At 57.8% G+C, this 57,671-nt stretch carries 51 protein-coding genes and 1 pseudogene (1 of these 52 running past the window's edge); 25 read left to right on the forward strand and 27 right to left on the reverse strand.

The genetic code is table 11. The features are described from left to right. Positions 1–183: pseudogene (locus G5179_RS17680) on the forward strand (hypothetical protein); the annotation flags it as partial. On the opposite strand, the gene G5179_RS17685 reads toward G5179_RS17680, so the two are convergent. The 9 genes from G5179_RS17685 to G5179_RS17725 all read right to left on the reverse strand — a co-directional run bounded on the left by G5179_RS17685 (position 171) and on the right by G5179_RS17725 (position 13,850). Then, positions 171–707, reverse strand: coding sequence for a cell division protein ZapC (locus G5179_RS17685; RefSeq protein WP_005360526.1), 537 nt, complete (start codon positions 705–707; stop codon positions 171–173). The pseudogene G5179_RS17680 and the gene G5179_RS17685 overlap by 13 nt on opposite strands. A gap of 90 nt (positions 708–797) precedes the next feature. Beyond that, a complete protein-coding gene (pyrD, locus tag G5179_RS17690) occupies positions 798–1,808 on the reverse strand; it encodes a quinone-dependent dihydroorotate dehydrogenase (protein ID WP_421258825.1) in 1,011 nt (336 codons plus the stop codon). Between the two features lie 77 nt (positions 1,809–1,885). Continuing rightward, complete coding sequence (locus tag G5179_RS17695) at positions 1,886–6,724, reverse strand: NAD-glutamate dehydrogenase (protein ID WP_421258826.1); 4,839 nt, start codon at positions 6,722–6,724, stop codon at positions 1,886–1,888. Between the two features lie 278 nt (positions 6,725–7,002). Next, on the reverse strand, positions 7,003–7,224 hold the full coding sequence (locus G5179_RS17700; RefSeq protein ID WP_005351919.1) for a DUF2835 family protein: 222 nt from the start codon (positions 7,222–7,224) through the stop codon (positions 7,003–7,005). Positions 7,225–7,294: 70 nt separating this feature from the next. Continuing rightward, positions 7,295–9,919, reverse strand: coding sequence for an aminopeptidase N (gene pepN, locus G5179_RS17705; protein WP_421258827.1), 2,625 nt, complete (start codon positions 9,917–9,919; stop codon positions 7,295–7,297). 143 nt (positions 9,920–10,062) lie between these two features. Continuing rightward, a complete protein-coding gene (gene prc / locus G5179_RS17710) occupies positions 10,063–12,078 on the reverse strand; it encodes a carboxy terminal-processing peptidase (protein WP_421258828.1) in 2,016 nt (671 codons plus the stop codon). An 8-nt stretch (positions 12,079–12,086) separates the two neighbouring features. Continuing rightward, a complete protein-coding gene (gene proQ / locus G5179_RS17715) occupies positions 12,087–12,734 on the reverse strand; it encodes an RNA chaperone ProQ (RefSeq protein WP_202004600.1) in 648 nt (215 codons plus the stop codon). Between the two features lie 102 nt (positions 12,735–12,836). Further along, positions 12,837–13,295 carry a GAF domain-containing protein gene (locus G5179_RS17720; RefSeq protein WP_005336610.1) on the reverse strand — a complete coding sequence of 153 codons (459 nt, stop codon included), beginning with the start codon at positions 13,293–13,295 and terminating at the stop codon, positions 12,837–12,839. Positions 13,296–13,388: 93 nt separating this feature from the next. Beyond that, positions 13,389–13,850 carry a hypothetical protein gene (locus G5179_RS17725; RefSeq protein ID WP_421258829.1) on the reverse strand — a complete coding sequence of 154 codons (462 nt, stop codon included), beginning with the start codon at positions 13,848–13,850 and terminating at the stop codon, positions 13,389–13,391. Positions 13,851–14,131: 281 nt separating this feature from the next. Between G5179_RS17725 and ccoN the strand changes: the two genes are divergently transcribed. The 11 genes from ccoN to ttcA all read left to right on the forward strand — a co-directional run bounded on the left by ccoN (position 14,132) and on the right by ttcA (position 24,375). After that, positions 14,132–15,556, forward strand: a complete 1,425-nt coding sequence (gene ccoN / locus G5179_RS17730; protein ID WP_005360548.1) for a cytochrome-c oxidase, cbb3-type subunit I — start codon at positions 14,132–14,134, stop codon at positions 15,554–15,556. Between the two features lie 16 nt (positions 15,557–15,572). Continuing rightward, positions 15,573–16,187 (forward strand): cytochrome-c oxidase, cbb3-type subunit II, encoded by a 615-nt coding sequence (gene ccoO / locus G5179_RS17735; protein ID WP_021230095.1) that lies wholly within the window; start codon positions 15,573–15,575, stop codon positions 16,185–16,187. 10 nt (positions 16,188–16,197) lie between these two features. After that, on the forward strand, positions 16,198–16,377 hold the full coding sequence (locus tag G5179_RS17740) for a CcoQ/FixQ family Cbb3-type cytochrome c oxidase assembly chaperone (RefSeq protein WP_005336620.1): 180 nt from the start codon (positions 16,198–16,200) through the stop codon (positions 16,375–16,377). Beyond that, on the forward strand, positions 16,377–17,360 hold the full coding sequence (gene ccoP / locus G5179_RS17745) for a cytochrome-c oxidase, cbb3-type subunit III (RefSeq protein ID WP_019446377.1): 984 nt from the start codon (positions 16,377–16,379) through the stop codon (positions 17,358–17,360). Before G5179_RS17740 ends, ccoP begins: the two co-directional genes overlap by 1 nt. Positions 17,361–17,500: 140 nt before the next feature. Then, the gene (locus G5179_RS17750; RefSeq protein WP_227342891.1) at positions 17,501–18,001 is read left to right on the forward strand and encodes a FixH family protein; all 501 of its coding nucleotides are present in this window, start codon (positions 17,501–17,503) and stop codon (positions 17,999–18,001) included. A gap of 86 nt (positions 18,002–18,087) precedes the next feature. After that, on the forward strand, positions 18,088–20,472 hold the full coding sequence (locus G5179_RS17755; protein WP_421258830.1) for a heavy metal translocating P-type ATPase: 2,385 nt from the start codon (positions 18,088–18,090) through the stop codon (positions 20,470–20,472). Between the two features lie 138 nt (positions 20,473–20,610). Next, complete coding sequence (ccoS, locus tag G5179_RS17760; protein WP_005360558.1) at positions 20,611–20,799, forward strand: cbb3-type cytochrome oxidase assembly protein CcoS; 189 nt, start codon at positions 20,611–20,613, stop codon at positions 20,797–20,799. After that, the gene (locus G5179_RS17765) at positions 20,783–21,469 is read left to right on the forward strand and encodes a sulfite exporter TauE/SafE family protein (RefSeq protein ID WP_279502064.1); all 687 of its coding nucleotides are present in this window, start codon (positions 20,783–20,785) and stop codon (positions 21,467–21,469) included. Before ccoS ends, G5179_RS17765 begins: the two co-directional genes overlap by 17 nt. A 68-nt stretch (positions 21,470–21,537) precedes the next feature. Further along, positions 21,538–22,293, forward strand: coding sequence for an FNR family transcription factor (locus G5179_RS17770; RefSeq protein ID WP_005336632.1), 756 nt, complete (start codon positions 21,538–21,540; stop codon positions 22,291–22,293). Between the two features lie 151 nt (positions 22,294–22,444). After that, positions 22,445–23,392 carry a universal stress protein UspE gene (gene uspE, locus G5179_RS17775; protein ID WP_139462500.1) on the forward strand — a complete coding sequence of 316 codons (948 nt, stop codon included), beginning with the start codon at positions 22,445–22,447 and terminating at the stop codon, positions 23,390–23,392. Positions 23,393–23,466: 74 nt separating this feature from the next. Continuing rightward, on the forward strand, positions 23,467–24,375 hold the full coding sequence (ttcA, locus tag G5179_RS17780) for a tRNA 2-thiocytidine(32) synthetase TtcA (protein ID WP_421258831.1): 909 nt from the start codon (positions 23,467–23,469) through the stop codon (positions 24,373–24,375). A gap of 103 nt (positions 24,376–24,478) precedes the next feature. On the opposite strand, the gene G5179_RS17785 is transcribed toward ttcA, so the two are convergent. Both G5179_RS17785 and G5179_RS17790 read right to left on the reverse strand, forming a co-directional pair. After that, a complete protein-coding gene (locus G5179_RS17785) occupies positions 24,479–25,165 on the reverse strand; it encodes a DUF2987 domain-containing protein (RefSeq protein WP_421258832.1) in 687 nt (228 codons plus the stop codon). A gap of 16 nt (positions 25,166–25,181) precedes the next feature. Beyond that, entirely contained in the window at positions 25,182–25,919 is a 738-nt protein-coding gene (locus G5179_RS17790; protein ID WP_005351939.1) for a hypothetical protein, read from the reverse strand. 201 nt (positions 25,920–26,120) lie between these two features. Here G5179_RS17790 and potA point away from each other — a divergent pair, with 201 nt between their 5' ends. The 4 genes from potA to G5179_RS17810 all read left to right on the forward strand — a co-directional run bounded on the left by potA (position 26,121) and on the right by G5179_RS17810 (position 30,013). Continuing rightward, positions 26,121–27,224, forward strand: coding sequence for a spermidine/putrescine ABC transporter ATP-binding protein PotA (gene potA / locus G5179_RS17795; protein WP_005351940.1), 1,104 nt, complete (start codon positions 26,121–26,123; stop codon positions 27,222–27,224). Further along, the gene (gene potB, locus G5179_RS17800; RefSeq protein WP_421258833.1) at positions 27,211–28,098 is read left to right on the forward strand and encodes a spermidine/putrescine ABC transporter permease PotB; all 888 of its coding nucleotides are present in this window, start codon (positions 27,211–27,213) and stop codon (positions 28,096–28,098) included. Before potA ends, potB begins: the two co-directional genes overlap by 14 nt. Beyond that, entirely contained in the window at positions 28,095–28,865 is a 771-nt protein-coding gene (potC, locus tag G5179_RS17805) for a spermidine/putrescine ABC transporter permease PotC (RefSeq protein ID WP_005336644.1), read from the forward strand. Before potB ends, potC begins: the two co-directional genes overlap by 4 nt. 80 nt (positions 28,866–28,945) lie before the next feature. Further along, positions 28,946–30,013 (forward strand): extracellular solute-binding protein, encoded by a 1,068-nt coding sequence (locus tag G5179_RS17810; protein ID WP_421258834.1) that lies wholly within the window; start codon positions 28,946–28,948, stop codon positions 30,011–30,013. Between the two features lie 396 nt (positions 30,014–30,409). Here the strand turns inward: G5179_RS17810 and G5179_RS17815 are convergent, their stop codons facing one another. After that, positions 30,410–31,201, reverse strand: a complete 792-nt coding sequence (locus tag G5179_RS17815) for a hypothetical protein (RefSeq protein ID WP_216953561.1) — start codon at positions 31,199–31,201, stop codon at positions 30,410–30,412. Between the two features lie 655 nt (positions 31,202–31,856). Between G5179_RS17815 and G5179_RS17820 the strand changes: the two genes are divergently transcribed. The 7 genes from G5179_RS17820 (at position 31,857) to G5179_RS17850 (ending at position 38,608) form a co-directional block, all read left to right on the forward strand. Then, positions 31,857–32,474, forward strand: a complete 618-nt coding sequence (locus G5179_RS17820; protein WP_421258835.1) for a glutathione S-transferase family protein — start codon at positions 31,857–31,859, stop codon at positions 32,472–32,474. Between the two features lie 233 nt (positions 32,475–32,707). Then, positions 32,708–33,127, forward strand: a complete 420-nt coding sequence (rbsD, locus tag G5179_RS17825; protein WP_021230086.1) for a D-ribose pyranase — start codon at positions 32,708–32,710, stop codon at positions 33,125–33,127. A gap of 35 nt (positions 33,128–33,162) precedes the next feature. After that, the gene (rbsA, locus tag G5179_RS17830) at positions 33,163–34,692 is read left to right on the forward strand and encodes a ribose ABC transporter ATP-binding protein RbsA (RefSeq protein ID WP_075114653.1); all 1,530 of its coding nucleotides are present in this window, start codon (positions 33,163–33,165) and stop codon (positions 34,690–34,692) included. Beyond that, a complete protein-coding gene (gene rbsC / locus G5179_RS17835; protein WP_416032934.1) occupies positions 34,689–35,657 on the forward strand; it encodes a ribose ABC transporter permease in 969 nt (322 codons plus the stop codon). Before rbsA ends, rbsC begins: the two co-directional genes overlap by 4 nt. Before the next feature lie 30 nt (positions 35,658–35,687). Beyond that, positions 35,688–36,563, forward strand: coding sequence for a ribose ABC transporter substrate-binding protein RbsB (gene rbsB / locus G5179_RS17840; RefSeq protein WP_042061682.1), 876 nt, complete (start codon positions 35,688–35,690; stop codon positions 36,561–36,563). Between the two features lie 108 nt (positions 36,564–36,671). Next, on the forward strand, positions 36,672–37,604 hold the full coding sequence (gene rbsK / locus G5179_RS17845; protein WP_100645834.1) for a ribokinase: 933 nt from the start codon (positions 36,672–36,674) through the stop codon (positions 37,602–37,604). Beyond that, complete coding sequence (locus tag G5179_RS17850; RefSeq protein ID WP_421258836.1) at positions 37,604–38,608, forward strand: substrate-binding domain-containing protein; 1,005 nt, start codon at positions 37,604–37,606, stop codon at positions 38,606–38,608. The genes rbsK and G5179_RS17850 overlap by 1 nt, the downstream gene beginning before the upstream one ends. Positions 38,609–38,690: 82 nt before the next feature. Here G5179_RS17850 and G5179_RS17855 read toward each other — a convergent pair whose 3' ends face one another. The 14 genes from G5179_RS17855 to G5179_RS17920 all read right to left on the reverse strand — a co-directional run bounded on the left by G5179_RS17855 (position 38,691) and on the right by G5179_RS17920 (position 55,670). Next, complete coding sequence (locus tag G5179_RS17855) at positions 38,691–40,367, reverse strand: diguanylate cyclase domain-containing protein (RefSeq protein ID WP_421258837.1); 1,677 nt, start codon at positions 40,365–40,367, stop codon at positions 38,691–38,693. Further along, positions 40,367–40,843 (reverse strand): hypothetical protein, encoded by a 477-nt coding sequence (locus G5179_RS17860; protein WP_421258838.1) that lies wholly within the window; start codon positions 40,841–40,843, stop codon positions 40,367–40,369. Before G5179_RS17860 ends, G5179_RS17855 begins: the two co-directional genes overlap by 1 nt. 91 nt (positions 40,844–40,934) lie before the next feature. Continuing rightward, on the reverse strand, positions 40,935–41,708 hold the full coding sequence (gene cobB / locus G5179_RS17865; RefSeq protein ID WP_421258839.1) for a Sir2 family NAD+-dependent deacetylase: 774 nt from the start codon (positions 41,706–41,708) through the stop codon (positions 40,935–40,937). A gap of 60 nt (positions 41,709–41,768) precedes the next feature. Then, the gene (locus G5179_RS17870; protein WP_421258840.1) at positions 41,769–42,410 is read right to left on the reverse strand and encodes a GNAT family N-acetyltransferase; all 642 of its coding nucleotides are present in this window, start codon (positions 42,408–42,410) and stop codon (positions 41,769–41,771) included. Positions 42,411–42,413: 3 nt separating this feature from the next. Further along, complete coding sequence (locus G5179_RS17875; protein WP_216978764.1) at positions 42,414–43,658, reverse strand: response regulator; 1,245 nt, start codon at positions 43,656–43,658, stop codon at positions 42,414–42,416. Beyond that, a complete protein-coding gene (locus G5179_RS17880; protein WP_421258841.1) occupies positions 43,645–47,634 on the reverse strand; it encodes an ATP-binding protein in 3,990 nt (1,329 codons plus the stop codon). Before G5179_RS17880 ends, G5179_RS17875 begins: the two co-directional genes overlap by 14 nt. Before the next feature lie 15 nt (positions 47,635–47,649). Beyond that, positions 47,650–47,946: an integration host factor subunit alpha gene (gene ihfA / locus G5179_RS17885; RefSeq protein ID WP_005300715.1), complete on the reverse strand. Its 297-nt coding sequence runs from the start codon at positions 47,944–47,946 to the stop codon at positions 47,650–47,652. Positions 47,947–47,949: 3 nt separating this feature from the next. Next, on the reverse strand, positions 47,950–50,337 hold the full coding sequence (gene pheT, locus G5179_RS17890) for a phenylalanine--tRNA ligase subunit beta (protein ID WP_058057678.1): 2,388 nt from the start codon (positions 50,335–50,337) through the stop codon (positions 47,950–47,952). A gap of 12 nt (positions 50,338–50,349) precedes the next feature. Continuing rightward, positions 50,350–51,333, reverse strand: a complete 984-nt coding sequence (gene pheS, locus G5179_RS17895; protein WP_376901004.1) for a phenylalanine--tRNA ligase subunit alpha — start codon at positions 51,331–51,333, stop codon at positions 50,350–50,352. A gap of 379 nt (positions 51,334–51,712) precedes the next feature. Continuing rightward, on the reverse strand, positions 51,713–52,069 hold the full coding sequence (rplT, locus tag G5179_RS17900; protein ID WP_005300683.1) for a 50S ribosomal protein L20: 357 nt from the start codon (positions 52,067–52,069) through the stop codon (positions 51,713–51,715). A gap of 15 nt (positions 52,070–52,084) precedes the next feature. Then, positions 52,085–52,282, reverse strand: coding sequence for a 50S ribosomal protein L35 (gene rpmI, locus G5179_RS17905; RefSeq protein WP_005300673.1), 198 nt, complete (start codon positions 52,280–52,282; stop codon positions 52,085–52,087). 86 nt (positions 52,283–52,368) lie between these two features. Next, positions 52,369–52,899, reverse strand: coding sequence for a translation initiation factor IF-3 (gene infC / locus G5179_RS17910; RefSeq protein ID WP_234923365.1), 531 nt, complete (start codon positions 52,897–52,899; stop codon positions 52,369–52,371). Positions 52,900–52,920: 21 nt separating this feature from the next. Beyond that, positions 52,921–54,849 (reverse strand): threonine--tRNA ligase, encoded by a 1,929-nt coding sequence (thrS, locus tag G5179_RS17915; protein WP_005336690.1) that lies wholly within the window; start codon positions 54,847–54,849, stop codon positions 52,921–52,923. A 233-nt stretch (positions 54,850–55,082) separates the two neighbouring features. Then, on the reverse strand, positions 55,083–55,670 hold the full coding sequence (locus G5179_RS17920) for a tetratricopeptide repeat protein (RefSeq protein WP_227342860.1): 588 nt from the start codon (positions 55,668–55,670) through the stop codon (positions 55,083–55,085). 173 nt (positions 55,671–55,843) lie between these two features. Between G5179_RS17920 and G5179_RS17925 the strand changes: the two genes are divergently transcribed. Next, positions 55,844–56,899 (forward strand): PA0069 family radical SAM protein, encoded by a 1,056-nt coding sequence (locus G5179_RS17925; RefSeq protein WP_005336693.1) that lies wholly within the window; start codon positions 55,844–55,846, stop codon positions 56,897–56,899. Between the two features lie 179 nt (positions 56,900–57,078). Here G5179_RS17925 and G5179_RS17930 read toward each other — a convergent pair whose 3' ends face one another. Then, positions 57,079–57,234, reverse strand: a complete 156-nt coding sequence (locus G5179_RS17930; RefSeq protein WP_421258842.1) for a hypothetical protein — start codon at positions 57,232–57,234, stop codon at positions 57,079–57,081. A gap of 261 nt (positions 57,235–57,495) precedes the next feature. On the opposite strand from G5179_RS17930, the gene G5179_RS17935 reads away from it, so the two are divergent. Continuing rightward, positions 57,496–57,671 carry the 5' portion of an alpha-amylase family protein gene (locus G5179_RS17935; RefSeq protein ID WP_421209059.1) on the forward strand. 1,222 nt of this gene lie beyond the right edge of the window, so only the first 176 of its 1,398 coding nucleotides appear in the window; it begins with the start codon at positions 57,496–57,498; its stop codon lies off the right edge, out of view.

Below are 57,671 nucleotides of genomic sequence, written 5' to 3' on the forward strand. Positions count from 1 at the left end.
AGTGGATGTAATAAGCCTCAGAGAGGCTGGATCACAACCATGAAGATCAATGAGAATGGGCAAGATGTTCGCGGATCAATGAAGGATCAGAAACGAGGCGCGATTGAGGTGTCCACAGTTAAAACAGGCAGCGGTGTAATCACAGAGATAAAAAGATTGATGAATATATATCAACTGACCTGACGATATTGCTCGGTCACGGTAATACGCGGCTTCATCCGGTTATTCATCACCTTGATCACCCCGAAACGCGGCAGAGTTTTACTGGTGGTCAATACCAGATCGGCTGTGAGGTTCAAACAGACGCTGGCCTGCTCCCCTGCCTCAATGACCATAAATTCGCCGTTGCCATGAGGTGTATTCATCAAGACCAGATCACCATTTTGCGGGATCACTTGCGGATGTTGTTCACTAAAAAACCAGCTTTGTGGCATCAGGGGTTTATAAAAACGACTGACAGCGATAGCATTAAGCACCAACTGAACCTGATGGGGAATACTCCACTCAAGTTCGGCTGCTTTATCCATCAACTGGTAATAGAGGGCGGCATCATCGACGCAAAAAGGCTGGGTTGCAAACGAGCTGGGCACCAATTGCCGCCCTTTATACTCGGTCGCAAATAACATGTTATCAGACAGGTCCAACATCAGACGGTCACTCTGGGCATCATAGTGCCATTGCCAGCTATCGGTCGGTTGGATAAACATGTTGGAGCCCTTACTTGATAATTACCAGTTGACTTTATTCCATATGCAGGAAATCAGCAACGTCAAATAAAGGGCCCCGCCATCTATTTCTTAAATATTGGTCACAATCTCTTTGACCAACCCCGGCCCATTATAAATAAAGCCGCTATAAATTTGTACCAGACTGGCACCGGCGGCCAATTTTTCACGGGCGGCCATGGCACTATCAATACCACCCACACCGATAATTGGCAGAGCACCATTGAGCGCCTTGGCCAGATGACGGATCACCTCGGTACTCTTGTGCTGCAGCGGACGACCACTCAGGCCACCCGCTTCACCGGCGTGGGGCATGTCATAAATCATCTCGCGCTCGAGGGTGGTATTGGTGGCGATAACCCCATCAATACCATTCCGTACCAGCGACGCGGCCACCTGATCTATTTCTTCAAGGCTTAAATCCGGGGCAATTTTAACCGCCAGCGGCACATACTTTTTATATTGGGCGGCCAGCTCTTGCTGACGTACCTTGAGGGCTGCCAGCAATTCATCCAGCGCCTCGCCATATTGCAGCGAACGCAAACCCGGGGTGTTGGGGGAAGAGATATTGACGGCAATATAACCGGCATGATCATAAACCTTATCCATGCAGATCAGGTAATCATCCTTGCCCTGTTCGATGGGAGTGTCTTTGTTTTTGCCGATATTAATGCCGATGACTCCCTGATATTTGGCCTCTTTTACCTTGGCCACCAGATGATCCACCCCCTTGTTGTTGAATCCCATCCGGTTGATGATCCCCTCTGCCGGAATAACCCGGAACAGGCGCGGCTTGTCATTGCCGCTCTGGGGTCTGGGGGTGACGGTTCCTACCTCGATAAAGCCAAATCCCATGGCGCCCAGCGCGTCAATGCACTCACCATCTTTATCCAGACCGGCCGCCAATCCCACCGGATTGGCAAAAGAAAGCCCCATGACAGTGACGGGGCGTTTCGGCAAATTCTGGCGGAAGAAACAATCGAGTGGCGTACCGAGAAGGCGGGGCAAATATTTCATGGAGAGATCGTGAGCCTGTTCCGGATTGAGCTTGAACAGGAAATGCCTGGCGATGGGGTACAACATCTTTGCTCCTTAAAGAAAGCCCCGGCGACTGGCCGGGGCTTTGGGTGTAATGTCGGTGTCATGCCTTAATCTGGCAATTAAAGTGCCCGACAATTCAACTGGAGCAGGTTCAACTCTCGCAAGGCCACCGAGAACTTGGCGAACTCGTGGGTGCTGGTGGTCTTGAAGTCGGCCAACATGTGGGTCCAACGGGACAAGAGTTGCTCATGCTCCGAAATCCAGTCGGCCAGTATGGTAGCGCATTCTCCCTGATCTTTGCACCCTTCCAGTACCACAGAAGTGAGACTGCGTTGCTGCCAGTCCAGATCTTCGCGGAAGGAGGCTCGCGCCATCGCCTGCCAGTGGTTGCCGACCGGCTGATGGTTGATCTGGTCGAGGAACCAGTGAAGATCCAGTTTGGCCCCGAGGCGATAGTAAACATTGGCGGCGCGCAGAATATCGGTCTTGTGCTCCGCGGCAATCTGCGCCAGATCTAGGCTGGAGAAGAGGCTGCTCATATGGGCGACCTGACGGGCAATGGCCTCCGGCACCTGTTTATCCATCCACTTGGCAACAGCCTGACGATGCTCGGCCACTTCGCTCTCATCCATCACCTCGTAGAGGTGCTTCCCTAAGGTCTCGAACGCAGGACGGAAGAAGGCGATGTTCTCGCTGATGCTCCAGCTGCGATTGCGGGCACGCAGGAACCAGCGGGTGGCACGGCGCACAATGCGGCGGCTGTAGAACATCAGCTCGAGCTGAGTCTGGGCATCCACCAGGTTGTCGCACCCTTCGATATCGCGCCACAGCTGGTTCATGCCAAACACTTCGCGGGCCATGGCAAAGCAGCAAGCCACTTCGGCGACCGAGGCACCGGTTTCGTCCTTCATCCGGCTGGCGAAGTTGAGCCCCATGTCGTTAACCAGCATGTTGGCCACCCGGGTAGCGATGATCTCGCCGCGTAGCGGGTGATCGGCCAGCTGGGCACCAAACTGCTGCTGCACCTTGGCCGGGAAGCTGGTGACAAGCATGTTGGCCAGGAACGGTTCGTCGGTCACTTCCGGGCAATTGAGTTGCTCTTTCAGTACCATCTTGCCGTAGGCCACCAGCACCGCCAGTTCGGGGCGGGTCAGCCCCTGCCCTGCCGCCATCCGCTCGGAAAGCTCCTCATCAGATGGCAGGAACTCCAGCGCACGATCGAGCTTGCCTTCCCGCTCCAACCCCTGAATAAAGCGCTGTTGCTCTTTCAGTTGTTCAGAGCCGCGGAAGCTGGTGACCGAGATGGACTGGGACTGGCGATAGGCGTTGGTGATCACGATCTGCGCCACGTCGTCGGTCATCTCATACAGTATCTGGTTACGTTGCTTGAGGGTCAGATCCCCTGCCGCCACCAACTGGTTCAGCAGGATCTTGATGTTCACCTCGTTATCGGAGCAATCCACCCCCCCCACGTTGTCGGTAAAATCGGTATTGATGCGACCGCCCTGACTGGCGTACTCCACCCGACCAAGCTGGGTAAAGCCGAGGTTGCCCCCCTCACCCACGATACGGGCCCGCAAATCGCGACCATTGACCCGCAATGCGTCGTTGCTGCGATCCCCAACTTCCCCATCGCTCTCCCGAGCGCTCTTCACATAGGTGCCGATGCCGCCGTTCCACAGCAGATCGACATTGAGGCAAAGCAGCGCCTTGATCAGCTCGTTTGGCGCCATGCTGGCCTTGTCGGTGCCGAGCAGTGTCTGCATTTCTGGGCTCAGCTTGATGGACTTGGCCGAGCGCAGGAAGATGCCGCCCCCTTGTGATATCAGCTCGCGGTTGTAGTCATCCCAGCTGGAACCCGGCAGATCGAACAGGCGCTGGCGCTCGACAAAACTCTTGGCCGCATCCGGAGTGGGGTCGACAAAGATATGCATGTGGTTGAACGCGCCCACCAGCCGGGTGTGCTCGGAGAGCAGCATGCCGTTGCCGAACACGTCGCCGGCCATGTCGCCGATCCCGACGCAGGTAAAATCTGTGGTCTGGCAGTTGACGCCGATCTCGCGGAAGTGGCGCTTGACCGACTCCCAGGCACCACGGGCGGTGATGCCCATCTTCTTGTGGTCGTAACCGACCGAGCCGCCGGAGGCGAACGCATCGCCGAGCCAGTGGCCGTATTCGAGGCTTATTTCGTTGGCGATGTCGGAGAAGGTCGCAGTGCCCTTGTCGGCGGCGACCACCAGGTAGTAGTCATCCTCATCGTGGCGCACCACGGATTTGGGCGGGATCACCTCGCCTGCGATGATGTTGTCGGTCACATCGAGCAGACCACGGATAAACAGGCGATAGCAGGCCTTGCCCTCTTCCTGAATAACGGCGCGAGGGGCCCCCGCCGGCATCTGCTTGCAGTAGAAACCACCCTTGGCCCCCACCGGCACGATGACGGTGTTCTTCACCTGCTGGGCTTTGACCAGACCCAGTACTTCAGTGCGGAAGTCTTCTTTGCGATCGGACCAGCGCAGACCGCCACGAGCCACCTTGCCCCAGCGCAGGTGTACCCCTTCCACTCGTGGCGAGTAGACAAAGATCTCGAACTTGGGTAGCGGCAGCGGCATGTCGGTGATGCTGGACGGCGCCAACTTGAAGGAGATGTAGGGCTTGATGTTGCCCGCCTTGTCCAGCTGGTAGTAGTTGGTGCGCAGGGTAGCGTCAATCATCTCCACATAGCGGCGAATGATGCGATCGTCATCGAGGTTAGCAACCTGATCCAGCTTGGCGGCAAGCTCCTCGTGCAGCTTGGCCTGTACCTTTGCGTCCTGCTTGCCGGCAGGATCTAGGCGCTGTTCGAACAGGGTAAACAGCAGTTGGGCGATATCGGGGTAGCGGGTCAGGGTCTCTTCGATATAGGACTGGCTGAAGGAGACGCCGGTCTGGCGCATGTATTTGGCATAGGCTCGCAGCACAGAGACCTGACGGCCGGTGAGACCCGCCCCCAATACCAGCCGGTTGAAGCCATCATCTTCCAGCTGCTTGTTCCAGATGGCGGCAAACGCCTGCTGGAAGCGCTGCTGGCTCTGGGCCAGATCAAAGGGCTGCTCGCCATGCAGCAGCATGGAGAAGTCGAGGATCCAGAACAGATCGCCGCCCGGAGTGCGAACCTGATACGGAGTCTCGCCGATCACCCGCAGTCCCATGTTCTCCAGCATCGGCAGCACGTCGGAGAGGTGAATGGGCTCGGTGCGGTGGAACAGCTTGAGCCGTACCCGACGATCGTTCTCCTCCTCCTGCGCGCGGTAGAACAGCATGCCCAGCGGCTCGGCTTCGCTCAGGTTATCGAGCGCCATGATGTCGGCCACGGCAGAGCCAGGCAGCACATCTTCCTTGTAAGCACGGGGGAAGGCGGTACTGAAACGGCGACGCAGCTCGTTGCCACGGGCCTCGCCATAGTGGGAAAGCAGCACGGAGTCGAGTCTGTCGTCCCAGCTGCGGGCCGCTTCAATCAGGTTGTTCTGTACTTCGTTCACATCCACATCCACGTTGTTGTTGTTGACCCGCACTATGTAGTGGGTCCGCGCCAGCACGCCTTCGGTGAAGTAGACGTTGAACTCCACCTCTTCATTGCTGCCAAAATATTTCTGCAAAATATGCTGGGTCTTGATCCGCAGCGCCGTGTTGTAGCGCTCCTTGGTGACATAGACCATGCAGGAGAAGAAACGACCGTACACATCGCGGCGCACGAACAGCCGCAGCATGTCCCGCTCCTGCATCTCCAGCACGCCAAGGCCGGTAGCCAGCAGTTCCTCTTCACGGGCCTGGATCAGCTCGTCACGGGGATAGGTTTCCAGCACGTTCAGCAGCGCCTTGTAGGCGTGGGAGCCCTTCTCATGACCGGAGGCCGCCATGATGCGTTCGAGGCGATGGCTGATGAGCGGGATCTGGGTCGCGCTGGTGTTGTAGATGGAAGAGGCGTAGAGGCCGATGAAGCGATCTTCCCCGATCACCTTGCCATGCTCGTCAAAGCGCTTGATGCCGATGTAATCCACATAAGCCGGACGGTGTACCCGGGACTTGCTGTTGGATTTGGTGAGGATCAGCAGGTCAGAGCTCAGGGCGGCGTGACGGGCGCTGGCAGGCATGTTGCCAAGGCGCTGGCCTACCTCCTTGATGGAGTTCTTCATCAGCCCCAGGCTGGAGCTCGCCTGCGGCAGGATCTCGTGATCCCCCTCCACCGCCTTGACGTCGTAGCGGCGATAGCCCATCAGGGTAAAGTTGTGGGCAGCTACCCATTTGAGGAAGGCAACGCAGGAGGCCACCTCCTCCTTGCTGACCGGGTGCTTGCGCTTGGGCAGTTCGTCGATGATCTCATTGAGCTTGGCCAGCATGGGCTGCCAGTCGCCGACTGCCAGCGCTACTTCACCAGCCACGGAGTTGAGCTCGGCAGCCAGCGCGGCCATCTGCTCCTCGCTGGTGAGGTGATCGATCTCGATAAGGAATGCCGTTTCAACCGAGGTCTGCCCGTCGGTGTTGTCGAGTTCCAGAATGGCATCAATCTTGCCATCCGCTCCACGAATGAGGTGCAGCGGTTGGTGCAGCATCATGTGGGCGGTGATATTGAGTCGCTTGAGCGCCATCCGGATGGAGTCCACCAGGAAGGGCGAGTCCTGCAGGATCACCTCGACGATGGTATGGGGCGATTGCCAGCCGTGACGGGTCAGCTCGGGATTGTAGACCCGGATGTAGGGATCGGTGCCGGTGCGCTGATTGAGGGCATTCCACAGGCTCAGGGCCGCGCCGTAGAGATCGCTGTCATTGCGATCGTGCAGGTCGGAGCTCGCCATGTTGCCGTAGAACTTGGCAACGAAGCGCTCGACCAGAGAGGCGCTGTTTTTAGGCAACTTCTGATGGATCAGGCTGAGAACGTTTTCGAGCAGAACTGAGGTAGGGGCGTCTTTCAATGCCATTTTTATATTCCTTATCGGACGACATTAACCACCGACGCAGAGGCAACCACCCTGGTTACCCGCTGGTGCAGAGTTGTTGCGAAGTGTAATGGCTTGGATAAGGGAAGGCGAGGAAAGGTGCTAACGAGATGTTAAAAACAAGGTGCAGATCACGGCTTAAACTGTGAGAAATTTTGCAAATAACCAAAAATACAGAAATTCCCACTACCTTTGTGCCAGTTTACCGGATAGATAGTGACGCAAAGCAGATAAACAGTCTGTAATCTGTTCGATTTTTGTTAATTTATGCGTTCGAGACTGATAAAGCGGTAATCGTCCTGGGTTTTCAGCCGAAAGTAGCCATGCACACCATTGATGGCGACAAAGGGGCGTATTTTTTCTATGCCAAGTTCCAGGGTCAACCCCTGTTCGCTGCGCACCACCAGCCGCCTGGCATGGCCCTGATACATCAGCATCACCTCATCGCTATTCAATGAGAGCCGAAAAGTAAACTGCTTCACACTTGCTCCTGATCACACGACAAATCACACAATGGGGGCAGGCGCATTCACGCCCCTGCCCCGTCGACACTTATTGCTGCAGCGCCTTGCTGACCTTCTCGAACAGATCCCGTGCCAGCCCCTCAAGGTTGGCAAGACGAGTCAGCTCGGCGCGGATCAGCGCCTTGCGCACCTCATCCAGTCGCTTGAACTGGATAAGCGGAGTGATGAGGCGGGAGGCCACCTGTGGATTGACCTCGTTGAGCTCGATCAGCAGATCGGTCAGGAAGCGGTAACCGCTGCCATCCACCGCATGGAACTGCACCTGATTACTCATGGCGAAACTGCCGATCAGCGCCCGCAGTCGGTTCGGGTTGCGAATGCTGAAAGTGGGGTGATTCATCGCCTGTTTCACTTCGCTCAGTACATCGGCAGCCGGCTTGCTGCCAATCAGCCGCAGCCAGTTGTCCAGCACCAGTCCATCCTTGGCCCACTTGCCTTCAAAATCGGCCAGCAGCGCAGCGCGGCATGGCAACAGATAGCCGTTGGCCACCTGCAGCGCCGCCAGGGTATCGGTCATGTTGTCGGCAGTTGCATACTGCTCGCGCACCAGCGCGTCGGCATGCTCCGCATCCAGCGCAGCCAGATAGCCGAGCACTACCCCTTTGAGGGCCCGTTTAGCCATGTCGGCATGCACCACCTGATAACCATTCAGACGCAGACTCTGATAGGTTGCCGCCAAGCGCGCACCAAAGGCCTCGGCAAGACGGGTGTGGATCGCGTCGCGCACCTGATGGATGGCATCGATATCGGCCACCTCGAACAGCTCGGCCAGGGTCGCCTCACCGGGCAGCGCCAGGATCTCCGCCTTGAGGGCCAAATCCAGTTCACTGTCGTCCAGAATGGCGACGAAGGCGGCCAGCAGGGTTTGGGAGAGCTCAACCCCCTGCCCGTGCTGGACCCGCGCCACCCCATCGATGACCGCTTTGTTGATCAGCATCTGGGCCGCATCCCAGCGGGCAAACTCGTTGCGGGCAAAGCGCATCAGGAAGGCGAGCGCTTCGTCGCTGTAGTCATAGTGCAGCTTGACCGGCGCAGAGAAGTCCCGAAGCAGAGAGGGAACCGGTTTGACGGGCACTTGATCGAATTCGAAGGTCTGCTCCGCTTCCAGCACATCGAGCACGTTGCCGATGGCCTTGCCCTGATACTGCAGAGGAATGACGGCACCCTGCTCGTCATAGAGCTCGATATCGAGGGGGATATGCAGCGGCAGCTTCTGCGGTTGATCCTGAGTCGGCGGGGTATGCTGGCTGACATGGAGGCGATAGATACCGCTCGCAGCATCATACTCGTCGGTAAGGGTCAGCTCGGGGGTGCCGGACTGGCTGTACCAGCGACGGAAACGACCGAGATCCACACCGGAAGCATCCTCCATCGCCTGCACGAAATCATCACAAGTAGCGGCCGAGCCGTCGTGACGCTCGAAGTAGAGGCGCATACCGGCCTGAAAGGCATCTTCCCCCAGCAGAGTATGCATCATGCGGATCACTTCCGACCCCTTCTCGTAGACGGTCAGGGTGTAGAAGTTGTTCATCTCGATCACCACATCCGGGCGGATCGGGTGTGCCATGGGGCCGGCATCTTCGGCAAACTGCGGGCCACGCACGGTACGCACGTTGTTGATGCGGTTGACGCCACGGGAGCCCAGATCGGAGGAGAACTCCTGATCCCGGAACACTGTCAGCCCCTCTTTCAGGCTGAGCTGGAACCAGTCTCGACAGGTGACGCGGTTGCCGGTCCAGTTGTGGAAATACTCATGACCGATCACCCGCTCGATACCGTGGTAGTCGCTGTCGGTGGCGGTGGCCGGATTGGCCAGCACGAACTTGGAGTTGAAGATGTTGAGCCCCTTGTTCTCCATGGCGCCCATGTTGAAGAAGTCCACCGCAACGATCATGTAGATGTCGAGATCATACTCGAGGCCAAAACGCTGCTCATCCCAGCGCATGGAGTTGATGAGACTCTCCATGGCAAAACCGGCGCGATCGAGGTTGCCCTTGTCGACGAAGATCTCGAGGGCCACCTTGCGGCCGCTCTTGGTGGTGTAGTGGCTGCGCTCCACATCGAAATCACCGGCCACCAGAGCAAACAGGTAGCTCGGTTTGGGGAAAGGATCCTGCCACTGCACGAAGTGACGGCTGCCATTCAGATCACCGCTGTCGACCTTGTTGCCATTGGAGAGCAGGAAAGGATATTTGGCTTTGTCAGCGGTAATGCGGGTGCTGTAGCGCGCCAGAATGTCGGGGCGATCCAGATAATAGGTAATGCGACGAAAGCCCTCCGCTTCACACTGGGTGCAGTAGGCATCGCCAGACTTGTAAAGCCCTTCCAGCGCGGTGTTGGCGGCCGGATCCAGCAGGGTGACAATGGTCAGCACACATTCGGCAGGCAGGTTGAACAGGGTCAGACTGCTCTCGCCTTGCTCGTAGTGGTCACAGGGAATGCCATCGATGGCAATGCTCTTGAGGGTCAGCTGCTCGCCATCGAGGACCAGCGGCGCATTGTGCTCGCCGTTGCGGCGAATGCGGGTGATGGCAGTGACCTGGGTCAGTGGCTCCTGCAGTTGGAAATCGAGGTCGATAGTGTCGATCCAGTAGAGCGGCGCCTGATAATCCTGGCGATATTTGGCCGTCATGGCCTGGGAGTGATCGGTCATTATTGTCTGCTTCCACGCTTGTTAAAGGCGAGAAAGAGGCTGTCACAACCAACTGGCGGGGTCAAACAATTTGCATGACGTCAGATGTGCCAGACAAAAAGAAAGGGCGACCGCAGTCGCCCTTGTGTATTAGAGTCGCCTTGTCAGCTGGGTTTGCTGATCTTGGCCAGATCCGCCGTGATATTAGCTGCTTCGATGAGATACTCATCGGGCGCCTCAAAATCCGCAGGCAGTTCGTCCAGACTCTTCACCGCCGGCTTGCCAAGGCGAGCCAGCCGCTCGTTGGTGCGTTTGAGCGCTTGCTCATCCTGCTTGGCCTGCTCGGCAACACGCTCCGCCTCGTTGAGGGAGACCGACTTCTTCTCCTTCTCCACCTTGTAGTCGGCAATATCTTGCATCACGTAGGCGAACTCGGGATCCTTGGCGATGCGGGCATCATGAGCCGCCTGCAGCGTGGGCAGCAGAGTAGTGAAATTGCCCAGAGTCTGATAGTTGGCAGAGGCTATCTTGTCCCACGGCAGCGCATTGAACTCACGGCTTTCACCCGTCTCTTCCGGCGCAACCGGTGTCGGGAAGCTGATATCCGGCGCAACGCCCTTGTTCTGGGTACTGCCACCGTTGATCCGGTAGAACTTGGCGATGGTGTACTGCACGTGACCCAGCGGCTGCTCGTAGAAGTCATAGACCTTGGCGAGGCTGCGATGCTGCTGCACTGTCCCCTTGCCGAAGGAGTTTTCCCCAAGGATCAGGGCTCGCCCATAATCCTGCATGGCGGCAGCAAAGATCTCGGAGGCCGAGGCACTGTATCTGTCGATCAGCACCGACATGGGACCGCCGTAATAGACGTTGCCATCGTCGTCACCGTTGACCGTGATACGGCCCATATGATCACGGATCTGAACCACAGGACCGCTGCCAAAGAAGAGACCACTCAGGGCAGAGGCTTCAGTCAGGGCGCCACCGCCGTTACCGCGCAGATCGATGATCAGACCATCGATCTTCTGCTTGTTGAGGCTGGAGAGCTCCTTGATCACGTCGTCATGCAGATTGACGTAGAAACTCGGGATCTCGATGACACCAATCTTCTTGCCTTCGGCGTTAATCACCTTGGACTTGGCGGCTCTGTCTTCAAGGCGCACCTTGTCGCGGGTCAGCTCGATCTGCTCGGTCTTGGCGGTTGCGCCCTTGCCGCGCTGAATTTCAAGCTTGACCTTGCTCCCCTTGGGCCCCTTGATGAGCTCGACCACGTCATCGAGACGCCAGCCGATCACATCGACAATCTTGCCATCTTCCTGCCCTACCCCGGTGATCTTGTCATCGGGTTTGAGGTGGTTGGATTTGGCAGCCGGGCCACCGGGCACCAAAGAACGGATGACGGTAAAGTCATCTTCCGCCTGCAACACGGCACCGATCCCCTCCAGCGAAAGGTTCATCTCGGTGTTGAAACGATCGGCACTGCGCGGTGAGAGGTAACTGGTGTGCGGTTCGATGGCGCGAGCGAAGGAGTTCATGAAGAGCTGGAAGACATCCTCACTCTCGGTCTGGGACATCCGCTTGATGGCATTGTTGTAACGCTTGCCAAGCAGCTCCTTGATCTCGGGCCACTCCTTGCCGCTGAGCTTGAGACTCAGGGCATCGAACTTGACCCGCTGACGCCACAGCTCGTTGAGCTCTGCTTCATCTTTGGGCCAAGCCGCCCCTTCCCGATCAAACACATAGTTGTCGGTCTGGGTAAAATCGAAAGGAGTATCAAGCAGTTTGAGGGCGTATTCGAACCGCTCATAACGCCGCTGCTGACTCAGGTTGAACATCTCGTAGGCGGGAGCCAGACGGCCTCTTTCGAGGTCGGTGTCAAAACCGTTACGGTACTTTTCAAAACGGCTGATATCAGAGGCCAAAAACAGGTTGCGGCTGTAGTCCAGATTCTCCAGATATTTATCGAAAATCACGGAGGAAAAGGCATCGTCCAGCTTGAACTGTTTGTAGTGCGAGCGGGTAAACAGATTGGTAATTCGCTTGCTGGCCGTAGCATGTTGGCTCTCTTGAGCCAACACAGGCAAATCACTCTCCTTGAGCACCGGCTCGATGGCCTGTGCAAGCCCGGCAAGCGCCAGGCTACAGGCAACGAGGGAAAAACGAATTACGCCATGCTTCAACATTTGTCTCCTTAGAGAACCAAGTGCTCTGATTTGACCCGCACCATCATGCCGGTCTGCAGTTGGACCTGTACATCGTCCTTGGTTACTTCCTTGATGGTTGCCGGAACCGGGAATTTACCCATAACGACGCGCACATCCTGGCCCACTTTCAGCGTAGCGGCATCCACTTTAACCAGCGGAGCGTCAGCGACCGGTGCCTTGGCTGCAGCTTTCGGCTTGGCAGCTACATCAGCTTTCTCGGTTTTCTCGGTTTTGCGCACAGCAGGACGACGGGGCTTCTTGGCCTTCTCATCCTTCTCTTTGGTATTGGTACGACGGCTGGCGAATACGCGCTCTTTGCTCTCTTTCAGAGCTTGCTTGGCGTGTTCGATGTGCTCTTCGGTCAGCAGCTCGCCCGGGTTGCCATCCAGATCAACGCGAGCCTGGCCAGCTTTGAGACCGTGCAGGTAGCGCCAGCTGGAGGTGTATTGACGCAGTGCGGAACGCAGCATGGTCTTGGAGACTCTGGCATCGTCAGCAAGACGCTCGGCCAAATCCTGGAAGATGCCAATCTTGAGCGGCTTGGCCTCTCCTTCAGCAACGAAGCAGGCCGGGAATTTCTCGACCAGGTAGGCAACGATCTCTTTACTGTTCTTCAGCTTCTCAGTGTTTTCCATGTATAACCTTGGCTTTCATATAAACGCACGGGCACGTCCCGAGCACAACAAAGGCCCCATTATAGAGAGCTTGGGGCCTTTTGCGAACCATCTAGCAATGACTTAGAGCATGCTTTCCAAAATTTGCACCGTTTCTTCGAGGCCAATCCGGTCTTGCTGGTCGAAACGGTTAAAAATCGGACTGTCGATATCGAGTACCCCGATGATCTCGCCACCACGGCGCACCGGGATCACGATTTCCGAGTTGCTCGCGCCATCACAAGCGATGTGACCATCGAACTGGTGGACATCGTCAATGAGCTGGGTTCTCCCCTCTGCCACTGCCGTACCACACACCCCGCGGCCGACCGGGATCCGCACGCAGGCCGGTTTGCCCTGAAATGGCCCCAATACCAGGGTCTCGCCCTGCAACAGATAAAAACCGACCCAGTTGATCTCCTCCAGCTCCTGATTCAGCAGTGCGGAGAGGTTGGCCAGATTGGCAATCAGATCGGTTTCCCCCTCCAGCAGCGCCTTGGCCTGCTGGTTGAGGGTGCGATAAAACGGTTGTTTTTCAATCATGATTAAATGAACTTCACTCCCTGATGGTTTGGGGAAGGTAACGCCTGGCCGGGAAATTTCAAATATTTTTTCCACTCCCCACCTCTTGCGCCGTTATTCCCGGGCAACGGAAAGCGCCAATTGCTGGCGTTGACCATTACTCCACTCGATATTTAACAACCAGATCATGACGGGTGATGTACAGCTCCCCACCTGGGTCACCCCCTGCCACTGTCCGTCTATTTCTTCAAAGCTCACCGGAATGGTGCCCATAAACATATCTTTGCCTTCGAGTGTCGTTTTCACCGGCTTGATGGCCGGATCGCCGCCGGTAATAGCGATGGCAAAGTCATGTTCGGCGCGCAGCGGTAATTCCTTGATGCCGACCGTCAGTGGCTTGTCACCAATCAGCGCGCTGCAAGGGGTGTGGGAAAGATCACAAATCTGATCTTTTTTCTGGTCAGCAGAGACGCTGTTATCGGCCGAAAACCAGGTGCGATAGGCCATCAGCGCCAATAACAGCGCCAATACCAGTACGAGGTGCAAAACTTTACGTGCGGTAAGTCTCTCTTTCATCAAAAACAGCCCGATTAAGATGCAATTAAAATAGTTTTTTGTGATCTCGAACAAGGTAAAAAACTGCCATATCGAGACCGGACGGAGCCAAATATATCACTGTTTATACTGTTATTTTACCTGTCACTTCAGTATCATTCCCATGCAGTTTTCATTTAGCCATCTTTTGCTTTTCCTTTCGTTAACAGATGTTAACAACTGGTCGGCGGTGGCTGATGAAGCCAGTCCGGTCCTCCGGATACAAAACCAAACAACAGCAGCATCGGAAGCGGAATATAACGATGAGCCATACAACTAACCATCCTGAGTACAACTACACCGTTGTTCGCCAGTTTACCGTCATGACGATTGTCTGGGGAATTGTCGGCATGTCGGTTGGCGTACTGATCGCAGCCCAGTTGATCTGGCCTGCCCTCAACTTCGAGACCCCGTGGCTGACTTACAGTCGTCTGCGGCCCCTCCATACCAACGCAGTGATCTTCGCCTTCGGCGTCAGTGCACTGATGGCCACCTCCTTCTACGTGGTGCAGCGCACCTGCCAAACCAGACTGTTTGGTGGCCCGCTGGCAACCTTCGTCTTCTGGGGCTGGCAAGCAATCATCCTCTCTGCCGCCATCTCTCTGCCGCTGGGTTTCACCTCCGCCAAAGAGTATGCCGAGCTGGAGTGGCCGATTGATATCGCCATCACTGTGGTATGGGTCGCCTATGCCATCGTCTTCTTCGGCACCCTGATGAAGCGCACCACCTCCCACATCTATGTGGCAAACTGGTTCTTCGGCGCCTTCATCATCACCGTTGCGGTGCTGCACATCGTCAACAACATGGAAGTACCGCTCTCCGGCATGAAGTCCTACTCCATGTACTCCGGCGCCATGGACGCCATGGTGCAGTGGTGGTATGGCCATAACGCGGTGGGCTTCCTGCTGACCGCCGGCTTCCTGGGGATGATGTACTACTTCGTACCCAAGCAGGCCGGTCGTCCGGTTTACTCCTATCGCCTCTCCATCGTCCACTTCTGGGCGCTGATCTCCCTCTATATCTGGGCCGGTCCGCACCACCTGCACTACACCGCACTGCCAGACTGGGCTCAGTCACTGGGCATGGTGATGTCCCTGATCCTGTTTGTCCCCTCCTGGGGCGGCATGATCAACGGCATCATGACCCTCTCCGGTGCCTGGCACAAACTGCGTTATGACCCCATCCTGCGCTTCCTGATCGTCTCTCTCTCTTTCTACGGCATGTCGACCTTCGAAGGCCCGATGATGGCGATCAAAACCGTCAACGCCCTCTCCCACTACACAGACTGGACCGTTGGTCACGTGCACTCCGGTGCGCTGGGCTGGGTTGCCATGGTCTCCATCGGTGCGGTTTACCATCTGATCCCGAACCTGTTCGGCCAGGGCCGGATGTACAGCGTCAAGCTGATCAACGTTCACTTCTGGCTGGCGACCGTGGGCACCGTGCTCTACATCGTTGCCATGTGGATTTCCGGCGTGATGCAGGGCCTGATGTGGCGTGCAGTCAACGAAGACGGCACCCTGACCTACAGCTTCGTTGAAGCGTTGCAGGCATCCTATCCCTTCTATTTCGTGCGCTTCCTGGGTGGCTGCTTCTTCGTCACCGGCATGTTGCTGATGGCTTACAACGCCTATCGCACCATCACTGCGCCCAAAGGTTCTCTGGAACCTGTCGCCCAGCCAGCATGATTGAAGAGGTCAACCCATGAGCAACAATAACCGTCACGAAATATTTGAAAAAAGCGTTCCCATGCTGGTGGTCGGCATCATCTTCGCCATCAGTCTGGGGGGCCTGGTTGAAATCACCCCGCTGTTCTTCCAAAAGCAAACCACCGAGCCGGTGGAGGGCCTCAAGCCCTACACCGCTCTGCAGATGGAAGGACGCGACATCTTCATTCGCGAAGGCTGCACCAACTGCCACAGCCAGATGATCCGTCCGTTCCGTGCCGAAACCGAGCGTTACGGTCACTACTCGGTCGCCGGTGAGAGCGTCTGGGAACACCCCTTCCTGTGGGGTTCCAAGCGTACAGGTCCGGATCTGGCCCGTGTCGGTGGCCGGTACTCCGACGAGTGGCACAAGGTTCACCTGATCAACCCGCGCGATGTGGTACCGGAATCCAACATGCCCGCCTATCCCTGGCTTGATACCAATGTGCTGACTGGCGAGATGACCGGCAAAAAACTGGCGCTGTTCCGCGATCACTTCGGTGTGCCCTATACCGACGCCGATATTCAGGGTGCTGGCGAAGCCGTCAAGGGCAAAACCGAGCTGGATGCGCTGGTGGCCTATCTGCAATCACTGGGTCATGCCCTGAAATAAGGAGGCGAAAATGGACTACGGCACATTTCGCGGTCTGTATACCTTGCTGTTGATGGCCATCATGATTGGCATCATCGTCTGGGCCTACAGCAAACGCCGCAAGACCTCTTTCGACGAGGCTGCCAATTTGGTTTTTGCCGATGATGAGCAACCCGGTGCTGATAAAAAGAACGCAGGAGCGAAACAATAATGAGCACTCTGTTTAGCATTTTTGTGACTGTCATCAGTCTGGGAACCATCCTCGGCTGCTTCTTGCTGCTGATGTGGTGCCGCAAGGACAAGATGGGTGTTGAAGAAGGCAAATCGATGGGTCACTCCTTCGATGGCATCGAGGAGATCAACAACCCGCTGCCGAAGTGGTGGACTTACATGTTCCTCTTCTTCATCGTCACCGGTCTGGTTTATTTGATCGCCTTCCCGGGGCTTGGCAACTTCAAAGGCCTGCTGGGCTGGCAAAGTTCCAACCAGGACGTGCGCTCGCTGGCCGAGTCCAAAGCTGCAACCGAATCGGCCAAGGCTGAAGGTCGCGCGGTGGAGTATGACCGTGAGGTCGCCAAGGCTGACGAGATCTACGGCGCCAAGTTCCGTGAACTCACCTACGAAGCGGATGGCAAAACCTATCGTGCCATCACCGAGATCGCCAAGGATCCGGAAGCCCTGAAAGTGGGTCAGCGTCTGTTCCTGCAGAACTGCTCCCAGTGCCACGGCTCTGACGCCCGCGGTGGTCGCGGTTTCCCGAACCTGACCGACAGCGAATGGCAATGGGGCGGCCAGCCTGATCAAATCAAGACCACCATCATGGGCGGTCGTCAGGGGATCATGGCTGCCTGGGGTGAAATCCTCGGCAAAGATGGCGTTCAGGAAGTGGCCTCCTATGTGCTGAGCCTCTCCGGTCGCAAGGTCGACCTGGTGGAAGCGAAGAAAGGTGAAGCACGCTTTGCCATCTGCGCTGCCTGCCACGGGGCCGATGCCAAGGGCGGTGTTGCCGTCGGTGCGCCAGATCTGACCAACAACACCTGGCTCTACGGTGGCTCCCGCGAAGTGGTGGTACAAACCATCACCCACGGTCGTCACGGTGTGATGCCAGCCTGGAAAGACATTCTGGGTGAGGACAAGGTTCACCTGCTGGCCTCCTACGTTTACAGCCTGTCTCATCAACAGTCTGCCAAATAAGGTTCTCCCGTAACGTTGTAACATGTGATAAACACGTGATTACACAGCAAAAAGCCTCGACTCCTCGAGGCTTTTTGTTATCTTGTGTTGCGTAAAAACCATCTTCCACGTTAATCATTCGTTTCATGGCAGTAGCAATCATGACCCAACCTCTATCCAAACCGTGGTATCGCCAATTCTGGCCCTGGTTTATCATCGCCCTCCCCACTGCCGCCGTTGTCGGCAGCATCGCCACCGCCATCATCGCCAGCAAGGATGGGGTCAATCTGGTGGCCGAGGACTATTACAAACAAGGGAAAGAGATCAATCAGGACTTGAGCAAGTTTGACCGCTCCGAAGCACTCAATATCCGCTTTGTGCTGGAGGTTGACGGCAACGAGCTGACCCTCAAACCCATCAGCGGTGACATTCCTGCCGGGCAAGCTCTCTATCTCTCATTGTTCCACCCGACCTTGGCCGGTCAGGACAGCGAACACATGATCACCGCCGATGCGAGCGGCACCTATCGCCTCCATTTCGACAAGCCGCTGGTCGGCAAGTGGCACATTCGGGTCGATGCTTTCGATCACGAGTGGCGATTGCAAGAGACCGTCCAGTTGCCCACCCTGGCCCCTGTCGAACTCGACCCGAAAGGACGCTAAGCCATGACCGGCTGTTCTCACTGTGGCGAGCCGGTGTTCGCCAGCGCCCCTGCAGCTTGCATTCTGCATTCAGGGGGGCATAACGCATGACCCCCTGCTTTCACTGTGGCGAGCCGGTACCCGCTAATAGTGGCTATTCCCTCGAGATAAAGGGGATTGTTCGCCCCATGTGCTGCCCCGGTTGTCAGGCGGTGGCAGAAACCATCATGGAGTGCGGCCTCGCCAGTTACTACGATCACCGCACCGCTCCTGGCACCAAGGGCGATCTGGTGCCCGAAGAGCTGGCCGCCCTCACCCACTACGATCTGGCAGAAGTGCAACAGGAGTTTGTCACCGACAGCGGTACCCTTCGCGAAATCCAGCTGACAGTTGAAGGGCTCACCTGCGCCGCCTGTGCCTGGCTTATCGAACGCCACCTGATGACCCTTGGCGGCTTGCGCTACATCAACGTCAACACCACCACCCACCGGGCCCGCATCAAGTGGGATCCGGACCAACTCTCCCTGAGTGACATCCTCAAGGGATTTGCCCAGATCGGCTATCGGGCCTACCCGTTCCAGACCCATCAACAGGAGGCGCTCTACGCCAAAGAGGTGCGCAGCTATATGTTCCGGCTGGCTCTGGCGGGGCTGGGCTCAATGCAGGTGATGATGTGCGCCGTGGCTCTCTACATGGATCTCTTCATCAGCGTTGAAGATGAGTTCATGGTCTACTTCAAGTGGATAAGCCTGCTGCTCTCCACCCCCATCATGATCTACTCGGCCCAGCCCTTTTACGTGGGGGCCTGGCGCAGCCTGAAGCAGGGTCACCTGTCGATGGATGTGTCGGTGTCGCTGGCGCTGATCGGGGCTTTTATCGCCTCCATGTGGGCCACCGTGTTCAATACCGGTGAGGTCTATTACGACTCCATCACCATGTTCGTCTTCTTCCTGCTGCTGGGGCGCTTTCTCGAGTTGCGGGCCCGGCGCAAGGCGTCGGAGTCGAGCTCCAACCTGGCGCGACTGGTGCCCATCATGGCGACCCGCATCGATGAGGAAGGGGAACATGAGGTAGCGGCCAAGACCTTGCAGGTCGGCGATCGGGTACGTGTGCTGGCTGGCGCCACCTTGCCGGCGGATGGCATCATTGTCGAAGGGCAAGCCAGCCTCAACGAATCCATGCTGACCGGTGAACAGCTGCCCCTGCTCAAACAGCGCGGTGATCAGGTCTATGCCGGCACCATCAACACGGATGCCCCGCTGCAGATCCGGGTCAGCCACCGTATCGAAGAGTCGCGGATCGCCCAGATCATGCGGCTGCAGGATCACGCCCTCGATGATAAACCGGCCATCGCCCAGATGGCGGATCAGCTGTCGCGCCACTTTATTCTGGTGCTGCTGATCATTGCCGCCGCGGTTTGGACTTTCTGGCACTTCCATCAACCGGATCAGGCGTTCTGGGTCACCCTCGCCGTGCTGGTTGCCACTTGCCCCTGTGCCCTGTCGCTGGCCACTCCGACGGCGCTAACCTCGGCCACCGCCAATCTGACCCGCAACGGCATTCTGCTGCGCCGTGGTCATGTGCTGGACGTGCTGACCAAGGCAAACCGGATCGTGATGGACAAGACTGGCACCCTGACCACCGGTGAGATCAGTCTGACCGGCACCACCACCTTGGCAGAGATGGACGAGACGCACTGCCTCGCCATCGCCCGGGCCATGGAGGCGCAATCCGAGCACCCCATAGCTCGCGCCTTCCGGCTACCTGCCGACAGTATCAGTGTGCTGCCATCCGCCCGCGAGATCACCCCTGTCATCGGTCACGGCATCACAGCGCTGGTGGATGGCGTACGTTACCGCATCGGCAGTGCCCGCTGGCTTGGGCTGGATCCGGCGCAAGAACGCGGCCGCGGTCTGGCTATCTATCTGGCCGACGAGCAGCAGGTCTTGGCCCGCTTCAATCTGGAAGATACCCTGCGCTCTGATGCCAAGGCGCTGATCGCAGCATTCAAGGCGGCCGGTCTGCAAACTACTGTGCTGACTGGCGACAGCTCTCTGCAGGCAGACGAGATTGCCCGCGAGCTGGGAGTAAATGAGCTGGTCAAGGGGGTCTCGCCCGATGGCAAGCTGGCCTATCTCAAGGCCCGGGAAGCCCAAGGGGATATCAGCATCATGGTGGGCGATGGCATCAACGATGCCCCGGTACTGGCCGGGGCTCACGCCTCGTTCGCCATGGCCGGTGGCACCGATCTGGCGAAAAACAGCGCCGATGCCATCTTGCTGGCCGATGACTTGAGCCGACTGCTCGAAGCCAGAGTGCTAGCAATGCGTACCCGCAAGATCATCATCGAGAACTTCGCCTGGTCCATCGGTTACAACCTGCTGGTGTTGCCGCTGGCGGCCTGCGGCTGGCTGCCCCCCTATCTGGCGGCGGCGGGCATGTCGCTCAGCTCACTCATCGTGGTAACCAACTCCATGCGCCTCAACCGATGAGGCTGGTGGCGGAAAATAGCTGAAAATGTGGCCTGCCTTCGATGCAGGCCACATTTCTAATTGATAGCGGCTGGCCCCCTGCCCGAACAGGGTTACCATAGGGGACGCTTGCCAAGGAAGAACGCCAAGGTACCTCTCATGAATATAATTTTTGTCCTGATCCCCATCGCCATCCTGTTTGTGATCATCGCCGGGGTCGTCTTCTTCTGGGCCATTCGCTCCGAGCAGTTTGAAGATCTCGACCGGCAGGGTTCCAACATCCTGTTTGACGAAGAGCAACCCACCCACAAACCCGCAAAGCCTGCTGACCATGACCCACAACCTTGATCTGGCCGGCGCCCTGCTGGTCGGACTGGCAGGCTCCGCCCACTGCATCGGCATGTGTGGTGGCGTCTCCGCCGCGCTCTCCATGGCAATCCCCGCCAACAAACAACACTTCTGGGGGCGGCTCGCCTATCTGCTCAACTACAACCTCGGCCGGATCCTGAGCTATGTCATTGCAGGTGCACTGGTGGGCGGCCTGCTCGCCACCACCAGTGAGCTGGGCGCTGGCAAACACGCTATTGCCGGCTTGCGTCTCGTGGCAGCGCTATTGATGATTGCGCTTGGTCTCTATCTGGCGGGCTGGTGGCAAGGGATCTTGCTGCTGGAGCGGCTCGGCGCCAGATTTTGGCCACGTATCAAACCGCTGGCAGGCAAATTTATCCCCTTCACCTCACCTGTGCAGGCACTGCCCTTTGGCATGGTGTGGGGTTGGCTCCCCTGCGGGCTGGTCTACTCCATGCTGACCTGGAGCGCAGCGGCGGGTTCGGCCAGTGGCGGGGCGCTCATCATGCTATTTTTTGGCCTCGGCACCCTGCCCACCCTGTTTGCGTTGGGCGGGCTCGCCGATCGCCTGAGATACTGGCTCACCCTGCGCAGTTTGCGCCTTGGCGGTGCCCTGCTGCTCATTTTGTTCGGGGTGCATACCTTCTGGATTGGCATTGCTTCCTTTTGAAACCCTATCCAAAACGGATGAGTTGATGGTAAACTTGTTTGATATAAATCAATTATTCGTATGAGCCTATGATCCCGGAAAAGAAACCTGGCAGACGTATCCAGAGCGGTGGCTGTGCAATTCATTGCCAGGATTGCAGCATCAGTCAGCTCTGTATTCCCTTCACTCTGAACGACAACGAGCTTGATCAGCTGGACAGCATCATCGAGCGCAAGAAGCCGATCCAGAAGGGTGAAGAGCTGTTCAAGGCTGGCGATGAGTTCAAATCGCTCTATGCCATCCGTTCCGGGACCATCAAGTCTTACACCATCACCGAGCAAGGGGATGAGCAGATCACCGCGTTCCACCTCGCTGGCGATCTGGTCGGTTTTGATGCCATCCACAAACAAGCACACCCCTCCTTCGCCCAGGCGCTGGAAACCGCCATGGTGTGCGAGATCCCCTTTGAAGTGCTGGATGATCTCTCCGGCAAGATGCCCAAGCTGCGCCAGCAGATCATGCGTCTGATGAGCAACGAAATCATGGGCGATCAGGAGATGATCCTGCTGCTCTCCAAGAAGAATGCCGAAGAGCGCCTCGCCGCCTTCCTGCACAATCTGTCGGTACGCTTCTCCGAACGCGGCTTCTCCGCCAAGGAGTTCCGTCTATCCATGACCCGTGGTGACATTGGCAACTATCTGGGGCTGACCGTTGAGACCATCAGTCGTCTGCTCGGCCGTTTCCAGAAGTCCGGTCTCATCAGCGTTAAAGGCAAATACATTACCGTACTGGATCAGGTCGCGCTGGGCATGATGGCCGGTGCAACTCGCCCGCCCTGCGGCTGATTTTTCCGCTTACCCTCTCACTTTTTTCCTGCTTTCCCTGCCGGATCCTTTCCTCTGGAATGTGATCCGGTACGTTCCCCATACCCTCCTCCTGCGCTAAGCTGTAATGGCTAAGATTCTGCTGTCATTGGACTTTTCCAAGGAGGAGAAGATGGTCAAATATCAGAATATTCTGGTGGTTATCAATCCAGAAGAGGAGCGCCAAATCGCCCTCGAACGGGCAGTCAAAGTCGCCGAGCTGGACGAAAACGCCCATCTGACCCTGCTGCTCACCATCTATGACTTCTCGTATGAAATGACCGCCATGCTCTCGGTGGACGAGCGGCAAGAGATGCGCGACGGCGTCATTTCACAGCGACGTGAGTGGCTGGACGAGATCCTGACCCCCTATCGGGCACAGGGGATCGAGTGCGAAGTGAAAGTGGTCTGGCACAATCGTCCCTTCGAGTGCGTGATCCAGGAGGTGCTGGAGCAGCGCCACGATCTGGTGGTCAAAGCCACTCACCATCACAGCTTCCTGCAAACCTTCATCTTTACCCCCACCGACTGGCACCTGCTGCGCAAATGCCCCTGTCCGGTGCTGCTGGTCAAAGAGGGTCACTGGCAACGGGGCGGCAACATCATCGCCGCCATCAACTGCTCAAGTGACGATCCGGATCAGAAACTGCTCAACGAACGGATCACCCAGGAGGGAAGCGACATCGCCGAGCTGCTGGGCTCCAACCTCTATCTGGTCAACACCTACCCGGGCACCCCGGTCAACGTGGCCATTGAGCTGCCGGAGTTTGACCCCAACGCCTACAACGAAGCGATCCGCAAACACCATGAAAGCCTGCTGCTCAGCCATGCCGACAAGTTCGGGATCGGTCATCTCTGGACCCGGGTGGCTGAAGGGCTACCGGAAGAGGTGCTGCCGGATATGGCCGAAGAGCTCAAGGCGACCCTGATGATCATGGGCTGCGTTGGCCGTACCGGGCTTTCTGCTGCTCTGCTCGGCAATACTGCCGAACATGTGATTGACCGCCTCTCCTGCGACATCCTGATCCTCAAACCGGCAGACTACAGCTGCCCGGTCGACAGTCGTCGCAATCGATCATAAGGTGCCTGGCACCTTGCCCTCCCCCGGGACATGGCTATAATAACGCGCTTATTTGTGTCCCGGGTTTTACGAGCATGCTAGAAGAGCTGAACGCCAAAGAAAAATACAGTTTCAACAAACTGCAAAAGCGCCTGCGGCGCAACGTAGGTCAGGCCATTGCCGACTTCAACATGATTGAAGAGGGCGACAAGGTCATGGTCTGCCTCTCCGGCGGCAAGGACAGCTTCGGTATGCTCGACATACTGATGAGCCTCAAAGCCAGCGCCCCCATCCATTTCGATCTGGTTGCCGTCAACCTGGATCAGAAGCAGCCCGGTTTTCCCGAGCATGTGCTGCCCGAGTATCTGGATTCCCTCGGCATCGAGTACAAGATCGTCGAGGAAGATACCTACTCCATCGTCAAAGAGAAGGTACCGGAAGGCAAAACCACCTGCTCCCTCTGCTCACGGCTGCGCCGCGGTATTCTCTACCGCACCGCCCAGGAACTGGGTTGCACCAAGATTGCCCTTGGCCACCACCGCGACGACATCCTCGAGACCCTGTTCCTCAACATGTTCTACGGTGGCAAGCTCAAGTCCATGCCGCCCAAGCTGGTGAGCGACGATGGCAAGAACGTGGTGATCCGCCCGCTGGCCTACTGCAAAGAGAAGGATCTGATCCGCTACGCCGACGTCAAAGCCTTCCCCATCATTCCGTGCAACCTGTGCGGCTCGCAGGAGAACCTGCAGCGTCAGGCCATCAAGCAGATGATGCAGGATTGGGATCGCCGCTTCCCCGGTCGTATCGAGACCATGTTCACCGCCATTCAGGACGTGATCCCGAGCCACCTGCTCGACCACAAGCTGTTTGACTTCAAGAGCATCAACCGCGACTCCGGCATCATCGATGGCGGCGACAAGGCGTTTGATCCGCCCGAGATGCCAAAGACGCCGCTGCTGGACATCGACGAGATGGACATGCTGGATGTGATTGAAGTGCGCTAAGCCGCGCTCACAGGGCAAACGCCACGCAATAAAAAAGGAGCGATGATCGCTCCTTTTTTGCTTTCTTGATCTGCCTGTTACCAACGTGACAGCACCACCAGCATCAGCCTTTGTGCAGCCAGGGGGTCAGTCGCAGCACGTCACCCTGCAGGCGCAGTTGCCCGGCAGCGAACGCGGCCAGTTGCTCATTGCTCAGCAACAGGTGGCCTTCCTGCCAGGGCAGCGCCTCCTGACGGGCGCCATCAATCAGATAAGCAGTGCCGCTCTGCTGCACCAGGGTAATGCGTACCCCTTCCATCTTCGGCAGGAAGTGCTTGCCGACCATGCCCGCCATCTTGTCGAGCAGCGACTGCATCTGCTGCTGACGGGCCGCCAGCTCGGCCAGCGGCAGCTCGGGCCCTTTCGGCGCATCAGCCATCACCTGTACCGTCATATCGCAAGTGGCGTGCTCTTCTTTAAGGCCAACGGTCACGATCCCCTTGTCGAGGTTGAGATCCTCATCAAAAGGCAGGCGCAGTTCGCTATCGACCGTTACCTCGCCCGCGACCTCCTTGCTGTTGGTTGCAACCCGGGCAAAGGTGAGGCCGCAGCGCTGACCATTTTGCGGATCGGTCAGATAAAACCCCAGTCTGGCGTGACCAAACTCCCCTTTGGCAAAGGTCTTCATCTGGCTGTAGAAGGTGCTGTATTGCAGATCCAGCACCGGCTCAGCCAGCGCCAGCCCAGGCAGCAAGAGCGTGGCCAGCAGACTCTGGCGCACAGCCTTGGTCACTCCATATCGACGGGTCATTCAACATCCTTTTGCATCATGCATTGAAATGGTTAGGGCCTTCTGTCACCTCGTTAACCTCTACCCCCACCCCGCAGAGATCCCGATAGAGGATCCCCTTGCAGTTGAAATAGAGCGGTGCCACCCAGATAAGCCCCAACCCCATGGGGATCAGAGCCAGGAAGAAGAGCGCGGTCATCACGCCGTGGAACAACACAATGCTGGGCCAGCCGCGCGCAAAGAGCTTGAGAGAGACCAGAATGGCCTGGGGCGGCGTCAGGCCGCGCTCCAGCACCAGAGGTACGGTAAAGAGCAGCCCCATGCCGATCAGGGCCGAGGGAATGAATGAGAGTACGGCGGGCAATCCCAGCAGATCGAATAGCGGGCCAAACAGGCTGGTGAGCAGACTGCCAAGCAGGCTCAACATGCCGAGGCGTACAAAGTGGCGGAAGAAGTCGAACACCTGGTTGGCACGGGCGCGCACCCCGACCGACTGCTGCAACCCCAGCATATCGAGGGAGCTGGTCATGGGGGCCATCACCACCGTCATCAACAGGCTCAGCACCATGGCCACATTCATCTGGCTGTCATCCCCCAGATAGGGCAACAGCAGCACATTGCTGAGCAGGATCCAGATCGCCGTCACCCCGACAATCGCCAGCAGCAGGCCAAATCCGGTACGGCGGGTCTGTTGCCATCCCTCCTGGATGACCCCTTTCAGATCAAGGCGGTAGCCCTGGTTCAGAGACTGCTCAAGGGAGCCGCCAATACGCATTTTATTACTCAATTGACTATCCAATATCGAAAACGACCAAATCAGGTGGCACATTATAGCGATTTGGTCTGCTATTCGTAGCCGTTTTTCCTGCACACTTGCGGCTAATTCGGGCCAAAAAGCCTTTAATTTCATGTGTCGGCTGCATAGAATGCGGCCCTCTTTCAACACGATGGCCACTGGCTGGGGTGAGACTGGCGGATGATGAACAATCCACAGGTAATTGTCGCGCTGAACAAGATCAGCAAAAAATACGATGGCAAGGTGATCCTGAGTGACCTTGACCTTGAAATCTATGACGGTGAATTTCTTACCCTGCTGGGCCCCTCCGGCTGTGGCAAGACCACCCTGCTGCGCCTGCTGGCCGGGCTCGAATCGGTCGACGGCGGCACCATCCATCTGGCCGGTGACGAGATCACCCATATCCCCGCCGAACACAGGCACATCAACACCGTGTTCCAGAGCTATGCGCTCTTCCCTCATATGACGGTGTTTGAAAACGTCGCCTTTGGCCTCGAGATGCAGAAAGTACCGGCCAGCGAGATCCGCCAGCGGGTCGAGGAGACTCTCGCCATGGTACAGCTCACCGAGCTGGCCAATCGCCGCCCGGATCAGCTCTCCGGCGGTCAGCAGCAACGGGTCGCCATCGCCCGCGCCGTGGTCAACAAGCCCCGCCTGCTGCTGCTCGACGAATCCCTCTCGGCGCTCGACTACAAGCTGCGCAAGCAGATGCAGAGCGAGCTCAAGGCGCTGCAGCGTCGCCTTGGTATCACCTTTGTCTTCGTTACCCATGATCAGGAAGAGGCGCTCACCATGTCTGATCGCATCCTGGTGATGGAGGGCGGCAAGATCATCCAGCGCGGCACCCCGCGCGATATCTACGAATCGCCAGCCAACCTGTTCGTGGCCCGCTTTATCGGCGAGATCAACGTGATGGATGGCAAGCTGATCAGCCAGCGCGAGCCCGGTATCTGGCAGGCCGAGGTAGAGGGGCGCGAATGCCTGCTCCATACCACCTTGCCGTTCCAGCCAGACGACAAGGTGCTGGTGCTGCTGCGCCCGGAAGATCTGCGCATTCTCGATCAGGATGACGATCAGAGCGGTGCGCTGCGGGGCAATATCCGCGAGCGCAACTACAAGGGGGCGACGCTGGATTCGGTGATCGAGCTCGAAAGTGGCAAACAGCTGCTTATCTCCGAGTTCTTCGACGAGGATGACCCCGACTTTGACTACCGTCTGGGTCAGGAGGTGGCGATCCACTGGGTCGACAGCTGGGAGGTGGTGCTGCCCTATGAGCCTCACTAATCTGCGGGTAGCGCACAGCTTTGCCCACAACGGCTTTCGCAACACGGCCATTGCGCTGATCCTGGGCTGGCTGACGCTGTTTGTCTTTCTGCCCAACCTGATGATCATCGGCGTCAGCTTCCTGACCCGTGACGAGTCCGAGCTTATCGCGCCGCTCTTTACCGTGAGCAACTATGGCCGCCTGCTGGACCCCCTCTATTTCGAGGTGCTGCTCCACTCCCTCTGGCTGGCGCTGCTCGCCACCGCCATCTGCCTGCTGGTGGGCTACCCCTTTGCCTGGCTGCTGGCTCATCTGCCAGCGCGTATCCGCCCGCTGCTGCTGTTTCTGGTGGTGGTGCCGTTCTGGACCAACTCCCTGATCCGCACCTATGCGCTGAAAGTGCTGCTCGGCACCCGGGGACTGATCAACGGCTGGCTGCTGGATCTGGGGCTTATCGAGCGACCGCTGCAGATGATGTATACCGAGGTGGCCGTCATCATCGGGCTGGTCTATGTACTGCTCCCCTTTATGGTGCTGCCGCTCTACTCCAGCATCGAGAAGCTGGATGGCCGTTTGCTGGAGGCGGCGCGGGATCTCGGCGCCAACGGCTGGCAGCGGCTGGTGCGGATCATCTTGCCCCTCACCCTGCCCGGCATCATCGCCGGTTGTCTACTGGTGTTCCTGCCCGCCATGGGGATGTTCTATGTCTCCGATCTGCTGGGGGGCGCCAAGCACCTGCTGATCGGTAACCTGATCAAGACCCAGTTCCTCAACAGCCGTGACTGGCCCTTTGGCGCGGCCATCAGCGTGATGCTGACTGTGCTGATGGCGCTGTTGGTCTACTGCTACTGGCGGGCAGGCAAGCTATTGAGCAAGAAGGGGGAGCTGGCATGATGCGCGCACTGAAGGCTCTGTTCTTGCTGCTGGTGTTTGGCTATCTCTATGTACCCATCGGGGTGCTGATCGCCAACTCCTTCAACCTGTCGAAATATGGTATCGACTGGCGCGGCTTTACCCTGGGCTGGTATGAGAAGCTGTTTGCCAGCGCCAGCCTGATGCAGGCGGCCCAGCACTCACTTACTATCGCCGCCCTCACCGCCACCGCCGCCACCCTGATCGGCACCCTCACCGCCGTGGCGCTGTTTCGCTACCGCTTTCGCGGCAAGCAGTACGTGAGCGGCATGCTGTTCGTGGTGATGATGTCCCCCGATATCGTGATGGCCATTTCGCTCCTGACCCTGTTTGTGGTGACCGGTATTGCGCTGGGCTTCTGGTCGCTGCTGATCGCCCACATCACCTTCTGCCTGCCGTTCGTGGTGATCACCGTCTACTCGCGGCTGTGCGGTTTTGATGTGCGGATGCTGGAAGCAGCGCGGGATCTGGGGGCTGGCGAGTGGATCATCCTGCGCCGCATCATACTGCCACTGGCGCTGCCGGCTGTGATGGCGGGCTGGCTGCTCTCCTTTACCCTGTCGCTGGACGACGTGGTGGTGAGCTCCTTTGTTACCGGCCCAGCCTACGAGATCCTGCCGCTCAAGATCTACTCCATGGTCAAGGTGGGGGTCTCTCCCGAGGTCAACGCCCTGGCCACCCTGATGCTGGTCGCCTCCCTCGGGATGGTGCTGCTGGCGCAACTGTTACTGCGCAAACGGCAGGGGTGACCCTGCCCGTTTCGCCCCGCCATCTTTGGCGAACTCTGTCACGGTGGGCCGCAAGGCCCCATAACCCCAAGGAGTTGTTGATGACAATCCAACACAAGGCCGGCGCCCTGCTGGCAGCCGCCCTCACCCTCACCACCCCGCTGCTTAGCCAGAGCGCTCACGCGGCCAACGACAAGGTGGTCTACTTCTACAACTGGTCGGAATATGTGCCGGACGGCCTGCTGGAGCAGTTCCAGCAAGAAACCGGCATCAAGGTGATCTACTCCACCTACGAATCCAACGAGACCCTCTACGCCAAGCTGAAAACCCATGGCGACGGCTATGACGTGGTGGTGCCCAGCACCTATTTCATCTCGAAAATGGCCAAAGAGGGAATGCTGCAGCCGCTGGAGCGCGCCCAGCTGCCCAACTTCAAGCACCTCGACCCTACCCTGCTCAACCACGAGTACGACCCGGACAACCGCTACTCCATCCCCTATATCTGGGGCGCAACCGGCATCGGCACCAACACCGACATCATCGAGCAGCCGGTGACCAGCTGGAAGCAGCTCTGGGCACCGGAGTGGAAAGAGAGCCTGCTGCTGATGGACGATGCCCGCGAGGTGTTCCATATCGCGCTGGTGCAGCTGGGCTACAGCCCCAACACCCAGGACAAGGCACAGATCGCCGAAGCGTTCGAATACCTGAAAAAGCTGATGCCCAACGTCAAGGCGTTCAACTCCGACAACCCGGCCGATCCCTTTATTGCCGGTGAGGTCAATATCGGCATGCTGTGGAACGGCTCGGCCTACGGCGCCCAGCGCGAATACCCCTCCATCCAGATGACCTACCCCGAAGAAGGCGCCGTGCTCTGGATGGACAACCTCGCTATCCCGGCCAAGGCCAAACATGTGAAGGAAGCCCACGCCCTGATCAACTTTCTGATGCGCCCCGATGTGGCCGCCAAGGTGGCCGAGGCGATCGGCTACCCCACCCCGGTCAAGGATGCCATTCCCCTGCTCACCCCGGCGTTTCGCAACAACCCCATGGTCTTCCCGAGCGACGAGATCAAGCGCAAGGGCGAGTTCCAGTCCGATGTAGGGGACACCTCCCGCCTCTACGAGCAGTACTTCCTGCAGCTGAAAGCCATGGTGGCCAAGGCCGGTTAAGTCGGCTGTTAATCGACCCTCTGACGGGCTTAATGGATAAAGGGGGCAATATTTGCCCCCTTCTCTTTTTAACCACCAGCGCAATTTTTAAGCACAACAGTCATAGACACTGAGAGGCACAGGCGCGCATCGATTAACAGCAAAATATATAGATAGTCATCTTTAAGCCAGACAGACCACAATTTTTGTAAGTGCTCCACTGCAGCCGGCTTCAGAGCAAATTTGTAGGGAAATATGAGGGGGGGGGCGATGTATTTCTCCATTTAGAAGGGAGGAACTCATAGCGACCCCACTGTGGAGATATAGGCAAAACGGATGTGTTTATGGGGAATAACTGTGCAATTTTATCGAAACAGCTAACGTCCGATTACGATTCGCTAATCTAACTAACAGTCTTTATACCCCCTTTTCATAGGACAAATTATTATTTAGTGGATCGCCATATGCACTCTCTAAAACAGTATTTTGTTCAGTGCTTGACATTTTGTCCTCCATAACGAATTTAAAATTAACTATCGATGGTAGCGGTTTATTATGAACTTTATAGTTACGTCTATATGTGTTTACTTCTCTTTGATTCAGTCGCTTACAAACAACACCACCTTTTAATTTGTTAAGACCAACATCTGGTCGGCATGAAATATTTACACTCCCCAGTTTTAACTCACTCCAATTGCTGTATGCTGAAGATAAAAAATACCCTTGACGATTATGTTGATCTGAAGGGTTAGCTTTCAAATTAGCCTCCAACTCGGAACCTGCCTTCACTATAAAATAGCCAACAGAATCTAACACCCAATTACATCGGTCAGGCAATAAATAGTCTTTTGACACTTTTACACTGAATCTGTTTGATTGATATTTCTTAATGGGGTTATCTATTTGCCATCCCCTGAGTCTAGTATTTGCAGGTATAACACCGAACGCATAAAAAGTTTTGCTGCAAGTAGAGTCAGTTTTATTAGATGCAATGAAAGTACTATGAACAGCTAATTGATAGCCCTTATCAAAAGGAAACTCGCCCTGAATAGTAAACAATTCTGTTGGGGTGGGATTAATCTCTGGCTCAATATAGGGCTCTTTAAGCCACCAGTACCACCCTCCGCCTATCACGGCCAAAGCTACAAAACCCGATATCAGTTTGGTTTTATTTTTGATATTGCTTGAGTTTCCCTTTTCATCATCCATTGATCACCTCTTTATTTTCCTTAACCTACTTCCTACCTTTCCTTAAGACTCTCAATTTCGCTGAGTTTCACTCCCCTTCTCTTAGTAAACAACATGGCTACTGCATATATATTTCCAACTACCTACATGCTGTTTTATAACCGGATTAAAGCATGATAAAACATTACAGCCACCATGAAAGCCGTGGAAAGTTTGTAGAAGAACATGGTATCAAACACAAACGATTGCAGTCATCAAAAAGTTATCTAAAAAGGCCGTTTTCTGTTTGATGATCTAAATGAAGATCAGTCTTGTTAGATAGGATTCATTGTAACGACCCAAAAATTAGAATATCTGATGACGATCATATCGTGCAAGAACGGGAGAACAACCAAGGACGCTATTGTGCCCCAGTCCTTTCAGTACCAACCGCCCATCCTCAGGTATCAACTATCCCATCAAGTTCAACACCATCTGATTTGCGCCCTTAGCCGAGGAATTTATGAAATGGGCAAACAAACCGATTAATTCTGCGCTTTTTCATCACCTCTAAGGGGTGTAGATTGGTTGAGGGGGCAAACGTTGCCCCCTCTCTTTTTTCATGACCCCTCGAGGTATCACGGAAAACACGTTTTTCGCCGATATCGCGGGTGGCCTGAGCCAATCAGGAGTATTCATGTCCGATCTGACCCTCTATTTCGCTCCCGGCACCTGTGCCATGGCCGTGCAGATTGCCCTGCTGGAAGCAAATGCCCCGTTCCAACCCCGTCTCGTCAACCTCGCCGCCGGTGAGCAGCGTGATCCTGCGTATCTTGCCATCAACCCCAAAGGGCGGGTGCCTGCCCTTGTCACCGAGCAGGGCACCCTGACCGAGACCCCGGCCCTGCTGCTCTATGTGGCGCAGCGCTTCCCCACAGCCAAGCTGGCGCCGCTGGACAACCCGTTCCTGCTGGCCCGCATGCAGGAGGTCAACAGCTTCCTCGCCTCCACCGTGCATGTCTCCCACGCCCACGGTCGCCGTGGCAGCCGCTGGGCCGATGACGAGCAGGCCATTGCCGCCATGCAACAGAAAGTCGCCAGCAATATGCGCGATGGCTTTGCCCAGATTGAGCAGCACTATCTGGCAGGCCCCTGGGTGCTGGGCGAGCAGTTCAGCGTGGCGGACATCTATCTGTTCGTGGTCGCGGGCTGGCTGAAAAGCGATGGGGTCGAGATCAGTGAATTCCCCAAGGTTGCCGGTCATTATCAGCGCATGCTGAGCCGTCCGGCGGTCGCCAAAGCACTGGCCAACTAACCATAAAATCAATAGCTCGATAAATAACAAGGGTGTCAGGGCTCTGCTGACACCCTTCCTGCCGCCTCCCCTGCACTTCTTCTCCCGCCTTTGAGATCGTTTTCACATTTCCGTGGTTTTGCCGTGGCCCTTCCCCGGTAAAAAGCCTATCTTTGCGCCATGACGCAACCGGTTGCGTAACCGGTTGCCTAGCGGTTCACAGATTGACGGGCCAAGGCCTGATGAGGTGCTGTATGAAACGAGGCGTACTGCTCAATGCTCCCCTGAGTGCTCTGGTGGCACAGATGGGCCACACCGACGAGATCACCGTCTGCGATGCAGGCTTGCCCATTCCGGCAGGTCCGGAGCGGATCGATCTGGCGCTGATGGCGGGGACGCCCAGCCTTGCAACCGTACTGACCGCCCTGCTCACCGATCTGGTGGTGGAGAAGGTGATCATGGCAAGCGAGATCAAGCAGATCAGCCCCGCCGCCCATCAGGCGCTGGTCGATCAGCTTGAAGCGCACGCAGCCGCCCAGGGCAAGCCCATCGCCATCGAATACTGCCTGCATGAGGAGTTCAAAACCCGCTCCCGTCAGAGCAAGGCGATCGTGCGCAGCGGCGAGGTGACTCCCTACGCCAACCTGATCCTCTGCGCCGGTGTGGCGTTCTGAATCCTTCAAAGAAGGCCTCTTCAAGGAAGCTGCAAATGAGCACAACCTCCCCCCTCTCACCCATTCTGGAGCTGACCGGGATCGTCAAGACCTTCCCCGGTGTACGCGCCCTCGACGAAGCGGGTCTGCGGGTCTATCCGGGCCAGGTGATGGCCCTGCTCGGTGAAAATGGCGCCGGAAAATCCACCCTGATGAAGGTGCTAACCGGCATCTATCAGGCCGACGCGGGCAGCGTTAGCTACCGCGGTCAGTCGGTCCACTTCAAGGGCCCCCGCGACTCTCAGGATCAGGGGATCAGCATCATCCACCAGGAGCTGAACCTGCTGCCGGAGCTGTCGATTGCCGCCAACATCTTCCTCGGGCGCGAACCCCGTACCCGTTTTGGCAGCATCGACCACAAACAACTGCGCGAGCGGGCAAGCGGCCTGCTGGCACGACTTGGCGTCAAACACGGGCCGGATACCCGACTCGGGGATCTCTCCATCGGCGAACAGCAGATGGTGGAAATTGCCAAGGCGCTGTCGTTCGATGCCAGCGTCATCATCATGGACGAGCCGACCGATGCGTTGACTGATACCGAGACCGAGCAACTGTTCAAGGTTATCCGCGAGCTGCGTGAGCAAGGTTGCGGCATCGTCTATATCTCCCACCGCCTCAAGGAGATCTTCGAGATCTGCGATCGGGTCACCGTGCTGCGCGATGGCAAGTGGATTGGCGAGAAGGCGGTGAGCGATCTGGATGAAGATAAGATCATCGAGATGATGGTGGGTCGCCGGCTGGAAGAGCAGTATCCGCGTCTTGAGCGCGAGCTTGGCCCCGTCAGCCTGCAGGTGAAAGATCTGGCCGGTCCCGGCGTGCGCGGGGTGAGCTTCTCCCTGCGTCAGGGAGAAATTCTGGGCTTTAGCGGCCTGATGGGCTCCGGCCGTACCGAGCTGATGAAGCTGATCTACGGCGCCAGCCCCATCAGCGCCGGTGAAGTGCAAGTTGACGGTCATGCTCTGGTGCCCAAAAGCCCGGCTGATGGTCTGGCCGCCGGCATCGCCTATATCTCCGAGGATCGCAAGGGCGATGGGCTGGTGCTGGAACTGTCGGTGCGCGAAAACATGAGTCTGTGCGCCCTCGACGAGTTCATCAGCAACGGCAAGATTGACGGCAAGGCCGAGCGGCAGGCGGTGAGCGACTATGTGCGCCTGTTCAACATCAAGACCCCGAGTCAGGATCAGCTGATAAAACTGCTCTCCGGCGGCAACCAGCAGAAGGTGGCTATCGCCAAGGGGCTGCTGACAAGGCCAAAAGTGCTGATCCTCGACGAGCCGACCCGCGGCGTCGACGTGGGGGCGAAAAAGGAAATTTATCAGCTGATCAACCAGTTCAAGAAGGAGGGGATGAGCATCATTCTGGTCTCCTCCGAGATGCCGGAAGTGCTCGGCATGAGTGATCGCATCATGGTGATGCACGAAGGGCGCATCAGCGCAGAGTTCAACACCCGCGATGCCAATCAGGAGAAGCTGATGGCGGCGGCAGTCGGTAAACAGTGGCAAGCAGAGCAAGAGGCATCCCAATGACAACCCAAACCCTTTCCCGCCGTGGCGTCATGAGCAAGGCGTGGTGGATCGAGAACAAATCCCTGGTCGCGCTGCTGGTCCTGATTGGTGTGGTCTCCTTTCTGAGCCCCAACTTCTTCACCGCCGACAACCTGCTCAACATCCTGCGCCAAACCTCGGTCAACGCCATCATGGCGGTCGGCATGACGCTGGTTATCCTTACCGCCGGTATCGATCTGTCGGTCGGCTCTGTGCTCGCCCTGTGCGGCGCGCTGGCCGCCACCATGGTCGCCATGGAGTTGCCCATCTGGCTGGTGGTGCCCCTCACTCTGAGTGCCGGTGCCCTGCTGGGTGGCGTCAGCGGTCTCATCATTGCCAAGGGCAAGGTGCAGGCATTTATCGCCACCCTGGTCACCATGACCGCCCTGCGCGGTATCACCATGGTCTATACCGAGGGTCGCCCCATCTCCACTGGTTTCAGTGACGGCGCCGATCATTTCGCCTGGCTCGGTACCGGTTACCTGTTCGGTCTGCCGGTGCCCATCTGGCTGATGGCTATCGTCTTCCTGCTCGCCTGGTTCATGCTCAACCATACCCGTCTCGGTCGCTACATCTACGCGCTGGGTGGCAACGAATCGGCTACCCGCCTCTCCGGTATCAATGTGGATCGGGTGAAGCTGGCGGTGTATGGTCTGTGCGGCGCGCTCTCGGCACTGGCAGGGCTTATCGTTACCTCTCGTCTCTCCTCTGCCCAGCCGACGGCGGGCATGGGTTACGAGCTGGATGCCATCGCCGCTGTGGTGCTGGGTGGTACCAGCCTGATGGGCGGTAAGGGCCGCATCATGGGTACCCTGATAGGTGCCTTGATCATCGGCTTCCTGAATAACGCCCTCAACCTGCTCGACGTATCCTCCTATTACCAGATGATCGCCAAGGCCAGCGTGATCTTGCTTGCCGTGATGATCGATAACAAAAGCAATCGTTGATAAGACAAGCCACACACAAGGAATGAAATGATGAAAAAGCTCAATACCCTGCTCGCTGCCGCCATCATGTCCGTGCTGGGCACCGCCCAGGCCGCCGATCAAACCCTGGCCATGGTGGTCTCCACCCTCAATAACCCCTTCTTCGTCACCATGAAAGAGGGCGCCGAAGCCAAGGCCAAGGAGCTTGGCTACGAGCTGGTGGTGCTGGACTCCCAGAATGACCCGGCCAAAGAGCTCTCCAACATGGAAGATCTCACCGTACGCAAGGTCGGCGCCATCCTGATCAACCCCACCGACTCCGAAGCAGTCGGCAACGCCATTCGTCTGGCCAACCGCGCCAATATCCCGGTACTGACTCTGGACCGCGGCGCCGCGCAGGGTGAGGTCAAGGCCCACATTGCCTCCGACAACGTGGCGGGCGGCAAGCTGGCCGGTGACTTCATCACCGAGAAACTGGGTACCGGTGCCAAGGTGATCCAGCTGGAAGGGATTGCCGGTACCTCCGCCGCCCGCGACCGTGGCGAAGGTTTTGCCCTGGCCGTGGCGGCCAACAAGCTGCAAGTGCTGGCTTCCCAGCCTGCCGACTTTGACCGCACCAAGGGTCTGAACGTCATGGAAAACCTGCTGGCGGCCCACCCGACCGTTCAAGCTGTGTTCGCCCAGAACGACGAGATGGCGCTGGGTGCCATCCGCGCGGTGCAGGCTGCCGGTAAAGAGGTAATGATCGTCGGCTTCGACGGCACTGACGATGGCAAAGCCGCCGTAGCCAAGGGTAAACTGGCCGCCACCGTGGCCCAGCAACCTGCCCTGATCGGTGCCATCGGCGTCGAGACTGCCGACAAGGTGCTGAAAGGTCAGCCAGTCGAGAAATCCATTCCGGTACCGCTGCAAGTGGTCAGCAAGTAAGTTCTCGAGGGGAGGTTCGCCTCCCCTTTTCCCTCTCGTTCAGGTGCCTCCCGGCTTGGGCTCACTCCATCACAGTGTTCAAGCCAAGATGCATCAGGAGTAGTCAACATGAATCGTCTCGTCGTTCTGGGCAGTGTCAATGCAGACCATGTGCTGCGCGTTCCCCACTTTCCTCGCCCGGGTGAAACCCTGACCGGCCACAGCTATCAGGTAGTCCCGGGTGGCAAGGGGGCTAATCAGGCAGTCGCTGCCGCCCGCCTTGGCGCCCCCGTCTCCTTTATCGCCCGCATTGGTGATGACGCCATCGGCCACCAGATGAAGAGCGGCTTTGCCAAAGATGGCATCGACGTCAGCGCCGTCGAACTCGATCCCAAGCTCCCGACCGGTATCGCCATCATCTATGTGAGCGATGAGGGGGAGAACAGCATCGGCATCTCCGCCGAAGCCAACGGTGCCATCACCCCTGCCGTGGTGAAAAACCACGAAGCGATGATCGCCGACGCCCACACCCTACTGTTGCAGCTGGAAGTGCCGCTGGAAAGCGTTCATGAGGCTGCACGGCTGGCTCGCGCCCACGGCACCCGGGTGGTGCTCAACCCCGCCCCTGCCCGTCCGCTCTCCGCTGAGCTGTTGGCGCTGGTGGACCTTATCACCCCCAACCAGACAGAGGCCGAGCTGTTGACCGGCGTGAAAGTCACCGACGAAGCGAGTGCCCGCGAGGCGGCCGCCCGCTTCCACCAGATGGGCATTGCGGATGTGATGATCACCCTGGGGTCGCAGGGGGTCTATTGCAGCAACGCCCAGCAGCAACAGCTGATACCGGGCTTTCGGGTCAAGGCGGTGGATACCACTGCCGCGGGCGATACCTTCAACGGCGCCCTGCTGGCGGCGGAACTGGCCGGAGCCGATTTCCACAGCGCGGTGCGCTTTGCCCACGGGGCGGCGGCACTCTCCGTCACCCGCTTCGGCGCCCAGAGCTCCATCCCGAGCAAGCAGGAGGTCGACGCCTTCCTGCTTGAGCAGACTGCACAGGGGCACTGATGGCCAATATCAAGGAGGTGGCGGCGAGGGCCCAGGTCTCCACCACCACCGTATCCCATGTTATCAACGAGACCCGTTTCGTGGCCGAGGAGACCCGCGAGCGGGTCTTCGCGGCCATGCGCGAGCTCAACTATGCCCCGAGTCTGGTGGCCCGCAGCCTCAAGGTGAAGGAGACCAACAGTATCGGCATGCTGGTCACTACCTCCAGCAACCCCTTCTTTGCCGAGGTGGTGCGCGGGGTGGAGCGTTACTGCTTCGAGCAGGGCTACAACCTGATGCTGGGCAACACCGAAGGTCAGGCGGAAACCGCCCTCTCCTACCTCAAGATGATGCTGCGCAAGCGGGTCGATGGCCTGCTGATCATGTGCAGCGAAGGCCAACAAGAGGTGTTCAATCAGCTCGACTGGCTCAAGAGCCTGCCGGTGGTGGTGATGGATTGGGGGCTGGTCAGCGAAGATGTGGATCTTATCGCCGACAACTCCTTCCACGGCGGTTATCTCGCAACCTGCCATCTGATTGAGCTGGGCCATACCGCCATCGGTTGTATCACAGGCCCCCACAGCCGCGCCCCCGCCAACCAGCGCCAAGCTGGCTTTGAGCAGGCGTTGCAGGAGGCGGGTCTCATCGTCAATCAGGAGTGGATCCTGGAGGGGGACTTTGACTGCGCCAGCGGCCATGAGGCGATGACTCGTCTGCTGGCATTGCCCGAGCGGCCCACCGCCCTCTTTGTCTGCAACGACATGATGGCGATGGGGGCCATCAGTGCCGCCCATCAGGCGGGGCTAGTGATCCCGCGGGATATCTCCATCGTTGGCTATGACAATGTGGCGCTGGCAGAATTTATGTCGCCGCCGCTCACCACCGTCAACCAGCCCAAAGAGGAGCTGGGGCGCCTCGCCGTCACCCGGCTGCTGGCCCGCATCAACGGCGAAGCGGTGGAGAACCACCTGATCACCGTCGACCCGGACCTGGTGATCAGACAATCTTGCGCGCCCTGCCCCTGACGTTCAGGGGCAATAAACGAACAAGGCGACCCTGAGGTCGCCTTGTTCGTTTTATCTCTGCCGTGCAATACCGCTTTTGCCCTCAGGCCAGCGACCTCGTTTCCCTAGTTGCCAGCACTTGCAGTGGCACCAGCCCCAATCGTCTGGCCAGAGGCTGCAACAACTCGCCATCGCCATCATCATCATCATCATCATCATCATCATCACCCTGCGGCAACCAGTAGCGGACAGGCCAGCCAGCTGCCAGCTGCGCCGCGGTGGTGCTGCCAATCTCTCTGAGCGCCAGAGTACAACCCTGCTGCCGCAATCCTGCCAGCAAGGCACTATCCTGCTGCAGCGTCGGTATCAGCAACACCAGCGGCGTACGGGAAGCCTCCGGCAGATAGGCCAGTAGATGGGTCAGCTGGGCCTGGTTGTCGAGCGGGACCAGCAGTGCCCGACCATCGTCATACTGCGCCTCGTACGCTTGCAGCACACGGGCCAACACGGGCCCCAGCACACCGCACTCCTGCAGCCAGCGCATATAGCAGGGTACTCCCTGCTCACGCCACTCAAGCGCCAATTGCCACATCTCGTTGCCCTGTCCGTCCGTCAGCGCCTGCAATGCCACTCGCAGCGGTGCAGGCTCGCGCCCAACCAGCCACTCTCGCAACTGATGAAGCTGCTGCTGACTCAACTGCAACTGCTGCAGCATGGCAGGCTCAAACCAGCTGATCGCCCCCTCCTGGCTACGCTTGGCCTGGTTGAGGGCCAGGATGGCCTGATCCAGCAGCCGGGCGGCATCCTGTTGCTGCGCCTTGGCGACCCCGAGTCGACAGGCCAGATCGAAGCTGCACTCCCGGGTCACGAACTCGAAATGGAGCAGATCCACCAGCTCATGAATGGCGGTTTCCAGCGCATCATTCGCCTTGGTCAGCACCACGGCAAATTCATCTCCGCCGAGCCGGTAAGCGTGGCTGCCATGGGCCTGTTGCAGCTTGTCGGCCACCATCTGCAACAGCCGATCACCGACCTGATAACCCAGCAGATCATTGACCTGCTTGAAGCGCTTGAGATCGAGCACCACCAGGGCGCTCACATCATCGGCATGCAGAGCGCGAGAGAGCTGCTCCTGCAGGGCACGGCGGTTGCCAAGCTGGGTCAGGGGATCGAGCAGGGCAAGCCGACGGTTTGCCAGATTGGCGCGAATAAGGGCAGCGACCAGAGCGCCGCCAGTCAGCAACAGGATCAGTTGCCAGATCTGCAGCCAGAACAGGCTGTTGCGGATCTGGCTGACCGAATGCTCCCGCTCCTGGCCCGAGAGGATCTGATCCCCTATCTGTTCGATGAGACGGGTCTGGCTGGCGATCGCCTCCTGCAAGCGGGCAAGCTCAGCCCCCTCGCGCAGCGCACCGGCCTCCATCTGGGGTTCGAGCTGCTTGATCTGCTCGAACAGGGTGGTCAGCACTTTGCCGAGCCCGTGCCGCTGGCGCATCTCGGCGGTCTCGCTACTGATGAGGAAGATATCGAGCCGGTTCCACAGCAGATCGTAATCAAGGCTCAGGGTCTCCATCGTCACTCTGCCAGCCCGATAGAGCTGCAGGTCGTAGAGGAAACGCTGGGATTCGAGCATTACCTGGCTGATGTTCCAGTGGACATTGCGGTAGAAAGTATCGACCAGCTGCTCCTGCCGATACTGCAGATAGAGGCTGCTGCCCGACGAGAGCAGAAACAGCAGCGACACCGCAACCAACAGCAGATTTTGGCGGGATAGCCCCATCAATCGACGATCTCGATGCGGATCACCTGCCACACCATGCAGTTGTGAATGGCAGGCACGTCCAGCTTGGGATAGGTGGTGAACGGGATGAGCAGCCAGAGCGGCCCCTTGTTACGCCGGGTCAGCGGTTTGCCGTCCTCCTGACGCACCAGGGTCAGCGGCACGCCGTCGAACAGGGCCAGATCCACCACCTGCTGATAGCCGTTGAGGGCCGAGACGGCGATCTTGCGGGCATCCGGCCTCCCTTGCGCCGCCAGCACGGCTGACAAGGTCGGTCCGCGATAGTGGTGGGCGCCCTGAGTCCAGGGGGTAGTGGTGGTGAATTCGGTCTGTGGCAAGGCGGAGAGGGCCGCCTCATCGAGGTTCACCTGCTGGCCATCTGGCAGTATCAGGGTCATCAGGGGGATGGAGGCCGATGCATTGGCACTGGCCAGCACCAGGAGAAAAAAAGCGATCCATTGCTTGACTGCGGTCATGGTAATTTGCGCCAACTGCGTCCCATTTTTTAAATGGTTGCCAGTGTGGCGATTTCACCGAACCATTGCAACTGTCCCGTCGCACAGTAGCTCAGGGACCGCGCATCTCCATCCAGTTGTGCCCCTCGACTTGCCTCGGTTGATGAATGCCGCACGCCTCCAGCAACTCATCGACATAGGCGGGCACCAGCAGGGAGGCAGGGCCATAGCGTTTTTCGTCAAACTGGCTACCCACCTCGCTCGGCTCGAGATTGAGCTCTATGGTGTGCGCCCCGTTCAATCCCGCTTCATGGACAAAACCGGCGGCCGGATAGACAGCGCCAGAGGTGCCGATAGAGATAAAGAGATCGCACTGGGCCAGCGCGCTGTAGATGCGATCCAGCCCGAGCGGCATTTCGCCAAACCAGACCACATGGGGACGCATGGGTTGGGGAAACTGGCAGCAGGAGCAGAGCTCGTCCTGATGGAGATCACCGCACCACTCGATCACCTGACCGGACTCCGGGCAGCGGGCCTTGAGCAGCTCGCCGTGCATATGGATAAGGTTCTTGCTGCCAGCGCTCTCGTGCAGATTGTCGATGTTCTGGGTGACCAGAGTCACCGAACCGGGCAGCAGTCGCTCGAGGCGGGCCAGCGCATAGTGGGCCGGATTGGGGTGAACCTGGGGCTGTTGCAGCTGTTTGCGGCGGGAGTTGTAAAAGCGCAGCACCAGTTCGGGATCCCGGGCATACCCCTCGGGGGTCGCCACATCCTCGACCTTGTGCTCTTCCCACAAACCGTCGCAGGCACGAAAGGTCTTGATGCCGGATTCGGCAGAGATCCCCGCTCCGGTCAGGATCACGATATGTTTATATGACTGCGCCATAAGCTGCTCCGTCTATCCCCGCACAATAAATGTGACCTTAGCACAGGGAAAAAAGTGTCACTATTCGCCCTTGGTCTTAAGCGGCGCCGCTGGCGGTGCGGGTAACCAGGCATCCAGTACCGACAGATCCAGCCTGACAAAGACCATCTCCCGTCCGGTCACCAGGGTCAGCGGCAAACCAAGGCGCTTGAGCAGAGTCAGCATGGGCCGGTTCTGGGCCAGCACTTCCGCCGTCCACTCCCGGATCCCGTCCGCTCTAGCCAGCAGTGCCAGCGCCAGCAGAATGCGCCTCCCCGCCCCCTTGTGCTGGAAGTGATCCGCCACGATGCAGGAGAACTCCGCCCGATCGGGATGAAGGCGGCGGCGGATTGATTGCGCCTGAGCCAGCGGTTCACCGGCCAGATCGGTCAGCAGCAGCGAGATCTGTTGTTCGGGATGGTAATTGAGAAATTGGGCCACCTGTTCCGGTGGCGGCGTCCGTTTCGGGCGCATAAAGCGCAGATAGATGCTCTCTTCACTCAATGCATCGTAAGCGGCCAGCATGCGGGAAGGCGCCACCCCATGCAGCTCGCGCAGCAGGCAAGGCACCCCGGAGACCTCCATAGCCAGTGGCAACGCGGCCCGGGAAACCGGATGAGGCCAGCCATCCAGCCCTTTGCCAAGGCGCTCCCGGTGCATGGGCCAGCAGAGGTAGCGCGGCATGGCTTACCAGCGCCCCGCAATACCCTGCTCCCGCCACACCTCGGCGTCGAGCAGATTGTAAGGATCATCGAGATAGACGGCGATCCCCAGCTCTCTGACTCGGGCCATAAAGCGTCCCAGCAGGGAGTCCATGGCCAATGACTCTATTTCGGGTAAAAGCGCCTGCCCCAGCAGCAAAGCGCTCAACGGCAAACGCTCCAGCAGATCGAATGGCAAATGCTGGCTGTTATCGAGCAGCAACGCCAGCTTGCTCCCCGCCAGACTCGCTTGCAGTACCAGCGCAAACCGCTCTCCATTGCTCAACAGGTGATCCCGACGATGGATCAATAATGTCAGCTCTGTGGGGCTACGTGACTGATCCGTCAACCACTCTTTAAGTGCCTCCCAGCGGCCGGGTAAACCCGTTACCGCCAGCCAGACCGGATGAGGAGTCGCGGGGCTGGAGAGCAGGCCAAGTTGCCCCTGCACTTCCCCCTGCCAACGACGAATTGTTCGACGTTGGCCACTCAGCCGACGCTGACGCAGAGGCCCCAGATAGAGTCCGCGCAGCAACCTGAGCAACTCGTTGCCATCGAGTGGCTTGGCCAGTGCAGCGAGCACATTGAAACCGGCATCGTGCAGCAGACGGCGGGCACCGTCGATCAATGTCTGCTCGTGCGCCGACAAGAGAATGATCGGCAACCCGCTGCGCTGAATTTGCGGCTGGCTCATCAGCAGGCTGATGGCATCCTGCTCCACCAGACTGAGATCACACACCAGCAGACTGATGTCGCCAGCCTCCAACGCAGCAAGACAGGCAGTTTCATCCTGCACCCACTGGCAGGAGAGCCCCAGTTCGGCGATAGCCTGCTGTAACTGCATCCCCTGAAACGGGTGATCTTCTAGCAGCAGCACCCGCTTGGCCGCCAGCCAGTTGTTCCAGTCACGGTAACTGGCGGCAAGTCCTCCCAGCCAATCTTCACCAATGGCATAAATTCCCTGATGATGCTGCAACTCGGGGAAATAGTCCGCCTGCTGGTGAGCGGCAGGATCGTAAAGGGCAATGGCTCCTGCCGCAAACAACCCTTCCCACTGCCAGCAGGCGTCCGGTTGGGTGCGCTGCAAAGTGACATAGGAGGGGAGTGTCGTGCTCTTTGCCAGCTCATGGGAGGCCCGATCAAGCGCATACAGCAAGACAGGGCAAAAATCTGCCGCCTCGTGCTCTTCCGAGTCGAGCAACGCCAGCAGTTCTTCATCAGTAATGATCATCTTGGGTCCTTTTCGAGAAATGCTGGCTGAACTCATCCAACGCCCGATTCAAACTGCTCTGGAGAGCTGGATGGGGGGCTTGTTGCCACTCGTCAATCACCGTCACCAGCGCCGTGGCTCCTACCATTCTGGCGGCCCCCTTCAGCTTGTGTAAAGCAGCATTCACGCCAACTTCATCTTCTTCTGTGCAGCAGCGTTCAAGTTCGGCCAAATCATCACGGGTAGCCTTCAGATAAAGGGCAGCCAGTTCATCGGTCAGCAACGAGGCAACCGGCGTCGGGGCGACAGCATTGCTCCCCTCTTTGCCAATATGGCGCAGCAAGGTCGCCAGCACCTTGAGGGCGACCGGCTTGTCCAGATGACCATCGCAACCGCAGGATTGCAGCTCCCTTGCCGCTTGCTCACTGAGATCTGCGGTAATCACATAGACCGGAAGACGGGCCCAACGCGCGGATTTGCGCAATTGCCTGCACAGTTCGGCCCCGTTCATCACCGGCATCTGCAGGTCTGTCAACACAAGATCCACCTGGTGCTTCACCAGCATCTCCAGCGCCAGCTGCCCATTGGCGGCACTGACTACGCTTGCACCGAGTTGCCCCAGTTGCATACAGATCAGCTCCCGGTTGACATCGTGATCCTCAACCAGCAGTACCCGCATACCAAGCCCGGGCTGCATCTCACCCACAGGTTGCTCTGATGTCATCCGTGGCTGGAACAGGCTGATCATGGTGCCCGGCACCCAGGACTCCCCCTGCCATGACCAGTGATACAGACTATCCTCGTCTCTCTCGGCCTGCAGCAGATCAACCGCACGACTGGCAACATGAATACCGAGCCTGGACAACCAGGGCGTGACCCCCAAAACCTCATCGTGAGGCAGTGAGAGGGATAACTGGCGTACTCTTGGCTGCCAATCGATATCTTGCTGAACCTGTTGCAACGGCAACTCGCAGAAGAAGCGGCTACCACCGCCCGGGCGTCCCTCGACATCGATCAACCCGCCCATCTGCTCGAGCAGCTGCTTGCAGATCGCCAGACCAAGGCCGGTGCCCGGCGCCCGCAACTGCCCTTCAACAGCAAACTGCTCGAATGGCATAAAGAGAGTAGGACGCATCTTGGCGGTGATCCCCGGCCCTTCATCATCGACCCCGAAGCGCAAGGTCGATGCGACTACCTCGACCCACAGCACCACTTCCCCACGCAGGCTGAACTTGATGGCATTGGAGAGCAGGTTGTGGAGCACTTGCCGTACCCGATGGGGATCGAGAGTCAGCAAGGCTGGCAAGGCGGGGTCAAGCCGCAATCGTAATTGCAGCCGCTTGGATCTGGCCTTGCTCCAGTGCACCGCCGCCACGTGCTCGCACAGCTCGGCGAAATCGGTGGGCTGGGGCGAGAGGGAGAGTTTGCTGTTTTCGTTGCGACTAAAGTCGAGTACATCGTTGAGCAGGCCGAGCAGCTCATCCCCCGCCTGACGCACCCGCGCCAGCGCCGAATCCTGTTCTCTCGACAAAGGGGTGCTGGCCAGCCACTCAAGCAAGCCGAGCATGGCGTTCATCGGTGTACGGATCTCGTGGCTAATCGCCGCCAGGAAACGGCCCTTGGCCTGCACCGCCTGCTGCGCCTGTTCATGGGAGTGCTGCAATGCTTGATCCTGCTCGACCCGGGCAGTGGCATCCTGCATCACCGCATAAATTCGCCAACCATGCGGTTGACTGCGGCCACGGCCATAGAGCTGCAACCAGCGCAGACCCTTGGTCGGATGGTGATAGCGCAGGGTGAATGCGAAGGGTTTGCCAGCCTGCAACATGGCGAACATCTCACGGCTTACCCGGCGGCGATCCTCGCGCTCCAGCATAATGAGCACCCGTTTGGGCTCACGGCGGATCTGCTGGCTCGCCAGCCCCAGCAGCTCGTAACAGCCTCGGCTGATAAACTCGATGGCCCCTACCCGTCCCCGCTCGAACATAAACTGCAGCACCACGCCGGGGACTGTATTGGTCAGGGCACGCAGGCGGCGCTCTGCCTGACGCAGAAAACGGGCCTGCTCACGCAGCACACTGATATCCGACAGGGCGATGAGATCGGTGGCAGGTGCTTGCTTGTCCAGCCGCAGCGGATGCTGGGCATAGGCGAAGGCCTGCTCCCCCAGCACCAGCTCCCCTTCGCTCTTTTGCGGCTGAACCGGCGGCAGCATCAACTGCTGAGAGTAGCGCAGGGCCAGACGTCGCCCCTGTTTATTGGATTTGATCACCTTGCCCTGGCTGTTGCGCAGATAGACGGGCACCGGCAACGCCTGAAACATGGTTTCCCGCAGCTCGCTCTCGATGGCCAGCGCCTTCTCGGCGGCGTGACGCTGGGCCACTTCCCTTGCCAGTTGCTGGCGGGAACGCCAGATCCCGCCGATGACAATACCGCTGATCAGCAGTGCCATGGCGATGGAGCCAAACCAGGCGGCGTAGCTCACACCGGGTTGCTGCACGACGAGCAAGCGGCGCCAGCGCTGGTTAAGTTCGTCGATCTGGGTGCTGGTCAGCGCCATCAGGTTGCGGTCCATCACACCGGCTAGCTCGGTCTGACTCTTGTTGATGGCAAAGCCTAGGCCGAAACGATCTTCCAGCTCCTCGATATCGAGCCCTTCCAGCAAGTTGGTACGCTGGGGATATTGCAGCTGATATAGCTCGCTCAGCATGGCGTCAGCCTTGCCTTGCTTGATCGCTGCTAACCCCTGCTCGAGGCCGTCGGTGCGAAGCCACTCCTGATCACCAAGCAGGGCGAGCAAGGAGGGATCGTAGAGGGATTCAGGTACCAGAATACGCTGCCGCTTGAGCTGGGTGATGCGATCGGCAGCCAACTTGCGCTTGCTGATCAAGGCAAACCGATTGGTGGAGATCGTCCGACTGAAAATGAACTGATCCGTCAATGCCGGGGATTCCGGCAAGCCGGCCATCATATCCGCCTCACCAAGGCGCAGCTTTTCTACGGCCTCCGCCTTGCTGGCTGCAGGTACCAGCTTGTATTTCAGGCCGGTCTCCTGGGTGACCCAGCGCAGCACATCCGCGCTCCACCCTTTCGCCTCCCCCAGATCATTGACGCCGCTATAGGGCATCAACTCGGGATTGACCACCAGGCGAATGGTGCGCCCGCGGCCGGATAACCAGGCCTGCTCGGTATCGCTGAAGTGGGGCTGGTTGACATATAGCGACCCCTGATCGAGATAGCGAGCCAGATCGGTATAGATAGTACCGGCGGGCATATGACGGATCAGGGTGTCCACCAGATTGGCCAACTCAGGCTGATCACGCATCATCAGGCGATAGCTGATGATCCGATCCTCACCAAACAGGCGGCGCAGGCGCAAACCATCGGCAGGAAACTCGCGCATCAGATAGCGCAGTTGCAGATAGTCCCCCAGATAGGCATCACCCTTGCCGCTCTGCAGCGCGTCGTAGACCTTCTCTCCGCTTTTTAGGGAAATAATGCGCGCCTGAGGATAGAGCTCGTGCAGCAGGCGGGCAGAGTCTGCTACCGAGTAGACCAGAAAGCGGGCCTGTTTGAGATTTTCACCCTTGTAGAGGATGGCGGCATCGGTCTCCATCATCGGACGGCTTAACCGCATGCCCTCCACGGCCTTCTTGCGGGTTCCGACATAGGGAATGATGTCGCAGTCACCCTCTGCGAGCCCGTTGCGCAATGTCTGCCAATCGGGCAACTCTTTGAGCACGAGGGGAACCGGGAACAGCTCCTGCAACCGGGCGAGACGATCCTTGAGCAGTCCCCCCTCGGCCATCAGGTATGGTGGAGGAAGCGTCGCAGGATAGCAGAGCGAAAGCTGACTCAGTGAATTTACATAAGCTTGGGTCGCCGGCGCCAACGGCAGCACTGTTGTCTGCAAAGGCTTGGCGTGCAATGGCAGTGCCAGCACGGCACCCAGAAGAAAAACGGGGAATTTGGTCATCTGAAAACAAAAGCCAGGCATCTGCCTGGCTTTTTATCACTCGTTGGGTTCAACATTTTCTACCCTGGCCTTGAGCTTCTGGCCAGGCCGGAAGGTCACCACGCGGCGGGCGCTGATAGGAATATCCTCGCCCGTCTTGGGGTTGCGTCCGGGACGCTGATTCTTCTCACGAAGGTCAAAGTTACCGAAGCCTGAAATCTTGACTTGTTCACCACGCTCAAGCGCCTGTCGGATTTCCTCAAAGAAGGCTTCCACCATATCTTTGGCTTCACGCTTGCTCATCCCGAGCTGGGTGAACAGGTGCTCTGCAATGTCGGCTTTGGTAAGCGCCATAGATCAATCCCTCAAGGATGCATTCAACTCTTCACCAAGGGCCCGCACGACATTGTCTACGGTCTCGGCAATCTCTTTCTCCTCCAGGGTGCGCTGGGTGTCTTGCAATACAAGACTGATGGCCAGGCTCTTCTTGTCCTCTGCCATACCAGCACCCTGGTATACGTCAAACAAGTTTATTCCAACTACCTGATTTCCGCCAACTTTTTTAATTACCGCAAGCACATCACCTGCCAGAACCTGACGATCGACCACGACGGCGATGTCGCGACGGTTCGCCGGGAACTTGGAAACTTCGGCTGCCACAGGCACCTTGGCCGGGGTCAGCTTGTCCAGCTCCAGCTCAAACATCACCGCGCGGCTCTTGAGGCCCAGCTTCTTCTCGAGGCTCGGGTGGATCACACCGATGTGGCCGATGATCTCGCCATTACGCAGGATGGCTGCGCTCTGGCCCGGGTGCAGGGCGCTGTGCTCGGTGCGCTCGAAGGTAAAGGTGGCCCCTTCGGCGGTCAAATCCAGCACCGCTTCCAGATCCCCTTTCAAATCAAAGAAGTCGGCTGCGCGGGTTTTGATGTCCCAGTGCTCGTCGCTCTGGTTGCCAGTGATGATACCGGCCAGCATCGGCTCCTGACGGATGCCATTCTCGGCGCTTTCATCCTTGATGAAACGCAGACCCTGTTCAAACAGACGCACACGCGGCTGCTGACGGTTCTGATTGTAAACAACGGCCTGCACTAGACCCGGGAACAGAGAGACGCGCATGGCGGACATCTCGACCGAGATCGGGTTCGGCAGTACGATGGCATCGCTCTGCGGGAACAGGGTTTGCTGGGTCTTGGGATCGACGAAGCTGTAGGTGATCGCTTCCTGGAAACCGCGGTCAACCAGCAGGTCGCGCACGCGCTTCAGGGTCACCTGCCCTTCTGCCTGCTCCACCATCGCCAAGGAGGCAGCGGGTTTCAGGTTCGGGATGTTGTTGTAGCCGTAGATGCGAGCCACTTCCTCGATGAGGTCTTCCTCGATGGCGATATCGAAACGCCAGGAGGGTGCCAGCGCAGTCCAACCGTCAGCATCCACAGTAACCTGCATGCCAAGGCGAGTCAGGATCTCGACCACCTGAGCGTCAGCCACGCTGATACCGATCACCTTGTCGAGCTTGCTGCGACGCAGCTTGATGGGTGCCGCTTTCGGCAGATGGGCATCGGATTTGACCTCGATGACCGGACCCGCTTCGCCGCCGCAGATATCCAGCAGCAGGCGAGTTGCACGGTCCATCACCTTGGCTTGCAGCTCCGGATCAACCCCGCGCTCGAAGCGATGGGAAGAGTCGGTGTGCAGACCGTAAGCACGGGCACGACCTGTGATGGAGAGCGGCGCGAAGAAGGCACACTCCAGCAGGATGTCGGTAGTGGTCTCGGATACACCGGTGCGGTTGCCGCCGAAGATACCGGCCATGCAGGCAGGACCTTTGGCATCGGCAATCACCAGGGTGGTCTCTTTGAGCTTCACTTCGTTGCCATCGAGCAGGGTCATCGGCTCATCGGCGTGGGCACGACGCACCACCAGTTCCCCTTCAAGCGTCGCCAGATCGAAGGCATGCATCGGCTGACCGAATTCCAGCAGCAGGTAGTTGGTGATATCGACGATAGCGTCGATGGAGCGAATGCCGCCACGGCGCAGCTTCTCTTGCATCCAAAGCGGGCTCTGGGCCTGCAGGTTCAGCCCCTTGATGACGCGCCCCAGATAACGGGGGCAATCAGCCGGCGCTTCAACCCGGATCGGGAAAGTTGCATCAATGGTAGCAACAGCTGGTGTCCAGGTCGGCTCGACCACGTCCACGCTGTTGAGCACGCCAATTTCACGAGCCAGACCGGCGATACCGAGGCAATCGGCACGGTTCGGAGTCAGATCCACATCGATGGAGACGTCGTTCAGATTGAGGTAGTCGCGAATATCGGTACCGATGGGGGCATCGGCCGGCAGCTCGATGATGCCATCGGCTTCAACGTCGATACCCAGCTCGCTGAAAGAGCAAAGCATGCCGTGAGACGGCTGGCCACGCAGCTTGGCTTTCTTGATAGTGAAATCACCCGGCAGGGTCGCCCCTACTTTGGCCACACACACTTTCAGGCCCTGACGGCAGTTCGGCGCGCCACAGACGATGTCCAGCAGCTCGGCTTCACCCACGTTGACCTTGGTCACCCGCAGCTTGTCGGCGTCAGGATGCTGGGCGCACTCGACCACTTCACCCACCACCACATTGTTGAACTGGCCGGCAACTGCTTCCACGGCGTCCACTTCCAGACCGGCCATGGTGATCTGCTCGGCCAGCGCATTGTCACTCAACTCGGTGCGGACCCACTCCATCACCCAGGATTTACTGAATTTCATGTTCTCTCGCCCTTACTTGAACTGCTTGAGGAAGCGCAGGTCGTTTTCGAAGAAGGCACGCAGGTCGTTGACCCCGTAACGCAGCATGGTCAGGCGCTCAACGCCCATGCCGAAGGCAAAGCCGGAGTATTTTTCCGGATCTATGCCGACCGAACGCAGTACGTTCGGGTGAACCATGCCGCAGCCCAGCACTTCCAGCCACTTGCCATTCTTGCCCATCACGTCTACTTCGGCGCTCGGCTCGGTGAACGGGAAATAGGAAGGACGGAAGCGAATGGTCAGGTCTTCCTCGAAGTAGTTGCGCAGGAAGTCGTGCAGAATGCCCTTCAGCTCGGTAAAGCTGGCATGCTCGTCAACCAGCAGACCTTCAACCTGATGGAACATCGGGGTATGGGTCATGTCGTAGTCGTTACGATAGACGCGGCCCGGTGCAATGATGCGGATCGGCGGCTGCTGATGCTCCATGGTACGGATCTGCACGCCCGAGGTGTGGGTACGCAGCATCAGATCAGGATTGAAGTAGAAGGTATCGTGATCGGTACGCGCCGGGTGATGAGCCGGAATGTTCAGTGCATCGAAGTTGTGGAAGCCATCTTCAATCTCGGGACCACGGGCAACCTTGAAGCCCATCTCGCCAAACAGGCGCTCAATGCGCTCGATGGTGCGGGTTACAGGATGCAGACCACCATTCTCAATGCGACGGCCCGGCAGGCTGACATCGATGGTCTCGGCGGCCAGCTTCTGGTTCAGCACGGCAGCTTCGAGCGCTTCACGACGCTCGTTCAGCGCATCCTGAACCTGCTGTTTTGCCTGGTTGATCACGGCGCCCGCGGCGGGACGCTCTTCGGCAGACAAGGCACCCAGGCCCTTCATCTGCTCGGTAAAAAAGCCCTTTTTACCCAGATATTTGACCCGGATTTCGTCGAGGGTCGCGATATCGCTCACGCCCTCAATTTCGGCTCTGGCTTGGCCGACTACTTCTTCAAGCTGTTGCATGTCTTCCTCGTCACCACTCCCGGTACAGGAGCCTTTAGGCTAAATAAGGTCAAGAGTGGAATAATACAAAAAAAGCCCCTTCGCTGACCATAGTTAAGGTGGGCTTTTCTCCCTACAAATCATTTTGTTATATCAAGCGAGTCTCATCGATTTACCGTCACTCTTGAAATAGTTGAATAAAGACATAGTTTGTTGGCATACAATCCATTTATAGAACTAGTGATCTCCCACATGTCACTTTGTATGGAGAAAACTGTAGCGCGTGTAAAACAGTGGACAAAACGTGGACGGGAGAAAGAAAAACGTGATGTAAAACCGTGAATGACAGATACAAAAAAGGAGGCCTGAGCCTCCTTTATTTTTTATAACAGTGCTGGAATTAGACCAGAGCTGCTTTAGCTTTTTCAACCAGGGCGGTGAAAGCCAGCTTGTCGTGAACGGCGATATCGGAGAGGATCTTGCGATCGATCTCGATAGAAGCCTTCTTCAGACCGTTGATCAGACGGCTGTAGGACAGACCGTTCTGACGGGCAGCAGCGTTGATACGCGCAATCCACAGCTGACGGAATTGACGCTTTTTCTGGCGACGGTCACGGTAGGCATACTGACCAGCTTTGGTTACCGCTTGTACCGCTACGCGGTAAACACGGGAACGGGCGCCGTAGTAACCCTTGGCGGCTTTCATTACTTTCTTGTGACGAGCACGAGCAGTCACACCACGTTTAACTCTTGGCATTTTTCACATCCCCCCTTATGCGTACGGCAGACAAGCGACAACACGTTTGTGGTCGGCAGCGGAAACAAAGAACTTCGGTCCCAGCTGACGCTTACGCTTACTGCTCTTCTTGGTCAGGATGTGACGCAGGTGGTTGTGCTTGCACTTGAAGCGACCTGAGCCAGTCTTCTTGAAGCGCTTTGCGGCGCCCCGGTTGGTTTTCATCTTCGGCATTTCATACTCCGCATTGTGAGTGACAACAAAATCGCAAGGCGAACCGACTCATGGAGCGAGCCCCATGAGTCAATTTCTTGTGGGCCTTAAGATTTCTTCTTAGGTGCGAGGACCATCACAGCTTGACGGCCTTCGACTTTCGGGAACGATTCGACTACGGCTAACTCTTCCAGATCGTTCTTGACGCGCTCAAGAACCTTGATACCAAGATCCTGGTGTGCCATTTCACGACCACGGAAGCGCAGGGTGACCTTAGCCTTGTCCCCGTCTTCCAGAAAGCGAACCAGGTTGCGTAGTTTTACCTGATAGTCGCCTTCGTCAGTGCCAGGACGGAATTTAATCTCCTTGACCTGGACGACTTTCTGCTTTTTCTTCTGTTCTTTGGTGGTTTTGCTCTTTTCGTAGAGGAATTTGCCGTAATCCATGATCCGGCAAACGGGCGGCTCGGCGTTCGGACTGATCTCGACCAGATCCACTTCGGCCTCTGCGGCCAAGTTCAGTGCTTCCTGGATAGAGACGATGCCAAGAGCTTCGCCATCCAGACCAGCCAAACGAACTTCTTTCAGACGGATCTCTTCATTGATCCGGTGAGCGCGGGCTTGCGGTTGCTTGCCCAGTTTTTTTCCGCCTTTTATAGCTTATTCCTCCACTTTCTTTTGTCCGCGGGTCTGAACTTCCTGGGTCAGCAGAGCGATGAACTCTTCAACAGGATAAGTGCCCAGGTCAGCCCCTTTACGAGTCCGTACTGCAATCTTACCGGCTTCAACTTCTTTATCGCCGCAGACCAGCATGAAAGGTACTCGCTTCAAAGTATGCTCGCGGATTTTAAAGCCAATCTTCTCATTTCTCAAGTCCGCTTTTGCGCGAAGGCCCGCATCATTCAATGCTTTGGCTACTTTCACCGCATAATCGGCCTGATTGTCCGTGATATTCATGACCACAGCCTGAGTCGGAGCCAACCAGGTCGGGAACAGACCGGCGTACTCTTCAGTCAGAATACCGATGAAGCGCTCGATAGAACCCAAGATGGCCCGGTGGATCATCACGGGTACATGACGATCGTTGTTTTCGCCCACATAAGTGGCACCCAGACGACCAGGCAGGGCAAAGTCGAGCTGCACGGTACCACATTGCCACGCACGATCAAGGCAATCGTGCAGGGTAAATTCAATTTTTGGACCGTAGAACGCCCCTTCACCCGGCTGCAAATCGTACTTCAGACCGTTGAGCTCCAGCGCTTCGGCCAGCGCTTTCTCGGCGCGATCCCACATCTCGTCAGAGCCGATACGCTGCTCGGGACGAGTGGAGAGCTTGACCACGATGTTCTCGAAGCCAAAGGTACCGTAGACGTCATAGACCATACGAATACAGCCGGAGACCTCTTCCATGATCTGCTCTTCGGTACAGAAGATGTGAGCGTCATCCTGAGTGAAACCGCGCACCCGCATCAGACCGTGCAGGGAACCGGACGGCTCGTTGCGGTGGCAGGAACCAAACTCGGCCATCCGCAGCGGCAGATCGCGGTAGGACTTCAGACCCTGGTTGAAGATCTGGACGTGACCCGGGCAGTTCATCGGCTTGATGGCGTACTCGCGGTTTTCGGACTGGGTGGTGAACATGGCCTGGGCATACTTCTCCCAGTGACCTGAACGCTCCCACAGGACGCGGTCCATCATGAACGGACCTTTCACTTCCTGATAGTCGTACTCTTTGAGCTTGCCGCGGATAAAGGTTTCCAGCTCACGGAAGATGGTCCAGCCATCGTTGTGCCAGAACACCATACCGGGTGCTTCTTCCTGCATGTGATACAGGTCGAGCTGCTTGCCGATCTTGCGGTGGTCGCGCTTGGCGGCCTCTTCCAGACGCTGCAGATAAGCCTTGAGCTGCTTCTTGTCAGCCCAGGCAGTACCGTAGATACGCTGCAGCATCTTGTTGTTGGAGTCGCCACGCCAGTAGGCGCCGGACATCTTCAGCAACTTGAAGTGGTGGCAGTGACGCATGTTGGGCACGTGCGGGCCGCGACACATGTCGATGTACTCTTCGTGATGATAGAGACCTGGCTGGTCATCACGGGCAATGTTCTGATCCAGGATTTCGACTTTGTAAGACTCGCCGCGCGCCTCGAATACATCGCGCGCTTCTTGCCAGGAGACTTTCTTCTTGATGACGTCGTAATCCTTGGCTACCAGCGCCAGCATGCGCTCTTCCAGGGCAGCCAGATCTTCATCGGTCAGGGTACGGTCAAGATCAACGTCATAGTAGAAGCCGTTGTCGATGACAGGACCGATGGCCATCTTGGTCTGGGGCCAGAGTTGCTTGATAGCATGACCCAGCAAGTGAGCGCAGGAGTGGCGCAGGATGTCCAGACCTTCTTCGTCTTTGGCGGTGATGATGGCCAGCGCAGCATCGGCTTCGATCAGCTCGCATGCATCCACCAGTTCACCGTTTACCCGACCGGCAATGCACGCCTTGGCGAGACCGGGACCGATGTCCGCAGCCACATCCATGACGGAAACAGAGTGGGCAAATTGACGTTGGCTGCCGTCAGGCAGAGTAATGATTGGCATTATGTGTTTCCTTATACAGTGGTGACCCCTACCAAAGGTCACATGCGGGATGGAAAAGAGATTCAAAAAGGTGATGTTCTGGTTCTCCACAGCACTTTGCGAAGACGGCCTGACACGCAAACAGCATGTCTAACATGACAAACCAAGCCAAAACGGCCCCCATGCTACCAGAAGTCGGGCGTGCTGTATCGGATTTGCAGATATTTTCTACAGTCAAATGAGTCGCCTACCGACTATTCGCCAAGCAGGGATTGCCAGTTGAAGTCAAAGTCACTGCTCCCCTCCTCTGCCAGCGCCAGCTCTTGCAGCACCTGAAGCGCCAGCTTGTTGCCCTTTTGTGCCGCCTGATAGAGCCACTGTTTCGCCTGAGCCAGATCGACCCTGCCGCTGACCCCCATCAGATGAAGCACACCGACTTTCAGCATGGCCGGGACATCACCATTGCGGGCAGCCTGCTCCATCCAGTGAAAGGCTTGGCGCAGATCTCGCTTGACCCCGACACCGCGCAGATAGAGCTCTGCCAGCCGATATTGGCCGAAGGGATCTCCTGCCTGCGCCGACTGGCGATAGAGGCTGATGGCCTGATGGATATCCTGCTCGCTCCCCTGCCCCACCTCATGACTCCAGCCCATCAGGGCTTGCGCCCGAGGTTGGCCTTGATCGGCCAGTGGCGACCAGATCCGGGTCGCCTCATCAAAGTGACCGGTACGCCAGGCACGGTTGGCGGCAGCCATCTCCTGCTCGGTGGAGAGCGGAAGCAGACGCCAGATAACCAGCGCAAACAGACCGATAAACAGCCAACGGGAAGTGGTAGGGCTCATGATGATTTCCGTGATCCAGTTCTCATTTCGTCTATGTAAACGAAATGTAGCGTTGCGATCAAGCAAGAGATCCCTACGACAACCCTTTTTGCACCCGGTCGATCAGCAGTTGTTGTCATTTATCCGGGGTACCTGCAAAATAACTGTATGTATAAACAGTGTCGGTGCACACCATGGCAGGACGAGGCAGCCCCAACAATATCGATCACCGTTTTAGCGGCCCCCTTGTCGAAGCGGTCGATGACGGCTGGCAATCGTCCGATTGGGATGCCGCCTTCACTTCTTCTGTGCCTGGCACCGAGGTGCGGGAGATCGATGCACGCAGTATCATCAGCTACAACAGCTCGCCGGATGTCCCCTTTGGTCGCTCCATCAACCCCTATCAGGGGTGCGAACACGGCTGCATCTACTGCTATGCCAGACCCAGTCACGCCTATCTGGAACTCTCCCCTGGTCTTGATTTCGAGAGCAAGCTGTTTGCCAAACGCAATGCAGCCGATCTGCTGCGTCGGGAGTTTGCCAAACCGGCCTATCAGCCACAGACCATCTTCATTGGCGCCAATACCGACCCCTATCAACCCATCGAGCAGCGCTATCGCCTCACCCGGCAGTTGCTGGAAGTGATGCTGGCCCACCGCCATCCGGTCGGACTCATTACCAAGAGCGCCATGATCTTGCGCGACCTCGATCTGTTGACCGAGCTGGCCAGAGAGGGACTGTGTCAGGTGATGGTATCGGTGACGACCTTGAACGAAACCCTGCGGCGACAGCTGGAGCCCCGCGCCAGCACGGGCACCGGCCGCTTGAAAGTGATCGAAAAGCTGGCCAACGCTGGTATACAGGTGGGGGTATTGGCCGCCCCCATGATCCCGCGGCTCAATGAGCCGGAGCTGGAGCAGATCATCAAATCGGCTGCCGAGGCTGGCGCCAGCTGCGCCGATTACATTCTGCTGCGCCTGCCCCACGAGCTGGCGCCGCTATTTGGTGACTGGCTCGATACCCACTATCCGGGCCAGAAGGAGGCTATTTTGAATCAGTTGCGAGCCAGCCGCGGTGGCGGGCTCAACAGTACCGCCTTCGGTACCCGCATGCGCGGTGAGGGGCACTTTGCCGATCTGCTGGCCCAGCGCTTTCGCCTTATCAGCAAACGACTTGATCTGGGCAAACGCCATATTCAGCTCAGGCTGGATGGGTTTATCCGCCCCGGGGAGCAGCTGTCGCTCTTCTAATCCCCCTGCTCACGCCCTTCACGCATCAGGCACAGAGCCCTTGCCTGCCAAGAGGTCGAGAGGAAGATATGCCGCGATACATCCTGTGGAAAACCCGCTTTCCTAATTTTCCAAATTGGCCAACGAAGTAGCCATGTCGCCACAAGATCGCGCAATCCGGTAAAGGCTGTGTTAGCGCCTTAGCCTGCGCGCTGATCCCGACCCTGCTGCACCATTTCAACCGGTAGTCGCGAGGGTTCATGAGCCACTTCGTACTCATCCTCTTCATACAGCGGCACCTCTGACTCGCCCCATACCCGGCTCCACCAAATTTCCCACGTGATCCAACTGGTCATATGCAGCTCCTGACGGTGAAGGTGATGGCAACAACGCACCACTCGCCTGGCAGGATAGCGGCTGGGAATGACAGGGAAATGACAAAAAAATCACTTGTAAAAAGCAACTGGCGGTGGCGAGGAAAAGCCGAAACAGTTCACATATTCGGCGAAATCATACTGAAAGCGGTCACAAATCTGCAGGTTGTTGATTGCAGCTCACTCTGTTCCCGCCAAAGCTGAGTTGCCCATTCAGGCATCTATAAAAACAGGGACACAATAATGAAACACACAGCGGGAATATGGGCGATCGCAGGCATGCTGATCGCCCCCTTGGCGCACGCCGACGTCATACTGCACGCCTTCAACTGGAAGTACAGTGAAGTGACCGCCAAAGCCGATCTTATCAAGTCAGCCGGTTACAAACAGGTACTCATCTCACCACCTCTCAAGTCATC

It is taken from the genome of Aeromonas sp. 600886, assembly GCF_049174935.1.
GTDB classification, from domain to species: Bacteria; Pseudomonadota; Gammaproteobacteria; order Enterobacterales; family Aeromonadaceae; genus Aeromonas; species Aeromonas veronii_A.

Coding starts and splice junctions, on each gene's coding strand:
- potC (WP_005336644.1), top strand. CDS start 28,095: ATGATGCGCGCACTGAAGGCTCTGTTCTTGCTGCTGGTGTTTGGCTAT.
- rbsK (WP_100645834.1), top strand. CDS start 36,672: ATGAATCGTCTCGTCGTTCTGGGCAGTGTCAATGCAGACCATGTGCTG.
- G5179_RS17855 (WP_421258837.1), bottom strand. CDS start 40,367: ATGGGGCTATCCCGCCAAAATCTGCTGTTGGTTGCGGTGTCGCTGCTG.
- potA (WP_005351940.1), top strand. CDS start 26,121: ATGATGAACAATCCACAGGTAATTGTCGCGCTGAACAAGATCAGCAAA.
- rpmI (WP_005300673.1), bottom strand. CDS start 52,282: ATGCCGAAGATGAAAACCAACCGGGGCGCCGCAAAGCGCTTCAAGAAG.
- ccoN (WP_005360548.1), top strand. CDS start 14,132: ATGAGCCATACAACTAACCATCCTGAGTACAACTACACCGTTGTTCGC.
- ihfA (WP_005300715.1), bottom strand. CDS start 47,946: ATGGCGCTTACCAAAGCCGACATTGCAGAGCACCTGTTCACCCAGCTC.
- ttcA (WP_421258831.1), top strand. CDS start 23,467: ATGCTAGAAGAGCTGAACGCCAAAGAAAAATACAGTTTCAACAAACTG.
- G5179_RS17920 (WP_227342860.1), bottom strand. CDS start 55,670: ATGAGCCCTACCACTTCCCGTTGGCTGTTTATCGGTCTGTTTGCGCTG.
- G5179_RS17685 (WP_005360526.1), bottom strand. CDS start 707: ATGTTTATCCAACCGACCGATAGCTGGCAATGGCACTATGATGCCCAG.
- G5179_RS17750 (WP_227342891.1), top strand. CDS start 17,501: ATGACCCAACCTCTATCCAAACCGTGGTATCGCCAATTCTGGCCCTGG.
- G5179_RS17790 (WP_005351939.1), bottom strand. CDS start 25,919: ATGCGTATTGGCGGCTCCCTTGAGCAGTCTCTGAACCAGGGCTACCGC.
- G5179_RS17720 (WP_005336610.1), bottom strand. CDS start 13,295: ATGATTGAAAAACAACCGTTTTATCGCACCCTCAACCAGCAGGCCAAG.
- rplT (WP_005300683.1), bottom strand. CDS start 52,069: ATGCCAAGAGTTAAACGTGGTGTGACTGCTCGTGCTCGTCACAAGAAA.
- pepN (WP_421258827.1), bottom strand. CDS start 9,919: ATGACCGATCACTCCCAGGCCATGACGGCCAAATATCGCCAGGATTAT.
- G5179_RS17740 (WP_005336620.1), top strand. CDS start 16,198: ATGGACTACGGCACATTTCGCGGTCTGTATACCTTGCTGTTGATGGCC.
- ccoS (WP_005360558.1), top strand. CDS start 20,611: ATGAATATAATTTTTGTCCTGATCCCCATCGCCATCCTGTTTGTGATC.
- G5179_RS17815 (WP_216953561.1), bottom strand. CDS start 31,201: ATGGATGATGAAAAGGGAAACTCAAGCAATATCAAAAATAAAACCAAA.
- G5179_RS17930 (WP_421258842.1), bottom strand. CDS start 57,234: ATGACCAGTTGGATCACGTGGGAAATTTGGTGGAGCCGGGTATGGGGC.
- G5179_RS17765 (WP_279502064.1), top strand. CDS start 20,783: ATGACCCACAACCTTGATCTGGCCGGCGCCCTGCTGGTCGGACTGGCA.
- cobB (WP_421258839.1), bottom strand. CDS start 41,708: ATGGCGCAGTCATATAAACATATCGTGATCCTGACCGGAGCGGGGATC.
- G5179_RS17880 (WP_421258841.1), bottom strand. CDS start 47,634: ATGCCTGGCTTTTGTTTTCAGATGACCAAATTCCCCGTTTTTCTTCTG.
- prc (WP_421258828.1), bottom strand. CDS start 12,078: ATGTTGAAGCATGGCGTAATTCGTTTTTCCCTCGTTGCCTGTAGCCTG.
- G5179_RS17870 (WP_421258840.1), bottom strand. CDS start 42,410: ATGCCGCGCTACCTCTGCTGGCCCATGCACCGGGAGCGCCTTGGCAAA.
- thrS (WP_005336690.1), bottom strand. CDS start 54,849: ATGCCAATCATTACTCTGCCTGACGGCAGCCAACGTCAATTTGCCCAC.
- G5179_RS17785 (WP_421258832.1), bottom strand. CDS start 25,165: ATGACCCGTCGATATGGAGTGACCAAGGCTGTGCGCCAGAGTCTGCTG.
- potB (WP_421258833.1), top strand. CDS start 27,211: ATGAGCCTCACTAATCTGCGGGTAGCGCACAGCTTTGCCCACAACGGC.
- rbsB (WP_042061682.1), top strand. CDS start 35,688: ATGAAAAAGCTCAATACCCTGCTCGCTGCCGCCATCATGTCCGTGCTG.
- G5179_RS17925 (WP_005336693.1), top strand. CDS start 55,844: ATGGCAGGACGAGGCAGCCCCAACAATATCGATCACCGTTTTAGCGGC.
- pheT (WP_058057678.1), bottom strand. CDS start 50,337: ATGAAATTCAGTAAATCCTGGGTGATGGAGTGGGTCCGCACCGAGTTG.
- G5179_RS17810 (WP_421258834.1), top strand. CDS start 28,946: ATGACAATCCAACACAAGGCCGGCGCCCTGCTGGCAGCCGCCCTCACC.
- uspE (WP_139462500.1), top strand. CDS start 22,445: ATGGTCAAATATCAGAATATTCTGGTGGTTATCAATCCAGAAGAGGAG.
- rbsA (WP_075114653.1), top strand. CDS start 33,163: ATGAGCACAACCTCCCCCCTCTCACCCATTCTGGAGCTGACCGGGATC.
- G5179_RS17755 (WP_421258830.1), top strand. CDS start 18,088: ATGACCCCCTGCTTTCACTGTGGCGAGCCGGTACCCGCTAATAGTGGC.
- ccoO (WP_021230095.1), top strand. CDS start 15,573: ATGAGCAACAATAACCGTCACGAAATATTTGAAAAAAGCGTTCCCATG.
- pyrD (WP_421258825.1), bottom strand. CDS start 1,808: ATGTTGTACCCCATCGCCAGGCATTTCCTGTTCAAGCTCAATCCGGAA.
- rbsD (WP_021230086.1), top strand. CDS start 32,708: ATGAAACGAGGCGTACTGCTCAATGCTCCCCTGAGTGCTCTGGTGGCA.
- rbsC (WP_416032934.1), top strand. CDS start 34,689: ATGACAACCCAAACCCTTTCCCGCCGTGGCGTCATGAGCAAGGCGTGG.
- G5179_RS17820 (WP_421258835.1), top strand. CDS start 31,857: ATGTCCGATCTGACCCTCTATTTCGCTCCCGGCACCTGTGCCATGGCC.
- G5179_RS17770 (WP_005336632.1), top strand. CDS start 21,538: ATGATCCCGGAAAAGAAACCTGGCAGACGTATCCAGAGCGGTGGCTGT.
- G5179_RS17725 (WP_421258829.1), bottom strand. CDS start 13,850: ATGAAAGAGAGACTTACCGCACGTAAAGTTTTGCACCTCGTACTGGTA.
- G5179_RS17850 (WP_421258836.1), top strand. CDS start 37,604: ATGGCCAATATCAAGGAGGTGGCGGCGAGGGCCCAGGTCTCCACCACC.
- G5179_RS17860 (WP_421258838.1), bottom strand. CDS start 40,843: ATGACCGCAGTCAAGCAATGGATCGCTTTTTTTCTCCTGGTGCTGGCC.
- G5179_RS17695 (WP_421258826.1), bottom strand. CDS start 6,724: ATGGCATTGAAAGACGCCCCTACCTCAGTTCTGCTCGAAAACGTTCTC.
- pheS (WP_376901004.1), bottom strand. CDS start 51,333: ATGCAACAGCTTGAAGAAGTAGTCGGCCAAGCCAGAGCCGAAATTGAG.
- proQ (WP_202004600.1), bottom strand. CDS start 12,734: ATGGAAAACACTGAGAAGCTGAAGAACAGTAAAGAGATCGTTGCCTAC.
- ccoP (WP_019446377.1), top strand. CDS start 16,377: ATGAGCACTCTGTTTAGCATTTTTGTGACTGTCATCAGTCTGGGAACC.
- G5179_RS17875 (WP_216978764.1), bottom strand. CDS start 43,658: ATGATCATTACTGATGAAGAACTGCTGGCGTTGCTCGACTCGGAAGAG.